The organism is Nitritalea halalkaliphila LW7, assembly GCF_000265075.1.
Taxonomy (GTDB): domain Bacteria; phylum Bacteroidota; class Bacteroidia; order Cytophagales; family Cyclobacteriaceae; genus Nitritalea; species Nitritalea halalkaliphila.
Genome location: NZ_AJYA01000057.1, coordinates 1 through 51,383, shown reverse-complemented (window position 1 = coordinate 51,383; position 51,383 = coordinate 1). Strand labels below are relative to the sequence as shown.

Sequence of the window (51,383 nt, the reverse complement as noted above, 5' to 3'; positions counted from 1 at the left end):
AGGGATAAGCCAAAGCAGTTCGGTGAAAAGAGATGAAAAAGGCTGCGCTTATTCCAGCCCAGCTCAGGTATAAGCCGAGGCTGAACCAGATGGCGGCGATGAGTTTCCAGCCATGCCGGCGATCAGCAGGTATATCCAGCTAATCGGGTAGAAAGCGCTTAAAAACAACAGGAAGCCCGTGAGCATGCCGAAGGCTCCAAAATACTGGGCGCTGAGGCTGCTGTCCCAGGTGCTTTGCATGGCCAGCCAGCGCAGCACATCCTCACCGAAGTACCGGAAAAAGGCCGCCCAAGCGAAGCTGTACATGCCGGCTAGCAGCAAAATGCCGCGCATGGGCATTGGAAAAATGGGGGTGGTCGTGTTTGTCGTTGCCATATTCATTTCGTTTCCTCTAGGCATTTTAACCAATTCGTATCAAGAGATGTTAAGCGCTTAAAAGTATTTTCTATCTTTAAGCCCTATAGGACAACAAAGCTAAGGAGTTTATATGAATAAAAAATTACGTTTTGTAGCAGGGATGGCCGCGGCAGGGCTTCTCGTTACGGGGGGCTACCTGGTGGGGCGGCAGCAGGCGGCGCTGACCATAGATACACTTCGGGAGGCGGCGCAGGTGATTGATCTGGATTTCGAGGCGGCCAGCTGGATAGCATGCTGGGGAATGTGGCGGCTAATCGGGCTTCTTATGGGCGTCTGCGTCAGGAAGAACTGGATAATTCGGTGGCGCCAGCGCTCTATTTTAATCCACTTCCACATGGTTTTACGCCCCCTACGACCGCTGCTAAGCCGGACTGGGGTTTGCCTGACGCAGCTGCGGTGGCCCTGCCCGAGCGGGAGGTGGACATAGCCTTTTTATCGGTGGCGGAGCTGTCCGTGCTCATCCGAGAGCGCAAGTTGAGCTCGGAGCGTCTCACGCAAATTTACATCGATCGGCATAAGGCTTTTGGGGACACGCTGGAGGCAGTGATCACGTTACTGGAAGACCGTGCTTTGGCGCAAGCCCGTCGTGCAGACTCCCTTTTGGCCGCAGGCACTTACCTGGGGCCGCTCCATGGGATTCCCTACGGGGCAAAGGACCTGCTCGCTGTGAAAGGAACGAAGACGACCTGGGGTGCTATGCCGTTTAAGGAGCAGGAGATCGACGAGACGGCGCATATCGTGGAGCGTCTCGATGCGGCAGGGGCTGTGCTGGTGAGCAAGTTGACCCTCGGGGCGCTGGCTATGGGTGATGTTTGGTATGGGGGGGTGACGAAAAACCCTGGAACCTGAAGCAGGGGGCGAGCGGTTCTTCGGCGGGTTCGGCCTCTGCGGTGGCGGCGGGCTTGGTGCCCTTTGCGATCGGTACGGAGACGCTGGGGAGCATCGTTTCGCCTTCTACACGGAATGGGGTCACGGGGCTGCGGCCTACCTTCGGGCGTGTCAGCCGGCACGGCGCCATGGCGCTCAGCTGGTCCATGGATAAGATCGGGCCGATTTCACGCTCTGCCTTGGATAATGCGCTGGTCCTGGATGTGATTCAGGGAGCGGACCCGAAGGACAAAAGTACTGTGGCGGCGGGCTTCACTTATCAGGCGAGCCGGAAAGTGGAGGACCTGAAAATCGCTTATATCGAGCCGTATTTTCGTGGAGAGGGCGCCGGGGCGCAAAATGACCTGGCGGTGCTGGAGGCGCTGCGGGCTGCGGGGCTGCAACTGGAGGCGGTGCAGCTGGACATCGACATCCCCTCGCGAGACCTGATTTTAATGTTGTATGCCGAAGGGGCGGCAGCGTTCGATGCCCTTACACGAAGTGGGGAGGATGGGCTGCTGGTGGCACAGGATAAGCGTGCCTGGCCAAACATTTTTCGCTCGGCACGTTTTATTCCCGCGGTAGAATATTTGCAGGCCGCTCGCGTCCGCAGCCTGCTGCAAGAGGCGTTTCACAGCTGGATGCAAGCGTATGATGTGGTAATTAGCCCTTCCTTTGGCGGTAGCCAGCTCGCGATCACGAACCTGACCGGACAACCGGCACTCTGTCTGCCGAATGGTTTCACGGAAAGTGGGGCGCCGACCTCGATTACTTTCTTGGCGAACTTATTCGAGGAAGAGAAGCTGCTTATGCTGGGCCGTTTTTTTCAGGAGCATACCGACTGGCATAACCAGCGGCCTGTGCTTTTCGACCGGGATCCGACTCCTGCGGAACGGGTGGCGAAGCGTTCGTATTATCTAAACTGAGGTGGAGTCCTGCTGCCTAAAGGCACATAAAAAGCCCCTTTTCTGGCATTTCGCACAGAGAAGGGGCTTTTTCCGTTTCTTTTTTCGCTTTAGAGGCGGAAAAGTGCCTCCAAGAAGCCCATGTTTTCCCCTTTTTGCTTCAGGATCAGCATGGGGATTTTATAGTTGGCATGGACCAGCTTTTCGGCAGTGCTGCCGAGTAAGACGGCTGCTGAGCCGCTGCGCCCTCTGCTGCCCATGAGGATCAAGTCGGAGCCATGGGCTTCTGCGATGCGTAAAATTTGTTGTCCGCTTTTGCCTTCTTCTTTGGCCTCGAAGAGGCAGTCAAAGGTAGGGAGCTTATTTTTTTCGAGGAAACGCTCGAAAGCTTTTCGGGCATGTCCTTCCATGATACTGGCAAATTCCTCGCGCGACTTGCCTGTTTTCGAGTAGCCTACAGGGACATCATAGAGGTGCAGGCCGGTAAGTCGGGCTTGTTCGGTTCTCAAAAGAACCTGAGCGCTCTCCCAGGTCCGCTTAGAGTGGGAGGAAAAATCCATGGGCATGAGGATGTGCTTTGGCGCTAGCGCCCCCTCCTTCTGCGTAAGAAAAAGGACGGAGCAGGGGGCCTTCTCCGCGAGGGACTTAGACAGGCTCCCACTTCCAGGCAGTAGGTCTTTTCGGCCACTGATGAGCAGGTCTACATCTTTTATTTTCGCCCAGCGCAGCACGGTTTCCACTTTATTCCCTTCTTTCACCAGCACCTCTACGGCCACTTTTCGGTCTGAGAAGGCTTCCGCGGCCGCGAGTTCCAGCGTGCTGGCGATTCCCTCATCCACGGGTGCCAGTAGGTCCGGGTACTGGCTGCGCAGCTCTTCCGGCAGCTCCAGGTCGGCCGCCACGTGAATCAGGTACAGGCGCTCGATGCCCAGCACATCGGCTACAGCGGCAGTTTTTTTCAGTAGAAGGGCATCCATTTCGCTGAGGTCCAGCCCCAGCATGGCGGTTTTAAATTGGCTCATGGTTGAATAAAGTAAATTTTCGCCCGGCAGTGCGGGATACAAGGTTTAAATTAAGCAGCTTATCCCTAACTTTACAAAAAATATTTGACAGACATGCCGAAAACGCTGGCGAAGTACTTCCTGGCTTGGATTCCGCCTGACCCGCTGTACGCTGCTGCGGAGGGGCTAAAGGGGGAATTTGAGCGGCGGTTTGCTTTGCGCTACGCGCAAAAGTCCCCTTCCCATGTGACCCTTAAGATGCCTTTTTCCCTCGTAGAATCCAAGGAGGGGCTGCTGATTCGGCAGCTGGAGGCTTTTTTCGAGGGGCAGGAGCCGATTTCGCTTCACCTGAAAGGCATGGGGCAGTTTCGGGGGCGCGTGATTTACATGCGTGTGCTGCCCAGTGAAGCCCTCGCACAGCTGCAAAAGGCCTGCGTGCAGCACCTGCGCCGGAGCTACGGGTGCCCAGAAGAATTAAGCGATCTAAACTTTCAGCCGCATTTGACTGTTGCTTTCGGGGACATCAAAAAGCGGGATTTCCCGGAGGTGTGGGCTTGGGCACGAACCTTGAGGCCCGAGTACCGAGAGCGGCTGGACAGCCTGCACCTTTTAAAAAAAATCGATGGCCGCTGGCAGCTCCTGCGTGCTTTCCCTTTTCTTAGACCCTAAAAAGTATGAACAAACCCTTCTATCCCTTAACAGCCTATCTGGCTGGATTCCTTTTATTTAGCCTGCTTTTTTCTGCCTGCGGGGTGAAAGAAGTGACCTTAAATGTGAAAGAGCGCAAGGCCCTGCCTAAAAACAGTGAGGCGTTTCTGCTGCTCTATGCTTCTTCGAATTTCGAGGTGCAGGAGATAAATGAAACCAACTTCGAGCGGATTTTGCTGCCGGCACTGAAAGATGAGCAGCTTCTCAGCCGAGGACAGCTGCTCCGTGACGCCCTGCAGAAAGAGGTGCGCCCCACCCTGGTGATGAGCCCCGAGCGCATTTTTCGTCGGAATCCCCCCACCGGCCTGAAGGATTTTTTCTACCGTGTGAAGTACGAGCTGGAGGTGGATTATGTCCTGCTTTACGTCGAGCAGCAGCTCCACACCTTCCAGACGAATCCGGAGGCTATCGGCACGAAGGGTACTTTTCTGCTGATGGATGCCCGTGATTTAGGGGTGGCCTGGTCGGCCAAAGTAAACGCTACAGCCAGCCGTTTTTCGAATGAAAAAGTAATTATCAAGGCATTAGCCCCCGATATCAAGGAAGCTTTAGCGGAGAGTGGGATGCGTTTTTAAAGGGATCACTTCCTTTAAGCGCCGCTGTTTAGCGCAGTTTTAGACTTCCGGAGGGCTTGTTTTTCGTTAAAATCAAGCTCTTCGGTTTTTTATCGCGAAAAAAATTAACAATGTTCTGCTGCCCCCGGAACTCGTCCACCAGTACGCTGCAGTGTATTTCCACTTCCTCGGGAAGGGAGGCGGGGTCGGATTCCAAGTAAAACCAAGCGGCATCCTCTTCGATTTCGAAGCCGAGGTAGCTCAACTTCAGCCACTGTCCATTGATTCGTATGCGGTTATGTGCCAGGAGGTAGCCTTCGATCTGCTCCTGTAGGCGCTCGGGGTCTTCCGGGTTTAGAAAATCTACGGGGCTGCCCGCCTTTTTGGCCAAGGTCACCTCCAGATCATCCCAAAATATCTTTTGGGCGATTTCCAGCTGCGTCGTCTGTGGGTTATACCGCATGTCAGTCAGGCTGATGTAAAAGGGATGGCTGTTCCACCAGAAGATCAACGAAAAAAGCAGTGAGGTTCCGAGCATTCTATTTTGAATTTTTTACTAAATGTGCAAAATATGCCTTAATATTACGCTTCGAAATTAAGGATAAGTTTTTCAATTTCCAGATATGAATCAGTTTCAGTTGTATTTCCAACTTGGCATTCAGCATATTTTAGATCTCGAGGGCTTCGACCATATTTTGTTTGTGGTGGTGCTTTGTGCGCTCTATATGCCGCGTGACTGGAAGCGCATCATCATTTTGGTGACGGCTTTTACGCTGGGGCACTCCCTGACTTTGGCGCTAGCCACCCTAAACCTAATACGGGTAAATGAGGAGCTGATCGAGTTTCTAATTCCGGTGACAATCGCGATTACTGCGCTGACGAACGTGTTTAAACCACGTCCGAAGGTAGGGTCGGGCTTGCAGCTGAATTACCTGTATGCGGGGATTTTCGGTCTCATTCATGGGCTGGGTTTCTCGAATTATCTCCGCTCCCTTTTGGGTCAGGAAGCTTCCATTCTGCAGCCTCTTTTTGCATTTAATGTGGGTTTAGAGGTGGGTCAGCTTGTGATCGTGGCTTTTTTCTTAGTGTTTACGAGCATTTTTGTTGGGATTTTCAGCATGCCGAGAAGAGACTGGACGCTGGTGACCTCGGCGGTGGTTTTAGGGATGGCCATTATGATGCTCTTGGATGCCCGCTACTGGTAAGCGCGAATTTTTCGTGGGTGTAGGACATAATCCATAGGTGTGGCCCTTTTTTTTTCTGCCATTTACCGTAGAAAAGGGCGCTAGCAGAAGAATTTTCTTTGGGTTCTGCCTCTGGCTGCGTATCTTGGCGTTTATTATTTTGGTAAATGATGTGCCTTAGGCACAAAATCAAGCTATATGAGAAAAATTCTTTACTTCTTAGCCGCGGGCTTGCTGGCTTCGTCTCTGGCGGAGGCACAGTGGAGCGAACAGCGGCATGCGGAGCGTTTCGAGCAGTTAGGTCCCATGCTGCGCTCACCAAATGTGTACCGTACAGCGTCGGGGGCTCCGGGGCATTTGTACTGGCAGCAGCAGGCGGACCATGACATCGAGGTGGAGCTGGATGATGAGAAGCAGGCCATAAAGGGCTTTCAGACGATCACTTATTACAATAATTCACCTGATCCACTTTCGTATTTATGGATTCAGCTGGACCAGAACGAGCGTGCGGCGGATTCGAATACACCGAAAATTCAGGAGTCTCGGATTAATCCGCGCATGAATTTGCGCCAGCTGGAAGGGATTCTCTGGCATGATCTGGATATCGGCCTGAAGATTAATTCGGTGAAGGATATGCAGGGCAATGACATTCCGGTCACGATAAATAAGACGATGATGCGTCTGGATTTGCCGCAGGCTTTACAGCCTGGCGCGCAGGTGCAGTTTACTGTGGACTGGGCCTTTAATATCCATGATCGCATGAGTTTTATCGGTGGTCGTCCTGGCTATGAGTTTTTCGAGGCGGATGGAAACTACCTGTACACCTTAGCGGAGTGGTTCCCTAAAATGGCCGTGTATTCTGACTTCGAAGGCTGGCAGAATAAGCAGTTCGTTGGTCGCGGGGAGTTCGCGCAGGTTTTCGGCGATTATAAGGTAAAAATCACTGTGCCGGCGGATCACATGGTGGGTGCTACGGGCGTGCTTCAAAACCCGGAGGAGGTATTGAGTGCGCAGGAGCTGGCCCGTTACCGTCAGGCGCAGCAGACCTACGACAAGCCGGTGATTATCCGTACGCAGGCGGAGGCGGAGCGCTTAGAGAAGCAACGTTCGCGCGAGAAGAAAACGTGGATTTTTCATGCGGAAAACGTGCGTGACTTCGCTTGGACCTCCTCTCGCAAGTTTATCTGGGATGCGATGGCTGTGAAGCAGGGCGGAAATGATGTGCTGGCCATGTCCTATTATGGAAAAGAAGGCAATCCGCTTTGGGAGCAGTATTCTACCCGTGTGGTGGCGCATACGATTAAATCCTATTCTGAAAAGACCTTCGATTATCCGTATCCGGTGGCCATTTCGGTGGAAGCCAGTAATGGGATGGAGTATCCGATGATCTGTTTTAATTATGGAAGACCGGATGCAGATGGCACATACTCTGATGCAGTGAAGTATGGCATGATATCCGTGATCATTCACGAGGTAGGCCATAATTATTTCCCGATGATTGTAAACTCTGATGAGCGGCAGTGGTCGTGGATGGATGAGGGTTTGAATACCTTTATGCAGTTTTTAGCGGAGCAGGAGTGGGACAGAGATTACCCTTCACGTCGTGGGCCAGCGCATAAAATCGCGCCTTACATGCGGAGTGAAAAGCACCTGCTGGAGCCGATTATGACGAATTCTGAAAATATAATTCAGTTCGGGCCGAATGCCTATGCGAAGCCTGCCACTGCTTTAAATATTTTACGTGAAACGATCATGGGGCGTGAGCTATTTGATTTTGCTTTTAAGACCTACGCTCAGCGCTGGATGTTCAAGCACCCCACGCCGGAAGATTTCTTCCGCACGATGGAAGATGCCTCAGGGGTGGATCTGGATTGGTTCTGGAGAGGCTGGTTCTTCGGCACGGACGCGGTAGATATTTCCATAGAGCATGCGAACTGGTATAAGCTGGATAATCGCACTCCTGCGCAGCGGAAGGCCGCGCAGCGTGAGGCTTTCGATCGAGAGGAAAGCTCTGTGTCTAGAACGTATAACAAAGAAGATATCGCGCAGACGGTGGTCGAGGCGGATCCAGCGACGCGTGATTTCTACAACAGTTACGATCGTTTTACGGTGACGCCAGAAGATGAGACGGCTTATAAAAATTTCATGGCCTCTCTTTCTGCGAAAGAAAAGGAGCTATTAAACTCGGGCATGAACTTTTATGAGTTGCACTTTAAGAATATCGGTGGTTTAGTGATGCCGTTAATTCTGCAGTTTAACTACACGGATGGTACCTCCGAGATAGAGCGTATTCCTGCCGAGATTTGGCGTCTAAATGAGCAAGAGGTGACGAAGGTTTTTGCCAAGAAGAAAGAGGTAGCGAGCATCGTGCTGGATCCGTACCGGGAAACGGCGGACATCGATGAGTCGAATAACTACTGGCCGCGGCAGTTTACGCCTTCCCGATTCGAGCTCTTTAAGAGCAGTGGCGGTGCGCGTGGCGTGAGCACAGGCGATAATCCGATGAAGCGTGCGCGTAGCAGACGTTAAGTGCGTATTTTTTGGCCCACGGGCCCAAGCATAAAAAAACACCCTGATGGCGTAACGGCTGTCAGGGTGTTTTTCTTAAAAGCGTCTCTGGGCAGATGCCTGAGGCGGCTGGGGTATGTCTTATCCGATACGCTCGAAAGAAGAGAAGAAGAAGCTTCCTTCGATTTGTGCGTTTTCGTCAGAGTCAGAGCCGTGAACGGCATTCGCTTCGATAGAGGTAGCGAATAATTTACGGATAGTGCCTTCAGCAGCATCCGCAGGATTCGTGGCGCCGATTAGGGTGCGGAAGTCCGCTACTGCGTTCTCTTTCTCAAGAATCGCGGCGATGATCGGGCCTGAGGACATGTACGCACACAGGTCCGCATAGAAGGGACGCTCCTTATGTACGGCATAAAACTGTCCAGCAAGTTCAGCGCTGAGTTGTGTAGCTTTTAGTGCAATGATTTTAAAACCAGCCTCTTCGATCATTTTAAGGATCGCTCCGGAGTTTCCTGCGCCGAAAGCATCCGGCTTGATCATGGTAAACGTTCTGTTAGTTGCCATTTAATTTTCTTTAGAAATTCTTGTCAAAATCTTTAAGCTACAAAAATAGGCAGATCCAGCGAAGTTCCGAAGAAAGATAGGAAAATAGTCTGTAGCCGCTTGTGGATGAACGGCTTAGAGAAATTCGGAATTCTCGAATAAAATCCTGACCTTTGCAAATTACCAAGCTCATAACGAGAGGAATAAGATACAATGCCATTAGATTCGTTTAAACAACAAATCGCCACGCCCAAGAAGATAGTTGTAACCATGCATTATAAGCCAGATGCGGATGCTCTAGGCTCCTCATTAGGTTTAGCGCATGTTTTAGCGAAAAAGGGACATGATGTGACGGTGATTAGTCCTTCGGATTATCCGGAGTTTTTACATTGGATGAAGGGAAATGAGGGGGTGCTGAATTTCGAAAATGAAGCTGAGACTGCGCGTGTAATCGAGAAGCTGCAGGAGGCGGAGATGATATGTTGCTTGGATTTTTCTTGCCTAAGTCGCTTGCAGGCGATGGCGCCTTATGTGCGTGAGAGTTCTGCTTATAAGGTCATGATTGACCACCACCAAGACCCGGAAGATTTCGCGGACTTCGCTTACTGGAGTACAGATGCAGCGGCTACCTGTGAGCTAGTGTATGAGCTGTGCTGTAAGATCGGAGATACTTCCCTTATCGATAAAGACATCGCGGAGTGCTTGTATGCCGGCATCATGACCGATACGGGGGGATTCCGTCATCCGAATACCACGAAGAATGTGCACCTGATCACCGCAGAGCTAATCGGTTTAGGTGCTGATAACAGTAAGATTTCGCGTCTCATTTACGACACGAACAGTATCAATCGCTTGAAGTTTATCGGCTTCGCGATTACGCGTCGACTGGTGATTTTAGAGGAATACAAGACGGCTTACTTTGCGATTAGCAAAAAAGATTTACGCAAGTATGCTTCCAAGACGGGGGATACGGAAGGCCTGGTGAACTATGCCCTTTCTTTAGATGGGATAAAGGTAGCTGCCTTATTTACAGAGCGTGAGGATGCCGTGAAGATCTCTTTTCGCTCGGTGGAGCAGGTAGCGGTGAACAAGTTTGCTGCTGCCTATTTCGATGGGGGTGGGCATAAAAAATGCTGCTGGCGGAAAATCTAACTTGACATTAAAGGAAACGGTCTCCAAATTTGAGGGACTGATAAAAGAAAACTATTCAAATTTAATTACTCAATCTGAGCTTGTCGATGAAAACAGCTAAAGCGATCGTTTTTGGTCTTGCCTGCGTAGGCGCGGCCACTATTTTTACATCTTGTGATTCTACGGAAACGCGTGAAACTACGGATGGTATTAAGTATACACTGATTAAACAAGGGAAAGAAAGCCCGAAGAATGGAGAGTTCGTTCTGTATCATTTACAGGTGACGAATGAAAAAGACTCTGTCTTTATTTCCACGGATGAGCAGGGTTCTCCAGGGGTGCTTCAGTATAATGATTCTATTCCTGCGCAGACAGGTATGGATGAGATCTTTTTGAATTTAAAGAAGGGCGATAGCATTTACATTGAGGATAAAGCGGTGAAGGTGTTTGGCGCTGGTTCTGTTCCGTTCTTTCTACAGGAAGATGATAAGGTTAAAATTAGAATAGGTGCTTTCGCGGTGATGGGCCAGGAGGAAGTGGAGGCGTACTTCGCGCAGCTTCAGGAGCAGCAAGCTAAGCGTGAGGAGGAAAAAGCGCTTAAGCAGCTGGAAACAGACACCCAGCTTATTCAGGATTATTTAGCTGAAAATAATATTGAAGCTACTAGGACAGAGTCTGGTCTTTATTACGTTATAAAGGAGAATGGAAATGGACCTGCTATAGAGCCAGGAAAGACAGCGGCCGTGCATTATGCAGGTTTCTTGTTGGATGGCACTATCTTCGACACGAGCATGAAGAGCGTGGCTCAGGAAAATGGTATCTTTAATGAGCAGCGTGATCAAGCCGGTAACTATACGCCTTTCGAGGTTCGTGTGGGTGCTGGTCGTGTGATTCGTGGCTGGGATGAAGGACTTGCTTTGTTGAAAAAAGGGGATAAAGCGACCTTATATATTCCTTCTCCGCTAGGTTATGGACCCCGTCAGTCAGGTCCTGTAATCGGCCCTAACTCCGTTCTTGTCTTTGACGTGGAGATCGTAGACGTGATGGATTAATAAAATAAATGAAAAAGTTTACTGTATTCGGGTTGCTCACCCTGCTAGGCGTTCTTGGATTCTCCTGCATAAACGAGCAAGAAAGTTTCGAAGCGCAGCTCGATAGGGATATCGAGCAGCTCCAGCAGTTTGTAGACGATAATGAGATAGACGTTATCCGTCAGTTTCCGCCTGTTGATCAGCCTTCGGGAAATGGCTTGCGCGTCTTGTTCACCGCTTTGGGAACTCAGATGCAGCGCCCGGGTCAAAACCCAGTTTTAGCAGAGCTTCCTGAGTTCGGTGACACCATCGCAGTGGAGTACGTCGGTCGTTTTGTTAACGGGGTGGCTTTCGATACCAGTATAGAGGCCATCGCTCGGGAGGAAGGGCTATTTAATCCGCAGCGAACCTATTCTCCTTTAGAGTTTAGGTTGGGTATAAACCGATTAATTCCTGGTTTTGAGTGGGGCGTGGAGCAGATGCGTGTAGGCGATAAGGCTTTTGTGCTCATTCCGTCTATCTTCGGCTACGGACGTAGCGGGCAGGGATCCATTCCACCGAACACACCGCTTGTTTTCGAAATCGAGATGGTTTCCCTGAATGGACATCGCGTGCCAGGGAACTTCGATGAAGAGGAGGAAGAAGAGGATGAGGAAGAATTAGAAGATGAAGATGATGCATAAAAAAAGATGGGGTTACCTGGGGACTTTAGTGGCACTCCTGCTGCTATGGAGCTCATGTGAAGAGCAAAATTTCTTTGGGGGACCCGTTTACGACTTTGAAGGTAACTTAAAGAGAGATCGGGCCATTCTAGCAGATTTCATCGAAACCTTCGAAGTGGACAGTATACGCCGCATACATGATCCCTCTGGCGTAATTATTATCGTTCAGGAGGAGGGTAGCGGCTCGCAGGCTCGTCCCGGAAATGTGATCTATACGGAGTTTAACCTCAGTCTACTAGATGGCACTATCGTGGATACGACTAGAGAAGATGTAGCGATCGCGAATGATATCTGGAATGAAAATGTGACCTACACGTTTTTTCAGTTTGTTATTCCGACGGCAGGCCAAGGTGTCGCCGTACAGGCTTGAACATCGGCTTCCAGCGCTTACGCAGTGGAGCGAAAGCCATCATTCTCGTGCCTTCTGCCCTCGGATTTCAGGACCGCGATGATCTTCTCCGAATTCCGCCTGACAGCAACTTAATTTATGAGGTAGAATTCCTCGGTTTTGATTAAGCGCTTCTGTATCGTTATAACTAACATTTAAAAAGCCTCCTCAGCATCTTGCTTGGGAGGCTTTTTTGTTAGCGCTTGCTGTTTTGGAAAATGCGTACGGGGTTCGGCAGAAGGGCGGGTACCTCGCGTCGGTACTGCCGGTAGGCTTCTCCGAACTCGAGGATTAATTTACGTTCTTCCAGCCAGATACCGATGGGCAGGTACAGGATCGTGGCGATCACATGGCAAGCCACTGCCGCAGTAGGTAAATAGCTGAAGAAGCCTGCTAGGATTAAGAGGGCTCCCGCATACATGGGATGGCGCAGGTGCGCGTGGAGACCTTTGCGCGAGAGCGCGGTGCCTACTTTCGGCCCCTCTTTTATCCCCAAAAAGGCGGCAGCCCCCAGATGCTTAAAGGATTTTACCACTAAGATGGTCCCGAAGGTGGCCAGCATATAGCCGATGTAGGTGCTGGTTTCCTGAGGGGGGAAAAGATAGATAGCGGGGATGCTGGCGCCGAAAAGCAAGAGGTAGAAGAGAAAGAAGGCGGAAAAAAGGCTGTAGGCGAGGCGGTAATTTTGGCCTTCCCTGCCTAAGAAAGCGCCCAATTTATTTTTCAGCACGGGGGTAGCCAGCAGGGAGTGGGAAGCGTAAAAGGCGGCCCAAAGTAGCAGTAACTGTAGGTAAGGGGACATAAATTTTTTAACTTTAAGCGATCACTTGTAAACCAAAGCACCATGTTAAAGATAGGTCTTATCCGCGAGGGAAAAAATCCGCCGGATAAAAGAGTTGTGTTTTCACCCACCCAGTTGAAGCGCCTGCAAGCAAAGTATGCGGGGGAGTTGCGCTTTTTCGTTCAGGAGAGTCCTGTACGCTGTTTCGATGATGCAGCGTATGCAGCGGCAGGCTTCCCTCCGCAGCCGGACCTGAGTGCCTGCGATGTGCTTCTGGGTGTAAAAGAGGTGCCGATCGCGCAACTTATGGCGGGCAAGCAGTATTTTTTCTTTTCCCATACGATAAAAGCGCAGCCGTATAATCGGGATTTACTTCGGGCCATTCTGGCCAAAGACATTACGCTATACGATCATGAGGTTTTAAAAAAACCTTCTGGTGAGCGGGTCGTTGCTTTCGGACGCTGGGCAGGCATCGTCGGGGCCTATATGGGGCTCTGGACCTATGGTGAGAAGTCGGGACGCTACCGCATCAAGCAAGCCAAGGACTGCTTCGATCTGGCGGAAATGCTGGAGGAACTCAAAAAGGTGGAGCTGCCTGCTCTCAAGCTGCTCATTACAGGCAGAGGGCGTGTGGGACTAGGAGCGCTGGAAATCATTCGGGCGCTGGGGATTCCTGAGGTTCAGCCAGAGGCACTTTTGCGGGAGCATTTTCCGCAGGCGGTTTTCGCGGTTTTGGACTGCCAGCATTATGCGAAGCGGGCCCAAGATGGCGGCTTTCAGCGAGAAGAATTTTTCACTCATCCCGAGCGCTATGTGAGCAGTTTTCAGCGCTACACCGAAGTGGCGGACATGTTAATCGCTGCGGCCTACTGGGATCACCGTGCGCCACGCCTTTTCGAGCGTGAGGATGTGGGGCAGCCAGGGTTTAAGCTACGCGTCATCGCGGATATCACCTGCGACATCGACGGATCTATTCCTACGACGATACGGCCAAGTACGATCGCGGAGCCGGTTTATGACTTAGACCTCACAGCTTTTCAGGAGTTACCGGCGTTTTCTGGCGCGGAGACCCTTTCGGTGATGGCGATAGATAATTTACCTACAGCGCTTCCGCGGGATGCGTCAGAAGATTTCGGAGAGCAGTTTGCGCAGTATGTGCTTCCGGAGCTACTTTTGCAGCATTCTGAGGTGCTGGAGGGTGCTTGCATCGCCCGTGGCGGGCAGCTGGGCCCTCATTTTACTTATTTACAATCCTATGTCGATGGAGATTAATATGCAGGAAATAGCAGCGCTGGCGCAAACCATAGAGCATACGGCATTAAAGCCGGACCTGGATGCAGGAGCGATCGAGCGCCTCGTGGATGAGGCAAAGGCGCATGGGCTTTTTGGGGTTTGTGTTCCCCCGTTTTGGGTAAAAAAGGCCAAGCGTGATATCGGCACGTCGCCCGTTCAGCTGGTTACGGTGGTCGGCTTTCCGCTGGGCTATCAGCAGACTGAGGTGAAAATGCTGGAAACGGAGCTGGCGCTCAAGCATGGGGCAGATGAAATCGATGTGGTCTGGTCGCTGTCTGCCTTTAAGGCGGGAATGACGTGGCCGAAGATCGAGCTGGCGAAGCTGGCCAAGTGCTGCCATGAGCAGGAAAAGCTGCTAAAGGTAATCGTGGAAACGGCCTATTTGAGTGAGGAGGAGCTGAAGGCTGCTTGTGTGCTTTGTGCAGATGCAGGGGTAGATTTTGTGAAGACGTCTACGGGTTTTGCGCGGCGGCGCTACGGTGGAGGCTATTCGTACCATGCGCGCTTCTCTGCCTGCGCATGTGGGAATAAAGGCCAGTGGCGGCATAAAAACCCTAGCGGATGCGGAGGCAGTTACTGGCTGCGGGGGCGGATCGGATCGGTACTAGCTCCGGGGTGGCTATCGTTCGTGAGGCTCGTGCTCGAATGGGGGAGCTTTGAAGCATTTTTCTGCTCTTCGGAGCTGTCCTGGTTGAAGTAAATCAAGAAAAAAGGCACGACGAAGAAGGTGAGAAGAATGTAGGCGAAGCCCACAAATCGGGTTTTCACGGATTGACTTCCCAGGTAAGCGGCCATCTGTACGGGCACATTTCGAATGCTGGGAACAGGAAGTAGGACGAGGACCCCGATCACGTTAAAAAGTAAGTGTACGATGGCGATGCTGATGGCGGCTTCGGTGCTGTAAAATGCTGCGATTCCGGCGGTGATGGTCGTGCCGATGTTCGCTCCCATGATAAAGGGAAAAGCCTTAAAGAGGGATACTTTGCGCGAAGCGACCAGGGGTACGATCAGAGAGGTCGTAATCGTACTGGACTGCACGAGGGCCGTGAAGAATATGCCGTAGAAAAGTGCTAGGTAGGGGTTTCGGAAAATGTGGCGCTTGACTTTATGGAAGTTAGTGGATACATAGCCTTTTAGTGCCAAGTTCGAGAGTAACTTGATGATGCCAAAAACCGAGGCGACTCCTAATAGGAGGGTGAGCAGGGGCAGTTGGATGCCATTTACGATCCAGAGGGTCAGCGGGCGGAGGAACAGAACGGGATAGGAAATGGTGTCTCCTCCTTCTACGGCGCCGAAAAAGGTCTGAGTCAGGTACTGTGCACTGCTGCTAAGGACTTTAAAGTGTATTTCTAGGGGCAGCAGGAGCATGACTGTCAGGATGTTAAAGGCATCATGGAGCACACCTGCGGAAAGTGCCTTTTTAAATTCGCCCTTTTTAAGGATGTAAGAAAAGGATACGAGCGTAGAGGTGAGGGTGGTACCGATATTCGCGCCCATGACCAGCGGGATGGCTTGGACCAAGCTCAGGTTTCCCGAGGCTACCACTGCTACGGTCATGGCGGTAACGGTGGAACTGCTCTGGAGGAGCGCCGTACTCAGGATGCCGACGAATAAGCCGATGTAAGGATTTAGGGTGGCTTGGAAGATTTCGTTCGCGATGCTGTTATTTAGCTGCAGCATGGAAACGGTAAGGAGGTCGATCGCCATGATGAAGACCAAGACGCCGAGAACACCTTTCAGCAGCAGGAGTAGCCTGGCTGAGGTAGGGGATGAGGGTCTCAATAGCTTCACGGTCATATAAAAAAAGGCCAAAAGGCCGGGCTTCATGGGATAGAGTGATTCAATGAACAAAATAACGGCCTTCCCACTGGAAAAGCTGTAAAATTAGATGAAGCTTTTGTTAATATTCTCCATGCGGGCTTGTTCGGATAAATGGTCGAAAAGGCTGATATTTGGCGAAAACGATGTGATTACGTGCTAGATTTTGTTTTTCGGTTTGTTTCTGCACAGATATTAGGGTTTCTGGGCAGGAATGGATTTTCTTCCGTAGTTAACAATAAATTAACACGAAGACCAAATAATCTTTTCTAACTTTGTAGCACGAATCATCGTGATTACCACCCGCCATGGCGAAATTAAAAGACCAAAACATCAATCAGGATTCGCTTTCCAAGGCGGCCTATGCACTTTTTGATTTTACGAAAAAGGAAAAGTCTTTTTTACTGATTATCTGCATCATCGTTTCGCTAGCGGGAGTTCTAACGGAGTACACCTACCTGTCGATGTGGTTTGGATTTGCGCTAGCCGCCTATTCAGCCATTGCTAACGATAGTATACAGACCATCGGGACTTTTATCGCTTCGAACCAGAACCGCAAATGGTACTACCTCTGGTTATTTATGGGGCTGATTTTCGTTGCCACGGTAACCTATAGCTGGTTTGTTTTTGATGGAGATGTGAGTTATCAGCGCTTGCAGGTACCGGGGCTGGATAAGGCACCGGAGGGCTTTGTGTTTTTACAGCTGGCGGCGCCCATCGTACTTTTAGTGATGACACGGCTGCGGATGCCCGTATCGACCACGTTTTTATTATTAAACGTTTTCACGTATAAGGCAGGGACCATCGTAGATGTCATGACCAAGAGTTTACTGGGGTATTTCTTGGCCTTTACCATCGCGATTGTGGTGTGGTTTATGCTGGAGCGTTTTGTAAAATCGTATCTGAAAGGGGAAGCGAAGCCTTACTGGTATATTTTGCAGTGGTTTACTTCGGGGACGCTTTGGGCGGTATGGATCATGCAGGATGCGGCTAATATCGCTGTGTTCTTACCGCGACAGCTGAATGTCTGGGAGTTTGTGGCCTACGCGGGCTTTGTTTTCTGTGGCTTAGGTTTTCTATTTTATCTGAAAGGGGACCGTATTCAGGGCATCGTAAACGAGAAGACAAAAGTTACCGATGTGCGTGCAGCCACGATCGTGGATTTCGTCTATGCGATCATTCTTTTCTACTTTAAGATGTTAAGTAATATTCCGATGAGTACCACCTGGGTATTTATCGGTCTTCTAGGAGGGCGCGAGCTGGCCATCGCTATGTCTAAGTCGAAAAAGCTGACGAAGAAGAAGGCGCGCTTGGTGAGGGCCTATCGATTAGCGAAGAATGATGTCGTCAAGGCGCTAATCGGTTTATTGGTATCGCTTATTTTGGCGCTGATTATTAATGAGGGCGTGCGCAAAGAAATTTTTGATCTGCTATTCTAGGGGATGTTGGATGATGCATTTTTCATGCGAGAGGCATTTAAGCAGGCACAGCTCGCCGCAGAGGCAGATGAGGTGCCTGTAGGTGCTGTTATCGTCTCGAAAAATAGAATTATCGCCCGCGCACATAACCAAACCGAACAGCTACAGGATGTCACAGCCCATGCGGAGCTGTTAGCCATCACGGCGGCGGCGAATTTTTTAGGGGCTAAATACCTCACTGGATGCAGCCTGTACGTAACGCTGGAACCTGCGCGATGTGTTCGGGTGCACTTTACTGGTCGCAGTTAGCGGCGGTGCATATCGCTGCGGGAGATCCCAAGAGAGGCTTTCGTGCCACCACTTTGCAGGGACTGCACCCCAAAACCAAAATCCACTGGGGGCCGATGGAAGCCGAAAGCCAAGCGCTGCTGCAGGACTTTTTTAAAAGGAAGAGAACCTAGGGTTTCTATTGGATTTTAGAACCAATTTGATTTATCTTTGGTTAGCATAGGTGTATAACTTGTATATACATCTTTTTACACGTTTATAATGTCTAACCCTTAAATAAGAAACAATGGCTTTTGAACTTCCAAAATTACCTTATGATGTAAATGCGCTAGAGCCGCATATCGATGCGAGAACTATGGAAATCCACCATGGGAAACACCATAATGCGTACGTAACGAACTTAAATAACGCGATCGCAGGCACAGATTTAGAGGGCAAGAGCTTGGAGGAGTTAATGCAAGTAGCCGGTAGCAATGCCGCCGTGCGTAATAACGGTGGTGGTCACTACAATCATACACTTTTCTGGTCTGTACTTTCTCCTAACGGCGGTGGCGCTCCTACGGGTGAGTTAGCCGCTGCTATCGATGCGAAATTCGGTTCTTTCGATGCTTTTAAAGAGGAGTTCAACAAGGCAGCCGCCACACGCTTCGGCTCTGGATGGGCTTGGTTATGTGTGGATGAGAAAAAAGAGCTTTGTGTATGCTCTTCTCCGAATCAGGACAATCCATTAATGGATGTGGCAGAGTGCCCAGGTACCCCGATCCTTGGATTGGATGTATGGGAGCATGCGTATTACTTGAACTACCAAAACAGAAGACCGGATTATATCGGTGCATTCTGGAATGTGGTCAACTGGGAAGAAGTTTCCAAGCGTTACGCTGCTGCTAAGTAAGCGGAATACATGTTTTATTTGAGGCTGCTCTCTTGTGGGAGCAGCTTTTTTTATGTTCTTTCCGAACAATTAACTGTTCGATATCGAAACAGCATTTTTCGCCTCCTTTTTATAATCAACTGTAATTCAATTGATTAAAAATAAATTTTCGGCTGGCACTCTTTTCTCCTATGCATGTACAGAATCGCTAAAAACGACAACACATGCAGACACGCCTTACACTCTTTTTTTGGTTAATGGGACTGAGCCTCAGTCCACTGATGGGGAGCCCGATGAGTTTCGGTACGAACTCCGCTCTCGTGATAGATTTCGATGCCACGCTGAAAGGGCGGATAGTGGATAGCACTGGAGAAGGTGTTCCCTTCGTATCTATCGGAATCGTACTTCCTTCTTCCGGAGAATTACTTGGCGGAGGTACCTCCGATGAACTGGGCGCCTTTCAGCTGAACATTAGCAGCCCTGAAGCGCTCACCCTGCGCATTTCTGCGGTGGGCTATGAGGAACTTATCTATCCTTTAGCCCCCCTATCCTCAGGGGAGTCCAGAGAAATCGGTACGCTCGTTGTGCGCGAAAGTGTGGGCGATCTCGAGGAGGTTACCGTGCGAGCAGCCCGGCCAGATGTACGCATCGAAGCAGATAAAACGGTGATGCGCGTGGCTGGAACTGTTTTGGCCGAAGGCAATCATGCCCTCGATGTCCTCGGGCGCGCGCCGGGAGTATTTATCGACCAGGAGGGCCGCATCCAGTTAAATGGACGCTCTGGGGTGGTGGTTTTTATTAATGATCGACAGACGTACATGAGCGCAGAGGATTTGGCGACTTTTTTACGCAGTATGCCTGCCGATAACATCGAGCATATCGAGGTCATCGCAAATCCGGGCGCACGCTACGATGCGGAGGGAGCAGGCGGAGTGATCAACATTCAGCTGAAGAAAAACACTTTAGATGGCGTTTTCGGAAATGTACAGCTGGGAAGCTTGTATAATGGCCGCTATTCCCCCACACTGGGAGTCGCCCTAAATGCGAAAAAAGGCGCGTGGACCACGCAGTTTAACGTAAATTATAATGAGTTCGCCTTCGATAATGAGCTCGAGATCTTTCGAAATTTCGCCCAAGAGAATGGGGTCGCTACCTTCGATCAGCAAAGCCTCATCGCACAGCGTAACCGCAATCTCTTCACCAATGCCACGGTGGACTATGCCATAAACGACCAGCATACGGTGGGCATGAATGTGCAGCTGTCAGGTACGGCGAGCACAGAGAATACGCCCTCCTTCACGCAGATCGATGCTCCTGGTGCGCTCCAGCCGGATTTCTTCGAATCCTTTAACCGTGGAGATGTGCAGATCGGGCGTGTTTTTGCGAATTTCAACTATGTCGGCAAGCTGGACACCTTGGGTACACGCCTTAGTGCCGATATCGACATTACACGGATGGATCGCAGCCGTGACGCTCTGCTGACGAACTTCTTCTGGACGGGAAGCCAGCGAGAGGAAGCTACCAGAAGCCGCATCCTTAATGAGGAGGCGATGGACTATAGAATCTTCACCGCGAAAGTGGATTTTTATAGGCTTTGGCCAAAGGCTCCTTCGAAGCAGGGCTAAAAGGCAGCTGGGTGTATTCGGATAATGACCTGCAGATGTTCCGCTCCGAAGAAGAAAATCCCTTTGTCGTAGACCCGAATACCAACACATTTCTGTACGAAGAGCGCGTTTTAGCTGCCTATGCGACCTTAAATGGGAAAATATCTCCTAAATTTAGCTATACCGGTGGTCTGCGCTTGGAGCATTCGGATATTTCAGGAACCTCGAGAACCTTAAACGAAGTCAATACCCAGCGCTACACCGATCTTTTCCCCACCCTGCTGCTGCAGCATAAGGTCAGCGCTGCCTACCAGATCGTGTACAGCGCGAATCGACGCATTTCTAGGCCCAATTATGGCTTGCTAAATCCTTTCGTGTTCTTTATCGACCCGCTCACCACGCAGACAGGAAATCCCCAGCTGCGCCCCCAGTACGCGAATACGGTAGAGATGAACCATATCTTCCAAGGAGCCTACCAGTTGAGCATTTCCTACGCCCAGACGCAGGATATTTTCCAACAAGTTTTCGAGCAGGATGAGGTGGCCAAAACCACGAATACCTTCACGACGAATTTAGATCGTTCGCATAACTTAAACGTGCGCGCCATCCTTCCCGCCTCCATCGCTCCCTGGTGGTCCACATCGAACATGCTTCAAGGCACCTATGTGGCATGGAAATCACCACTTGGCGATGGCTTCCTCGACGTCTCTCAGTTTTCGTACATGGCGCGCAGTCAGCATAACATCCTCCTGCCAAAAGGCTATAAGGTAGAGCTTGTGGGCATGTACATGGGGCCAATGCTCTGGGGCCAGGCGCTCATCAAAAGCATGGCTTGGATGGATCTGGGCGTATCGAAAACCCTCCTTCAGGATCGTCTAAGTGTGGCGCTGAATTTTAATGATGTTTTTCGCTCCCGCTGGGTCCGTGCCGATGTGCAGTTCGATCAGATCGACACCCGCTTTCGCCAGTATAATGCCGACCAATCGCTGCGCCTTACCCTGCGCTATAAGTTTTCCCGCGGTGAAAGTTTCAGGCTCAGCCAGCGAAGTGGCAGCGAAGAAGAGCGTAGCCGCTTGAATTAAAGACAGTAGATTTCTAATAAGGTTTGATTGATTAGTTTAGTGTTGCTAAAGGAGGTCTGCATTGCAGGCCTTTTTTGCTTTTTTTGGCCGCTGGCCAAAGCCCTGAAAGAGGTTTAGCACCTTTTATTCGGGCCGCCCTAAATGCGAAATGGATGAAAAGTGGTTTTTAAATAGGGCTTGTTTTTGATAAAATGATTCAAATATCTATTTCAAGGGTTCGAAAAAAGGGTATAAAATTAAAAATAATGTAAATTATCGAAATATCGGTTTCTTTTGAATTCTTGCTTTGTAACTTGGTTCTTATTCTTTACCAGCAGTTTAAACCAGCAAACAGGATGAAAAGCACAACACACAACACGCCGGAGGGGCTACTTCCAGGCATTCAGCGAGGCGATCCCCAAGCTTCCAGGCCATTTACGATCAACTTTGGGAGCCTCTTTTTCACTTTGGCTATCAGCAGTTGCGTAAGCCGGAAGTCGTAGAGGGATTTATTCAGGAGGTATTTTTAGATCTTTGGCAGCGTCGTGCCGAAGTGGAGATAGCCGTGTCCATTAAAGCCTATCTCTATGCAGCTCTGCGTTATAAGGTGATGCATTATCGGAAGCGCATGAGTATTCGTGAGGCCTTTTTACATGTAGAAACCGTCGATCAGTTTTCGTGTAATGTGGAAGAGCGGCTTTATTTTAAGGAGCTGAAGCGTGCCTTAAAGTCGGCTCTTTCGCTAATGCCCGCAAGGCAGCGCCAGGTGTATGAATTGCGCCATGAGGCAGGGCTCAGTTACAAGCAGATCGGTGAAAAGCTATCCATTAGCGTCAGCACTGTGGAAAAGCACCTGCACACGGCCACTTGTTCCATTAGAGAATCGCTAAGAATAGGCGGTAAAAATTACGAATAGTATATTTTTCAAATCTTTTTGATAAAAAATACCTAACACACATAGGGGTTTTTTATCACTGAGGGCACTATAAGGGAAAGGAAGCATTTCCTTTGCGCGGGAGCGCAAAGGGAGCTTTCTACTCCTTTAACGTACCAACTACCACAAGAAAAACTGAATTCCGGCCGGGTTTAGTTGATTTACCACTATCAACCCATACAACTATGCTTAAACGATGGATTACCTGCACCGTTCTGGGGCTGCTATGCAGTAGTGTTCCAGAGCTAATGGCCGAGCGGCTGGACAGCAGGGCCGTTTTGCCTGTAGAGGCCAAGTCGGAAACGGATGACAAGAAAAAACCACTTCAGCGGTTACAAAAGGAAGACCGCACCATTACCGGGATGGTAACAGAGGAGAGTGGGGAGCCTATTTTAGGGGCTTCTATTTTAGTAAAAGGCACCATGATCGGTACGGTTACGGATCTGGATGGGAGTTTTTCTCTTCAGGTGCCAGAGGAAGGGGAGCTGACCTTAGTGGTTTCCTTTATAGGCTTTAAAAATAGAGAGGTGAAGCTGGGCAATCAGTCGCGCGTCGAGGTGGTTTTAGCTTCGGCAGACATCAACTTGGGCGAGGTGGTGGTCACGGCTTTTGGACTGGAGCGCGAAAAAAAGGCCCTGGGCTATACGACCCAGAGCGTGGATGGGAGTGCTCTGACGGAGGCGCGACAGGCGAACGTAGCCAATAACCTGTCCGGACGTATAGCCGGCGTACAGATTACGGGGAATTCCATGCCCGGGTCGGGTGCGCACGTGGTGATTCGGGGCTCCTCCTCGGTGGCAGGAAATAACCAGCCGCTGGTCGTGGTGGATGGGGTTCCGCTGGAGCAAAGCGCCGATCGCCGCTATGGTAACGGCTTGTCTGAAATAAATCCCGATAACATAAAGGAAATCAATGTCCTGAAAGGGGCCACGGCGGCAGCACTTTATGGTTCGCGTGCGGCGAATGGAGTCATCATGGTGACGACGAAAGATGGCGCAGGGACGAAGGGTATCGGCTTGGAATATAATGCGAACACGACCTTTGACCGCACCTTCGTACAGCCGCAGTTTCAAAACATTTACGGAGGAGGTGCCGGCTACAGAACCTGGTATGTAGATGGTCGAAATGGCTTCGATGCTAATGGTGTTCGTGGTACCGCAGGAGTAGATGAAAGCTGGGGAGCTCCCATGGATGGCCGCATGGTGCCCCTTTGGTTCTCTGCCCCGGGCTGGCTCCGCTTACCCCTCAGCCGAACAACTGGAACGACTTCTGGGAAACAGGACGTTCCACCAGCCATAATATCGCACTAGCTGGTGGGAACGAACAGGGGAGCTTTCGCCTCAGCATCGGTCGCCTCGACCAGCAAAGCATCATGTACAATAATGATTACTTTCGAAACAACTACAAGCTGAACACCAGTTATAAGTTTACGGATAACTTGCAGGTGACGGTCAGTGCTGAATATGTGAAATCAGGGAGTGACAACAGACGCTTTACTTCCAGCTCTGATTTTATCTGGGCACATCGGCACACGGATTATAATAAGTTGAAGGACTGGAGAAGCTACTACGCCATTCAGCGGGAGACCTTCCGGCCTGGAGATGATTACCCTTATGCCAACTGGCAGCACGAGTACTTTTCGAATCCATTTTTCTTACAAGACGTCTACACGAATGCGAATGATAAAGATCGACTCTTAGGTAACATCGCTTTAAATTATAAAATAAGCGAGCATTTTAGCGTGATGCTGCGCTCTGGAACGGATTTCTGGTCAGACACCAGACGAGATGTGACCGGGGTGGAGTTTACTAAAAATAATGTGAAGCGCTTCGGTTCCTACCGTGAAACGGTGATTAGTAGCCAGGAGACGAACTCCGACGTCATTCTGACCTTCGATAAGGACCTGAGCAGCTCCCTTTCTTTACGTGTTCAGGGTGGCGCGATTAACCGGGTAAATAATTTTAAGCGTAACTCGGTGCTGGTGGGAGAGCTTACTATCGATGGACTGTATAATTTAGGCAACTTTGCTAGCCCTGTCGTGCCTTCCAGCATGATCCGGCAGCAGGTGGTGAACAGTGTCTTCGGCGCAGCTACGATCGGTATTAACAATGCCCTTTTCATCGATGTGACAGGACGGAATGACTGGTCTTCCACCTTGCCTGTGCAGGCCAATAGCTTTTTCTATCCCTCCGTGGCGGTCAGTGCGGTGCTGACAGACATGTTCGACTTTAATACCCGAATCCTTTCTTTCGCGAAGGTGCGGGCCAGCATCGCGCAGGTGGGGAATGATGCGGATCCCTATATGCTCAACCAGGTGTACCGGGCACAGGGGCTTTGGGCGGGCACGACCCCCATGTACTCGGAGTCGAACGCGATTGCGAACCGTAACTTAAAGCCAGAAATCACGACGGGCAAAGAGGTCGGATTAGACCTGCGCTTCCTTCAGGGCCGCATCGGCGTAGACCTAACCTACTACCACCAGTCTACCGTCAATCAGATTTTAGCCGTTTCCATCTCGAATGCTTCCGGGTATGCTAGCCAGACGCTAAATGCCGGGCAGATCACGAACCAAGGGGTGGAAATTATGCTCTCAGGCACTCCCGTCGCCCTCCCAAATGGGTTTAGCTGGGAAACACAGCTTAACTTCGCGCGTAACCGCAACCAGGTCGTGGCCTTAGCTGAGGGCTTAGATAACTACATTCTCGGTGTGCAGAACAGCCTCACCTCCGAGGCCCGCGTGGGTCAGCCTTATGGAACGCTGTACGGGCGCAGGTATCAGCGTAGCCCTGACGGGCAAATAATTTACCGCAATGGGCTTCCCCAGCTGGATGAAGGTACGCATGCGATCGGGAATATTCAGCCCGACTGGATAGGCGGCTTTTCGAATACCTTTCGCTACAAGCGGCTTGCGCTCAGCACGCTTATCGATGTGAAAATGGGGGGCGATATTTTCGATGTCGGAACTGGGCTAGCCCGGAAGACAGGGCAGCTGGCTGAAACGGCTTTCGGTAGAGAGGAAGGGCTAATTGGTCAGGGTGTCATGAACATCGGGACGATAGAAAATCCTGTTTTTGTACCAAACGATGTCATCGTGGATGCGACCACGTTTTGGAACAATCAAAACCCCCGCACCTATCATGAAGCAGGGATTTTCGATGGCTCTTTCGTGAAACTCCGTGAGGTGGCGCTCAGCTACACCTTTCCGAAAGCCTTCCTCGGGAATCGCTATATCCAGTCCATGCGGCTCTCTGTCGTAGGGCGAAACCTGGCCTTCCTGCACCGCAACCATCCCCATATCGACCCAGAAGTAGATATGAAAGGCGGTAATGCACAGGGTTTTGCCTCCGGCGAAATGCCTTCGACCCGTAATATCGGCTTCAACTTAAACGTCAGCTTTTAACGCGCATCAGCACCTAAGCCTATGAAACGAACCTTAAAAACATACACGTTACAGGTGGTTAGCGGCCTTTTCTTGCTGCTAGCAGCCTGCACCTCCGAGTTCGAGGAGATGAATATCGACCCGAATAATCCGACACAAATCTCGCCAGCACTCCTGCTGCCATTCGCCATCCAAACGACGGCAGATCGCTACTGGGGCCATAGCACCCGCTACGAACGGTTAAATATCGACGCCGCCATGTGTTGGGTGCAGCATCTTTCCAGAAATATTTATATCAATGCCGAGGGTGATAACTACGAAATTCCGCTGACCATCGCCTCTTCTACCTGGCAAAGAATGTATAACGATGCGCTCATCAACTTCGAGAAGATTCTGGAGCTTTCTGCGCCGGACGCCCCCTATGCGAATCCCAACTATGAGGCAGTCGGGCTCATAATGAAAAGCTTCGCTTTCGCCTACTTGACCGATGTATTCGGCCCCATTCCGTATTCCGATGCACTGAAAGGAACGGCGGAAACAGCCATAAATGCTCCAGCTTACGATGGCATGGAGACGATTTATGCCGGTATGCTAGCAGATTTAGCGCTAGCGAATGAGAAGATCCGCATCGGTCGCGATGCCATCTCAGGTGACATCCTTTTCCAAGGGGATATGTTGCGCTGGAAGAAGTTCGCCAACTCCCTCGCTCTTCGGCTGGCCAACAGGCAGCGCGCACAGGCACCAGCTGCTTCGGAGGCCATTTTGAAGAAAATCTTCAGCGATCCGGCGAGCTATCCTGTGTTTACGAGTCAGGAGGACTTCGCGCAGCTGCACCATGTCGATGTGATCGGCAGCCGAAATAAAATGTTCGATGTGTTTTCTACACGGTCGGACTGGAACATTAGCAGCACCCTAATCGATGCCCTACTGCAGTACGAGGATGAGCGCATCACGATATTTGCGGAGCCGCTCGCAGATGGAAGTTATCGTGGGCTTCCGAATGGCCTGACCGATGCCGCAGCGAATGAAATCGACGCCTCCCGCATCGGATTGTACTATATGCGCCCGGAAGCTCCCAGTATTTTGATGACCAGCACGGAGGTACGCTTCATTCGAGCCGAGGCAGCCCTGGCCGGCATATTATCGGAGGATCCCGAGGCCCTCTTTGCCGAGGCCATCGCCTCTTCCTTTGCCCAGTATGGGCTAGAGATGCCCGTGGATTACCCGAGTCGCCTGGGCGCGCTGAGCATGGAATCGCTCATGACCCAAAAGTGGATTTCTCTCTTCGGTCAGGGGGTGGAAGCTTGGACAGAAATGCGCCGCACGGGACTTCCGAAGCTGCCTCCACCGCATCCAGATGCCACCTTCGTGAATGAGGGTGTGCTCCCTACACGGATCGAGTATCCCGTTTCTGAATACTCTTTAAACCGCAGCAACTTGGACGGCGGTATCTCGAAATTAGGCGGGCCAGACACGATGCGCACGCCCTTATGGTGGTCTAAATAAATGAATGAACGATGAAAAATACACTTGCTACCGTTTTATTCGCCCTGCTTTTTTTGGCCTTCGGCCAAAGCTGCATCGAGGCGGACGATTTAGTTACTCCGAGCGTGGAGGCCCCAGTGCTGCTGCTGCTTTCGGGGAGCCAGTTTCAGGCAGATGCGCCCGTATCGGTGCAGACGCGTGTTTATACCTTGGATAAAACGCATATTCTGGACCATACGCGGGGGATCGACTCCATTCCTGTGGCGGGGCTAAGCCTTCAGGTGTTTCTGAATCCTACTACCCAGATCGGTACCTTAGAGACCGACGCACAGGGGCGGGGGACGTTTACGAGCTCCTGGTCTGCGCTTGGGCTGGCCACTCCACGGGCGGGCACTCAGGTGCGCCTCGAGTTTGCCGGACAACATAAGGGAGTAAATTTCCGACGCTACCACACCGTGCGCGTGCAGTAAAACCGCATGCCCATTCATTTCCCTGTTGCTTGCCGGAGTTTGTGTCCGTTCTACGGGCATAAGCTCCGGTTTTTTGGGGCCGAGCCCCAAAGCTCCCGCTATACGCAAAAAATGTGGCTAATTTCCTGTATTTTCGAACATGGAAGCTACCCGAGCCGCTGAAGCCAGCACCTTTACGCCCTCCTTTTTCGATTGTCATCGGCACAGTCCGGGGGAGGGAGGGCTTTATGTGCTAGAGGAGCCCTGGAAGCAGCGGCCTGAAAAGCAGTTTTTTACGGTAGGCTTTCACCCTTGGCAGCTGGAGGAAGCGGATTTTTATGCCCGCAAGGCGCGCTTTCGAGAGCTGGTGACTGCCCCTAACTGCTTAGCCGTAAGTGAGTGTGGCCTGGATCGGCTGAGAGGGCCGAAGGAAGCGTTACAGGTGGAGGCCCTTTCCTGGCAGCTGCAGGTGGCCCAAGAGCAGGGGATTCCAGCGGTGCTGCATGTGGTGCGTGGGCAAGATCTCTTGCAGGCGGTCTGGAAGTCTGTGGGAGTGCCCCCTTTTTGTGTTTGGCATGGCTGTACGCTGCCGCCTCGGCGGGTGGAGGCCCTATTAGCTTATCCTTTTTTAGGCTTTTCTTTTGGCGAAGCCCTACTGCGGCAGCCCTACCTGGAGGAAAGCTTGCGACTGATTCCTGAAGACCGTATTTTTTTCGAAACCGACGCCAGCGCCTTGCCGATTTCCAGGATCTATGAAAAAGCGGCTATGGTTTTAGACCGGGCGCCGATTGAACTAAATGCCTTGACGATCGCCAACTGGAACCTGAGGACTTCCCGACCCATCCTGTGAAGGGCGTTTTTTCCCTTTTAGAAGAGGAAAACGAATAAACATCCCGATTATGACTTTTGTCATTTTTGTTTAGTTCAGGCCGAACTAAATTGCAAGCCTAAATTCAAGGGAAATGGACGCCAACAAGCAGGTATATATAGAGAAGGTGGGCAAGCTGTGTGAAGAGCTGGGCCTCACGCACATAGGGGGTAAGCTTTTAGGTTACCTGCTTGTGTGTGGGAAGGAGGGCGTGTTTTTTCAGGAGTTTGTGGAACAGCTTGGTGTCAGCAAGGCCTCCGTTTCGACTAATTTAAACGTGCTGATTAGCATTCGCTTCGTCGCGAAGGTGAAACTGAAAACCGAGCGCAGGTCCCGCTATCAAATCAGCACGATCGATATGCTGGCCATTATGCAAGAGCGCACACAGCTGCTTGAGCACTATGCGGATATCATGGATGAGGGCTTGGCGCTTCTCGCTGATGAGCGCAGTGCCGCCACTGATTTTATGCGGGAAACCAGAGACTTTTACCGCTGGATGAAAGACCGCATACCCCACCTTTTAGAAGCGTATAGAAAGACAAGATAATCCCCACTTTTAAACCACTTACCTGCATAACGTATGAAAATGATAAGCATTCTTTTCCTATGTTTCCTTTGGCCCCTCGGGGCCCAAGAGACCTTAACGCTCACGCCTGAAGCCATCCTAGAGCGAATGGAGCAGCAGATGCGTGGAGAAACGGCTCAGATGGAGCTGAATATGACCATCATACGGCCACGCTTCACCCGAGAGATGAGCATGCGCTCTTGGTCGCGAGGTGAAGATTACTCTCTCATCTTGATAACGGCACCTGCGCGCGACCGTGGGACTGCTTTTTTAAAGCGTCAGAATGAAATCTGGAACTACCTGCCTACTGTGGATCGGATGATCAAGCTGCCGCCCAGCATGATGGGACAGAGCTGGATGGGGTCTGATTTTACGAACGATGACCTTGTGCGGGAATCCTCGCGTGTGCATGACTATACGCATAGGCTGCTTCCAGAAGAGCAGGTACAGGGCTTCGCTTGCTATGTGATCGAGTCCATCCCTAAGCCGGAGAGTGCGATCGTGTTTAGCAAGGTGAAACTTTGGATTAGCAAGGAGCATTTCTACCACCTCAAGACAGAGAATTACGATGAGCGTGACGCGCTGGTATCCACCGTACTGCTTTCCGACATCAAGCAGATGGGGGATCGTCGCCTTCCCTCCCGCATCGAGATGGTTCCCGCAGATAAGGAGGGCCACAAGACCATTATTCAGTATGCGTCTGGGGTGTTCGACGCACCCCTGGATGACCGCTTTTTTTCGGTCCAAAACCTAAAAAATATCCGTTAACGCTGTAGGCTTATGATGCTTTTTAAATTGGCATGGCGCAACCTTTGGCGGAGCAGGCGGCGCACCTTTATCACCATTTCTTCGGTGCTCTTCGCTGTCCTGCTGGCCTTAGTGCTGGAATCCATGGACAGGGGCTCCCAGGAGCTGATGGTGCAGAACGTGGTGCGGTATTCTACGGGCTACTTACAGCTTCAGGATACCTTATATTTCGATGAGTCTCATATCGATAACGCGATGGAGTGGGATGAGACGCGTGATGCGCAGCTTCTGGCCGATTTTCCCCAGATCGCCTATACCCTGCCTCGCCTGGAAAGCACGGTGCTTGCGGCTGGCAAGGAGCGTACCCGCGTGGCCTTTGTAAGCGGGATAGTACTGGAGGCAGAGGATCGGTTTAATCAAATCAGCAGCCGTATGCGTTCGGGAGCCTTTTTTTCAGTGGGGTCCGAGGAGGCAGTGATCGGGACAGGGCTCGCGCAGTCGCTGGATCTGACCCTTGGCGACACGCTGGTGCTTTTCGGTCAAGGTTTCCAAGGGGTGATGGCGGCAGGAAAATATGTGATCAGCGGTATTTTACAGCATCCCGTCCCTGACTTGAATGAGCGCGTAGTGTACCTGTCGCTACCCACTGCCCAGTTTTTATTTGATGCCCCAGGTCGGCTGAATCACTTGAAAATAGTGCCCACCCAGCCGCGGCAGCATGCTCGTCTGGCAGCGGCACTGAATGCCCACCCGGACTATGGCGCTTTCACTGCCTATTCGTGGGAGGAATTACAGCCTGAGCTGCTGCAAACCATCGCCTTAGATCAGGCCGGCACCTTCGTTTTTTTACTTATTTTGTACATCGTGATCGGCTTTGGAATTTTTGGGACGGTGCTCACCATGACCCTAGAACGTGAAAAGGAATTCGGAGTACTCCTCGCGATCGGCATGCAGCGCGTGCGGTTGGCGCTCATCATTTTCACCGAAACGCTCATCATGAATTTTATCGGCGTCAGCGCAGGAATCGTGCTTGCTTTACCTATTCTCCTGTACTTCTACTACCATCCTATCCCCCTAGGAGAGGGTCTGGAAGGGCTTATGGCAGAATATGGGATGGAGGCCGTCCTGAGATTTTCACTTGATCCTACGCTATTCTATCAGCAGGCAGTCATCGTGTTTAGCATCAGCATGCTGATCGTCATATACCCTATCGTAAGGGTTTTCCAACTGGATATTTTACAAGCAGCGCGAAAATAAGTAAATAAGAAGACGATGATACAACTTATAAAAATGGCATGGCGTAATCTCTGGCGTAATAAAGTCAGGAGTCTCGCGGTGATGGTAGCGGTCGTCATCGGGCTGGTAGCGGGCATGTTTGCCTCCGCTCTGGTGGAGGGAATTATGAGCTCCCGCTTCACAAATTTTATCGAAAATCAAGTCTCCCACATGCAGCTCCATCACCCTGATTTTATCCGGGAGCGTGAGGTACAGCAGTTTATCGTGGGGCCTACACTTCCTCTTCAGGACGTGCAAGGTCGCGAAGGAATCGCCGCAGCCACTACCCGGACGAAGCTTCAGGGCATGGTGGCATCGGCCTCGTACACGGGCATGGTGGAACTAGTGGGAATCCTTCCTGAAAGTGAAAACCGAACCACGAACTTTGCGCGCCACATGGTAGCAGGAGAGTACTTGAGTGATCAGGTAAGTAACAGCATCCTTATCGGGGCGGCTCTCGCCGCAAAACTTAAAGTGGGCATCGGCTCTCGTATCGTGCTGTCGTATCAGGACCTAGAAAATCAACTTGTCTCAGGGCGTTTATCGTCAGCGGTATCTTCGACTCTGGCTACTCTCGCTATGATGAGGTGACGGCCTTCGTCCCTCAGCAGTACCTGAATGCCTCCATCGGCATGGGGGCAGCCTTTCATGAGCTAGCCATCGTGCTGGAAGATATGGAGCAGCTGCCCGTGGTGCAGCAGGAGCTCCGGCACCTTTTTCCAGAAACCAGTGTGCGAGCTTGGTACGAACTGGAGCCCGCACTGCAGGTGATGATGGAGTCCAGCGGCTTATTTTCCTATATTTTTTTTAGTCTTGATTATGATTGGATTAGCATTTAGTATTTTAAATACGATGCTCATGGCCGTCTTCGAGCGTACGCGGGAAATCGGTATGCTCATGGCCATCGGCATGAGGAGGTCAAAAGTATTCCTGCTCATCACCTTAGAAACTTTTTTTCTTTCCTTGAGTGGTGCGCTCATCGGTTTAGCTATCGGCTTCGCTTGGGTGCTGCACCTGAGTCGCCGTGGGCTGGATCTTTCGCGCTTTCATGACGTCATGCGCGAGCTCGGTGTGGACTCGGTGATTTTCCCCACGCTCTCCCCTGAAATGCCCTACCTTATTTTGGGTATCGTTATGCTTACCGCACTGTTTGCCGCCCTTTATCCCGCGCTGAAGGCCTTAGCGCTGAGCCCCATAGAAGCTATTCGCAAATAAACTATTTCTCAGTATGCATGTAATCGAAACGGCCCATTTATTTAAAATTTATAATGAAGACACCATTCCCGTGTATGCCATTAATGATGTGAGTATACAGTTTGGTTATCAGGAGTTTACCTGTATCATTGGCCCCTCGGGCTCGGGAAAAAGCACCCTTCTAAACCTGATTGGAGGCCTGGATACGCCCAGCCGAGGCGCGGTGCGCATAGCAGGTACACGCATCGATACGCTTTCCGAGCGGCAGCGCATCCAGTTTAGGCTGGACCACATCGGCTTCGTTTTCCAGCATTATAACCTGATTCCAGTGCTTACTGCTTACGAAAATGCAGCCTTTATCATGCAGCTTCAGGCCGGCCAGAGGAGGAAACCCGAGAGCGTGTGACTGGCTTGCTCGAGCAGGTCGGCCTCGGAAAGCGGCTTCATGCTCGCCCTGGAGAGCTTTCAGGGGGAGAACAGCAGCGCGTGGCCGTGGTACGTGCTCTGGCATCGAAGCCTTCTTTTATCTTAGCGGATGAGCCTACGGCAAATTTGGATACGAAGGCGGCCTTTAACTTGCTCGATATCATGAAGCAGCTAAATGAAGAGGAAGGCATCACCTTCTTGTTTTCTACTCACGATCAGCGCGTTATCGACCGAGCTGGGCGAGTTGTTACCTTAGTAGATGGGGCCCTCCATAGCGATGTTATGCGTCCTGCGCATTAAAATCATGAGACCACTGACCCCTCCGAAGCCATGAAAATCCTCATCAGCTTTGCTTTAATCGCTCTCTTGGCCAGTATGCGACCTGCCGGGCTCTGGGCACAGGAAGCGTCGAAATGGTCGGCTACAGGCTACGTAAGGGAGCTTCCTTTGGTCGGTACCGACCAAAGTTTCCGCACATTTTCGGCAAATAACATTTTGCACCAGCGGCTTAATCTGCGCTATGACGGAGGAGAAAACTGGTCGATTCGATTAGGGCAGCGCACGCGTTACCTGTATGGAGAGGCTTTCGCGAATCCACTTTTTATCGATTTCCTCGCCAGCGATCAGGGCCCCCTACCCCTTTCTCATATCCTGCTAAATAGGGGCAATCATGTGATGCACACGCTTACCGATCGCTTGTATCTCAACTGGCAATCCGGGGACTGGCAGCTGCGGGTCGGCAGGCAGCGCATTAACTGGGGCATCAACCTGGTTTTTAATCCAAATGACCTGTTTAATAAGTATAATTTCTTTGATTTCGACTACGATGAGCGACCGGGTACGGATGCCTTTCGCCTCACCTATTACGACGATGCCCTCTCGCGCTGGGAGTTCGCTTTTAGCCCCGCGCTCGATATGCGCCAAAGCGTGGCGGCCATCATGCGCGCCATCAATCATCGGGGATACGACCTGCAGCTGCTTACAGGCTATTTCCAAGACCGCCTGGCCGTAGGAGGTGGCTGGGCGGGCAGCATCGGGGGCTTAGGCTGGAAGGGCGAAGCAAGCTACTTTCATGATTTACGCCCACAAGCCGATCGCAGGCCAGGGAATGTGGTGGCCTCTACATCAGTGGATTATCGGTTTGAAAGTGGACTTTTCGCGATAGCAGAAGTAGTTGTTAATCAGCAGCGAAAGGGACTAGATACCGAGACTATCCTGATCATAGAGCCGCAGCAAGCAGATAATATCGCCTTCAGTGATGTCGCGATCGTTACCTCCTGGCAATACCCTTTCCGCCTCATTCACTCCTTTTCCCTAGCGAGCATGTACTTTCCTACAGAAAAGGTTGTCTTCATCAGCCCGACGTATAGCCGCTCCCTGCATACGAATATCGACATGCGGGTTTTGAGCCAACTTTTCATCGGCTCTTCCGGCAGTCCACTTGCTTCAGCGGGCTATAATCTGATCGGGATGCTGACCTACACCTTTTAATCACCTGAAGTAAATGCTTGTAAACGCTTATTTAAGGATATTGCGCTTTTTTGGCAACGAAAGGGCGAGCAGGCCATAGGGAGATAGATTGCGTATCTGAAAAAAGGCGCCGCCCAAATTAGCTATAGCCAAAGGACATGATTTATAAAAAAGCTTCCGTAATTTTGCACCGGGAGCTTCACGAACTCCATGCCCTGACGATCGCCAACTGGAACAGACGTACTTCTAGACCATTCACTTTATGACAGATCCTTTTGCTTGGCTCTCGCGCACCGAACTGATAACAGGGCGTGCGGGACTGGAAAAGTTAGCGCGCAAGCATGTGCTTGTCGTGGGACTCGGGGGAGTAGCTCCTTCGCAGCGGAATTTATCGCCCGATCTGGGGTGGGGGAGATGACCATCATCGATGGCGACACCGTGGACATCAGTAATGTAAACCGACAGCTTCCCGCTACGCAGCTGAATGTAGGCGAGTCGAAGGCCAAATGGATGGAGCAGCGCCTGCTGGCGATTAATCCTGCGCTAAAGCTGCATGTCATCCAAGAGTTTTTAGCCCCTCTCCCGATGACAGCGCTGCTGGCCGAGCAGCATTTCGATTATGTGGTGGACTGCATCGACAGCTTTACCCCTAAGTTGCACCTCATCGAGGGGGCAGTAAATCGCGGCTTCCCTGTGGCCAGCTCCATGGGTGCCGGTGGCAAAGTCGATCCTACGCAGATCCGTGTCGGGGATATCAGTGAAACACGCCACTGTAAGTTGGCCAAGATGGTACGTAAACGCCTCCGCCGCAGGGGCATCGCGAAAGGCGTGAAAGCGGTGTACTCCCTCGAGCTCCCGATGAAGGAGAGCCTGATGCTCACCGACGGCAAGAATTATAAAAAATCGGCTTACGGAACGATGTCTTTTTTGCCGGCAGCTTTCGGGTGCAGCTGTGCCTCCGTCGTGATAAACGACCTCCTGGCTGCTGAGTAGACGGATGTATTATTCCCCTCAGTGCGTAGGAGGATTTTTTGGCGCCAGCCTAAGTGTTTACTAGTTCGGCTGGCGCCAAAAATCAGCGGCCTTAGGCGCCTCTTCGGGTAAAAAGTGGTATAAGAAGACCAAAACCCCCGTGAAGGCTGGCTTTTTCTGGTCTTTGATCTCTAACTTGACGGCCACCTCCGCCTTTATGGTGCCACGGAGGTTGCTGACTTTTTGCAGGCTGGCCTGCAGGCGCACCTCACTATCTACTAAAACAGGTGCGGCGAAGCGCAAAGACTCTATCCCATAGTTCACCATCATTTTTAAGTTCTCCACGCGGACGATCTGGTCCCAGAGGAAGGGAACGATCGACAGGGTCAGGTAGCCATGCGCGATGGTATTTCCGAAGCTGCCCTCTGTTTTCGCACGCTCCGGATCCGTATGAATCCACTGGTGGTCTAAGGTCGCAGAAGCGAATTGATTAATCTGCTCCTGACTGATGCAGTGATAATCGGAGGCGCCCAGTTCCTTTCCTTCATAGGGGAGAAAATCTTCAAAAGAGCGAATGGTTAGTTGTGCCATAAGAAAAAACAGGTTTCATGTAAGTGGATCCGCGGGTTTTACCAACAGAAAATCGGGGTGCAAGATCCTTTAGAGCGGTGAATTTAGGGAAAATCTGGTGAATTCATGTCCTTTCCGCAGGTAGTGGAGCGAAAATAAGGGGATTCCGCCTTTATTCATGTGAACTGCTGGAGACAGGGTGACGGGATTCTGAGCGGAATTTTGGAAATCTACGTTTTTTAGTGGAAATTTCCTTTCTTAAAGCGGCGATTCAGGCATTCCCTTCCTTTCACTAATTTTAGGGGAGGGGGCACAGGAAGATATGCGCTAAAAAATGGAAAAATAGTATGCGTGAACCTACATCAGCACCCCGCTACATCCACGGCTACCTCAGCGAGGAGCAGGAGCGCCTCCGCGAGCAGGCGGCAGTCATCGAAGGGCCTATTTACGATACGCTGGACCTAAGCGGCGTGCAGCGACTGCTGGAAATCGGCTCGGGTGTGGGCGCACAGACGGAGATTTTACTTCGGCGCTTTCCCCAGCTGCACATTACGGGCCTAGAATATGAGCCCAGCCAGATCGCCAAGGCAAACCTAAACCGAGAGGCCTTCGGGATGCCCGCTGATCAGGTGCAGTTCGTCCAGGGCGATGCGCATGCCATACCCCTTCAGGGGGGCTTCGATGGTGCTTTTATCTGCTGGGTCCTTGAGCATGTGCATAACCCACTACAGGTGTTAAAGGAAACATGGAAGCAGCTTTTGCCTGGCGGCAAAGTTTGGGTCACCGAGGTCTTTAATGCCACATTCTATACCTATCCGCATCAACCGGCAGTCATGCACTACTGGCAGGCCTACAACACTTTCCAGCGCGAAATCGGCGGCGATCCTGATGTGGGAGTTAAGCTAGGGGGCTTGCTCCAGAAAGCGGGCTTTCAGCAGATTACGCTACGCGATGATGGCTTTCATTTGGACGCCGTATGCCCGAAAAGCGCGAACAGGTGCTGCGTTATTGGAAAAATTTAATGCGCAGCGGGGCGCCGGTACTTTTGGCCACTGGCCGAATCAGCGAATCAGAATTACAGGCGATGCTGAGTGAAATGGATGCACTACTGGAGAATCCAGAAGCGATTTTCTATTATCGTTTTGTGCAGGCAGAGGCTGTCCGATAGGGTTTTTATGTCATTTGATAGTCTTCTTTTCGCATTATTTTTTATTGAGGGACTTGGTTTTCATGAAGTTTTTCATTATTTTTCTAGAAGAGTGATTTTAGTACGTATTTTTCAATTAAAACAAATTTTATTATGAGCACATTACAGCACATTACAGCACATTTTTGCTTGTAAAGGTCGACTCAACAGATTATCTGTTGTCGGGATCATTAGTTTGTTCCTATTAGTCTCTTGTCACCAGGAGGATTTACCACTAATTTCTGAGGAAAACCCCAGTAGTGAAATACAAAGTTATCTTGGTAAAAAGCTTGAAAACCCATATTCGGTAGCAAATATGAGGAAAGCTTTTGAAAGTCTATTGACAAGAAAATCAGCCCTTGATAAGCTGCAAGCTTCTTCAAAATGGATGAGTGAAGATTTGGAAATCAGTGTTACTGATTATTATGTAAAGTTTCATATTAAATCTGATGAAGATTTGGAGCTAATTATGAGTGACTCTTTAAAGTATTCCATTTTACCTCTGGATTATGAAATTGTAGCACAGGGTACTATAGAATTAGAACACGATGATCTAGAAGATGATGGTTATTGGATTTATACATCAGTTCCTAAAGCGTATAAATTTCACGAAGGGATTTTATATGAAGTTTTAGAAGAATTGTTCCTGCCAGAGTCGCTAGTAGAAGGAAATAACGCCTCTGATCGTAGAGATTTAAAAGGATCTGATGGACTTTCTTTTTTGGAGCTACTGGAAGAAGAGTCTCTTGTCATGACAGGAAACCTTGACCCTAATGAAAGGGTCAATCCTAATTCTCCCAATCTAAGGTCTTACCAAAGACCTCAAGGTTTTATTAGGGTTCAAAATACAACTACAGGCATAAATGATCCAGTTATGGGTGTCAAAGTCAAGACTAGAAGGTGGTTTAAGTGGGGTAGTGGTTATACAGACACTAATGGATTTTATAGCGTAGATAATACGTATAAGTATGATGTAAATTATGAGATAGTTTTTAAGAATTCTCGAGGATTCAAAATTTGGCCTTCAATAATAAGCCTTTCTACTGCAAGTTATGATTGGGGGAAGGGTAGTCCTGCGGGCCGTTCAATTACATTTTCTACCAACTCTAGTGCTTGGCGTTTTGCTACTGTCAATAATGCAACGGTTCAATATTTCAACTATTGTACTCAGTTTAATGTAGGTTTACCTCATTCAGATTTAAGGATAGTAGCAAGTGATAACACAGGTTCTAGTTCAGCACCTATGCTTAGAAGAGTTTGGGGCTTGGTAGGATTTACCAATAATTCACAATTGAGCACTTTTTTATTGAAGGCAAATGGATTGAACATAGTGCTAAACCTTATTGCAACAGTTACAAAGTTTGTCCAGCCAGATATAATAATTATGGCTTCATCTTCACTTGGAACTGCGAGTGTAAGCAGTGTGACATTTCATGAACTGGCGCATGCTTCGCACATGAGGCAGGCAGGAAGTGCTTATTGGATAAAATACATCAATTACATTATTACCTATGGTGCTTATGGTAGTGGCAACGGCAATAATAATGGTGTATGTGCTGTAGGTGAGATGTGGGGTTTTTACTATGGATATTTTCTGACACTACAACATTTTGGTAACAACAACAATAATCCAATTATAAGACCGATTGGTTTAGAGAATTTCACGCCTTTTCAGAGACCTTCAGATAAAGATATAATTAGAATTGGGTTTCCAGTAAGAGAAATGGAAGGCTGGATTCCAGTCGGTTTATTACACGATCTTGTAGATAATAATGCTGATCTGATAAGACCTGGATTCACAGACAATGTAAGCGGTTACACGATCAGTCAAATCTTTGGTGCATTGCGTCCTGGAGTAGAGACAGTTCAAGGTTTCAGGAATAGATTGCTCCAAAACAATGGAAACCGTCAGCAACAGGCTGTGAACAATTTATTTGAAGCGTATTATTATAATTGATAACTGAGATCATGAAAAAAATAGTAGTATTAATCTTGCTCGCGCTAACTTCTTGTATAAAAGATAATTGCGTAGACTATTTGATTGAAAATCAAACAGAAAAAGATTTGAATTTAGTTTTATTTGAAGAAGGGACTGAGTGGCGAAATACTGAAATTAAACCAAACGCTTCATTTACAGAGTTAAGTATATGTGACTCTGGCGGATGGCGTATTTCTTTTAGCGGGGTTGATTCTATACAGATTAAAGTGAATAACTTAGTTCTAAAAACCTATTATCCAGATTCTCCTGGAAAGAATATATACAATGTGGACGATAGGGATAGTTGGTTATTAGTAGTCAATAGAAAACATTACCAAAAGTTTGTCTTTGAGATCACAGAAGAGGATTTGAAATAAGGACTATGGCCAAAATAAAACCTGATACAAATCAGTTAGTGAGGCTGGGTATAAAGTGAGTATCTGGGAGTAAACTTTTCCAAAGTTCGAAACTTTGGAAAAGTTCTCCTACTTCTTAATTGATACTAACACGGGTTTTTGTCAGACTCGGATTCACAGACAATGTAAGCGGATATACAGTCAGTCAAATCTTTGGTGCATTGCGTCCTGGAGTAGAGACAGTGCAGGGCTTTAGAAATAGATTGTTGCAAAACAATGGAAACCATCAGCCGTAGTTATGGGATGAAAAACTTAGTATTTTTTTATTTAAGAACTTGACTTTTATTAAGATTTTTATTTTTTACTACATCGTTCAATTAAAACAAATGTGATTATGAGAACATTACAGATTTAATTTTAAAGGCAGATTATGGTCAAACGGTTTGACTGGATTGTTGTTTTTCGCATCCTGTCAAGAACTAAACGAAGAGCCGCTCGCCAAGAATCCTGAAAGTGTGGAAGAGAAATTCGACAGGCTCAAATTCCTCAGTGCTGGCAACAAAGCAATGAACATTTATCAGGAAGAAGCAAGAAATTCCCAAAAGGCAAAAACTTTAGATCAATTTATGATAGTGAGTATCGGATAGAAAGGTATATTGGGGGTTTAGCCCACGGGTTTAATACGAATGATTCTTTTTTCAATGTTATTCCAGAGAGTTTATGGGACTTCCCCTTTCAAGGAAATGGGTTCGTAAATGAACCAGTGTTAGACAAAAGTAGTTTGAGCCCTAGAGTTAAAATGCATATTGATCAATTTGAAAATGCGATGAATCAAATAGCTGATCAATATGAAAAAGGCTTTATGTCAGAAAATCAGGTTAGAAATCAATTGAAGACCATTTGTAAAAACAGGGGTGATGTTATTAAATCTGACACAAACCTTTCTAGTACGGATAGAGGGGAATTATCGGATGCGTTTTATGTATTCGATGAGATTACCGATGAACTTTCTTTAATTTTGCAAGATCCTAATGCGCTAGCAAATGGATTTACAAGAACAAGGTTTGGAAGGAGTTTAGTTAGAGCCTTACTAGTAGCAGCAATTACGGTTGCTGTAGTTTACACTGCAGGACTTGCTGCTTTTGGCATTAAAATGAAAAGTCTTTATTTAGGCCACAAAGCGGCATTCGCGGGGTTAACCACTAAAACAACGGTAGCGGGGGGTAAAATGTACGCAGCCTTAACATATGGTTTGGGAAAAGGAATGATTGGTGCTGTCCAAAAGTGGGACGAAAAATGGAAAGGATTGTGGAAAAAAACAATTTATGCAACAGTAAAAGTCGCATTGTAACATGAAAAAAACTATTTTAGCATGCATAGCCTTACTGATCTCGTTTGTGTCGAATGCGCAAGAGTCCTTTTGGAATACGGTCAGAGATAGGCCTGACTATGATAGAGGATTTAGTGTATCCTTGATCATTCCTTCCTTTATGACATCAACACCAAGTAATCTTAATCAGTTACTGGTTGCTTCAGGATACCCGCACATTCCTCGGGGTAGTCTGAATTATGGACTTGGAGTACACTACAGAATGAAGCGTTTTGAGACAGGGATTAATGCGTTGATCGGTTCTCAATCTGTATCGATCGATGCACTTAACGCACAAATAAATCGAACTCCTCTTACGGCCAACATCTTCTTGCAGTATCACTTGTTTAGAAAGGGGTCGTTTACATTTTATCCCTTGGTTGGCCTATCTCTGACAGATACCAGACTTATCCTGTCTAAAGAAATAGCATCTGATACTATAGAAAATTTGCTGCAAAACCCAGGTACTTCCGTAAACCTTCAGCACTTTTCAGAAGGAATATTGGTGGGTTTTGGGGTTGATCTATCAGAACATTGGGTAGAATCCACAGGTATGTTTCGGGTGAAGTTTGCCTATAGGATCCCCACCGGAAAATACCAGTGGGAGTCCTTTTTTACAGACTTACAAAATGCTCCCAAAGATTCTTTTCCTTACTTCTTTGTACAACTGGAAATAGGGTTTCCACACAACTGGAATAAGGGAAGTTTATAGAATAGGGTGTATATCAAATATTGGATGGGACTATTTTTTCACGCCTTTTTCTCCATGAGCTGCAGAATTTCGTCGATGTAGCTACGATCGTTTGAAAGGCGTGGAACTTTATTCTGGCCTCCCAGCTTGCCACGCTGGCGCATCCAAGCTTCGAAAAGTCCTTCTTCCACGAAGTGAATGAGCGGTGCCGTGAGCGCTAAATCGCGATACCGCTTGGCATCATAGTCTGAATTGACCTCCCGAAGGTGCTCGTCCAGCCGTGCTGCAAAGGCCTCGCGATCCTCGGGCATACGCGAAAATTCGATGATCCATTCGTGGCGTCCCTTTTCCTTAGCACCATTAAAGTACACGGGTGCGGCGGTAAAGTTTACGATCCGAGAATCGGTATCTCCCGCAGCTTTTTCGATCGCCTGCTCTGCGTTTTCTACGATTACCTCCTCACCGAAGGCATTGATAAAGTGCTTCGTTCGGCCTGAGATTTTAATTTTATAGGGTTTTATCTGAGTGAATTTTACCGTGTCACCGATTTTATAGCGCCACAGGCCGGCGTTGGTGCTGATGAGCAGGGCGTAGTTCTTACCCAGCTCCACCTCCGAGAGCGGCAGCACCCGCGGGGAGCTACTTTCCCAGTCCTCCATCGGGATAAACTCGTAAAAGATGCCATAATCTAGCATAAGCAGCATGTCAGTTTCTTCCCGATCATTCTGTATCCCGAAAAATCCTTCAGAGGCATTATAAGTCTCCATGTACCGCATCTTGTCAGAGGGGATCAGCTCCCGAAACACCTCACGGTAAGGACCGAAGGCGACGGCGCCATGAAAAAATACCTCCAGATTCGGCCACACCTCCAATATATTTTTGGCGCCCTTCAGCTCCAGAATGCGGCGCAGCAGCACGATGGTCCAAGTGGGAACACCCGAAATGCTCACCACATTTTCCTCCATCACCTCCCGCGCCATTTTCTCTATTTTTTCCTCCCATTCGCTCATCAGCGCGATTTCCAGGCTCGGCGTTCGCGCGAACTGTACCCAGAGGGGTAGGTTATGCATGATCACCGCAGACACATCGCCGACCTGCTGTTCATTGTCTTTCCGAAAGGGGTTTTGGCTCAGGCTCCCCCCGATGCTCAGGGTTTTTCCTGTAAATAATTTGGACTCCGGATAGTTGTTCAGGTACAGCGAAAGCATGTCCTTCCCCCCTTTAAAGTGGCAGTCCTCTAAAGATTCCTGCGACACGGGAATAAACTTACTCCTGCTGGATGTGGTGCCCGAGCTCTTAGAAAACCACTCGATTTTCCCAGGCCAGAGAATCCCCTGCTCCCCACGCATCGTCTGCTCGATGTAGGGCTGCAGGTCTTCGTAGGTGTGGATGGGCACCTGCCGTGCAAAGTCCTCGTAACTCCGAATTTTCGAAAATCCGTATTTTTTCCCGAAAGCGGTCTCTTTCCCCGCCTCTATTAGTTCTTCGAAGATGCCCTGCTGGACTTCTTCAGGATCCTCCATAAAGCGCTCGATCTGACCGATGCGGTTTCTGAAAACCCAACTCATAAAGGCATTTACTACTTCCATTAGTTAAAAATTTTACGTTTCAGTTCGAAATGCTGGCCCAAATATACACGGCGTACCTGCTCATCTGCGGCGAGTTCTTCGGCTGTACCTGCCTTTAAAAGTTTTCCCTCGAACATCAGATAAGCTCGGTCGGTGATGGAAAGTGTTTCGTTTACATTGTGGTCCGTAATAAGGATACCGATATTTTTGTTTTTAAGTTTCGCTACGATCGTCTGGATTTCTTCTACGGCGATCGGATCTACCCCAGCGAAGGGCTCATCCAAGAGCACGAACTTGGGGTCTACCGCTAAGGCACGGGCAATTTCTGTTCGTCGTCTTTCTCCTCCCGAGAGCACCATGCCCAGGTTCTTACGGACATGCGTCAGGCTAAACTCCTCCAGCAAGCTTTCGACTTTTTCCTTCCGCTCCTGCTTGTTTTTATCCGTCATCTCGAGTACCGCCATGATGTTTTCCTCCACGCTGAGCTTGCGAAAAACAGAGGCTTCCTGCGCCAGATAGCCGATTCCCAGCTGCGCCCGCTTGTACATGGGCAGTGAGGTGATGTTCGCTCCCTCCAAGAAAATAGTGCCTTCATTGGGCTGAATAAGCCCTACGATCATGTAAAAGGATGTTGTCTTCCCCGCACCATTTGGCCCCAGCAAGCCCACGATTTCCCCCTGCTCCACTTTCACGGAGATATCATTCACGACCCTGCGGCCTTTATAGATTTTAACCAGATGTTCTGCTTTTAAGATCATGGCGTATTTTTTTCTGGTAGCGTAGCTAAATTAATCAAATTGTATGTCCTTCACGTAAAGTTGCAGCGTGCTATTATTACGGAACGTATTTTCTCGGATTTCGAAGGCCAAGTCGAAGGTTTTCTTTGCCTTCAGCATTTTATAAATGAACTCACCCTCGTATTTATTTTTGTCGGCCATGCCAAAGGCGATGCAGACGGGCTCGGTTTCCTGCCCGGGCTGGCTGACGGTAAAGCGCAGATGCTTGTCTTTTAGCACGTGTACCTGATCTGCGGTCGCCTGTCGGATACAGAAGATCGGCTCAGGATTTCCTGGACCGAAGGGCGCCATCTGCTTAAGGATGTGGTAAACCTTATAATTTACTTGGTCCAGCAGAATTTCATCGTCGATTTCCAGCACTGGCTTCATGTGGATGTCATGTAGCTGCTCGCTTACCACGGTCTCAAATTTGGCCTGAAAGGCCGGCACATTCGCCACCGGCATCGTTAGACCTGCCGCGTACTTATGCCCTCCGAACTGCTCCAAATATTCTGAGCAGGCACTGATGGCATCGTAAATATTAAAACCGAATACCGAGCGCGCACTGCCGGTGGCCTTGCCATTCGATTCCGTCAGGATGATCGTAGGCTTGTAAAAGCGCTCGATGCAGCGAGAGGCCACAATCCCGATGACCCCCTTGTTCCAGTTGGCCTTAAATAGGACTGTCGTCTTTAAGGTGATTTCATGGTTCATACGCTCGATCATCTCCAGCGCCTCATGCGTTATCGCCTCGTCGAAGTTTTTACGCTTCGTGTTCACATCGTCGACCAGTTCCGCACGACGCAGCGCATCCTCTAAACTATCGCTGATTAAAAGCTCCACGGAGGCTTTCGCATGCTCGAGGCGGCCCGAAGCGTTAATGCGCGGACCGATCTTAAACACCACATCGGAGATGGTGATCTCCTTGTCCTTAGCGATCTTCGAGGTTAATATAAGCGCTCGAATGCCAGGACGTGGGGTGGTGTTAATCCGCTCCAGCCCACCGTAGGCTAATATCCGATTTTCACCCGTGATCGGCACGATATCTGCTGCGATGCTGATCGCCAGAAGGTCTAAATATTCCATCAGATCCGTCTCTGGGTGCCCATGAAGCTGCGCAAAGGCCTGCATAAATTTAAACCCCACACCGCAGCCACTCAGCTCTTTATACGGATACTGGCAGTCGAGGCGCTTCGGGTCTAATACTGCCACCGCCGGGGGCAGCGTGTCTCCCGGAGTATGGTGGTCACAGATGATAAAGTCCACCCCCAGGGACTTCGCTAAAGCCACTTTGTCGATGGCTTTAATGCCACAGTCTAAGGAAATGATCAGCCCAAAGCCCTGCTCTGCGGCATAGCGCACACCCGTCTCCGAAATGCCATAGCCTTCCTTATACCGGTCGGGAATATAAAACTCTAAATGCGGATAGAAACGACTCAGATATCCGAAAACCATGGCCACAGAAGTCGTGCCATCTACATCATAATCTCCATAGATTAAAATTTTCTCTCCTCGCTCCATGCCCTGGCTAAGCCGCTCCACTGCGCGGTCCATGTCCCGCATCAAAAAGGGATCATGGAGGCGATCCAGGTCGGGTCGGAAAAAATCTTTTGCCTTCTGGAAGGTGTCGATGCCTCTGTTGACGAGCAAGTTCGATAGCGTGGGATTCACATTTATCGCAGCGCTCAAACCTTCCACCGCGGCCGCTGGGGCCTTTTCTTTTATCTTCCAGTTATACTCCATGTGGTAAAATTACTAAACCTAGGGCGATATTTCGGTGCTTTCGCTATTTCCTTTTCGCTTTCGTGAAGGCTATCGCCTTAGTGCCGCTTCGCCTCCTCCCATAAGGCGTCCATCTCGGTGAAGCTAAGCTGGTCGATCTGCTTGCCAGCAGCGGCGGCTTGGCGCTCCATGTACTGAAAGCGCTTTATAAATTTTCTGTTGGTACGCTCTAGCGCTTCTTCTGGGTTGATTTCCGCAAAACGCGAGAAATTAATCAAGGAAAAGAGCAGGTCTCCAAACTCGGCTTCCATGGCCTGCTGTCTGCTGCTTTCTGCTCTTTCTAAGGCTTTCTGCTCTTCAAGTAGTACTTCTTTGGAAGAGATTGTTTCTCCTTTTCGGGTGGCGTTTTCCGATGAGAGGCTTTCTGGGGAGCTACCTTTTTCTGGCTGGTAGGCCTCCTCGAATTCGGCCAGCTCTTCTTTTACTTTGGCCCAGACTTGGGCCTTATCTTCCCAGTCGAAGCCCACACCACGGGCTTTTTCCTGAATGCGCATGCTTTTAATGAGGGCCGGTAGGGAGCGGGGCACACCACTTAGCACCGAGCGTGTCTCCCCCTGCGGTTTTTCAGCCAACTTGATTTTCTCCCAGTTTTGCTTTACGGCTTCGGCATCATCGGCGGCGGTATCTCCATAAATGTGCGGGTGGCGACGGATGAGTTTCTCGCATAAAGAATCGATGATGCTGGCCACATCGTACTCCCCCCGCTCCGAGCCGATGCGCGCATAGAAAACCAGGTGGAGCAGGAGGTCTCCCAGCTCCTTTTTTATCTCTTCGGGATCACCATCCAAGATGGCATCCGAGAGTTCGAAGGTTTCTTCTATGGTGAGATGGCGCAGGCTTTCCGTGGTTTGCTTCCGGTCCCAGGGACACTGCTCGCGTAGCTCATCCATGATGGTCAGTAAACGGTCGAAAGCAGTAAGCTGGGCGTCTCGGTGGGCAGGTGTGGACATAATTTCGGGAAACTATTCAGATAATGTGGACGTTTTCAAAGTAATCCGTAAATTTGTAAAAATATCTTCGTTATGACAACTTTATATTTGACCTTAGGGCTGATCGGACTCTTCTTCGCTATGATGTCGGTGCGTCTGCTCTTCCTGAAAAATGGCGAGTTTAAAGGGACTTGTGCTTCCCAAAACCCTTTCCTCAACAAGGACGGAGGCACGTGCAGCTACTGCGGTAAAAACGTGGATGCAGACAGCTCCTGCGGAAATCCTGATAACGAAGTAGATAAAGTATTAGCGAAATTTAAATAATTTCTGTTTTCCCTATATTTTCTGTAATCCCGGTGCTTTGTCGGGATTTTCCATTTAAATTTTTCTTTCGTGGCATTAATTCAATCTATTTCTGGTATTCGAGGAACGATAGGCGGTCTTCCCGGTGAGGGTCTGACGCCTTTCGACGTAGTGAAATTTACCTCTGCCTATGGTGCGTGGATCTTAGAGAAGGCGCCGAGCGCCAAAGTGGTCATCGGCAGAGATGCGCGTCTCTCTGGAGATATGGTGAACAAGCTGGTGGTGGGCACGCTACAGGCGCTGGGTATCGATGTTATCGACCTCGGGCTGAGCACTACGCCTACCGTGGAGCTGGCTGTTCCGGCAGAAGGAGCCCAAGGTGGGATCATCTTAACGGCTAGTCATAATCCCATTCAGTGGAATGCGCTCAAATTACTAAATGAAAAGGGTGAGTTTATCTCCGATGCAGAGGGAAAGCGCCTAGAGGCCATCGCCCAAGCAGGTACGGTGACTTTCGCAGAAGTTAAAAAGCTTGGCAAGCATACCTTTATTACAGATTATATCGAGCGGCATGTGCAGCATGTGCTAAACTTAGATTTGGTAGATGTAGAGGCTATCAAGGCGCGAAAGTTTAAGGTGATCGTGGATGCGGTAAATTCTACGGGCGGGATAGCGGTCCCTGCCTTGTTACGTGCTTTAGACGTAGAGGTGGAGGAGCTGTACTGTGAGCCCACGGGGCATTTTCCGCATAATCCAGAGCCCTTACCAGAAAATCTACGCGATATCGCAGATAAGCTAAAGCGTGGCAAGTATGACATGGGCATCGTGGTGGATCCAGATGTGGACCGCCTGTGTTTTATGTGTGAAGATGGCGCTCCTTTTGGAGAAGAGTACACGCTAGTGGCCGTGGCTGACTATGTACTGTCTCAGACACCCGGAAATACGGTATCGAACTTAAGCTCTACGCGGGCACTTCGGGATGTCACAGAAAACCACGGGGGTACCTATGCCGCCGCTGCTGTGGGAGAGGTGAACGTGGTGGATAAAATGAAAGAAGTGGACGCTGTCATCGGCGGTGAAGGGAATGGAGGAGTGATTTATCCAGCCTCGCACTATGGCCGAGATGCACTAGTGGGAATCGGACTCTTTCTGACGCATTTAGCGAAAAGCGGAAAAAGCATCTCTCGCCTGCGTGCGAGTTATCCGAACTACCATATTAGCAAAAATAAAATCGAACTAACCCCTGAAATCGACGTGGATGCGGTGTTAGAAGCGATTAAGGAAAAGTATAAAAAGCAACCTGTAAACACCATCGACGGTGTGAAAATCGAGTTCGATAAGGAGTGGGTACACCTGCGCAAGTCGAATACGGAGCCGATTATTCGTATTTATTCCGAGTCCACACACCTGGCGACGGCGGAGCACTTAGCAAACAAACTGATCGGTGACATTCGAGATGTGATTAAAGGTTCTGCGTAAGTTGCGCCTGGTGCAGCATCTTCCTGCTCTCGCGCTGAACGCGATATAAGAAGTTAAACCCAGAGGATTATGAGACAAGTATATGCCGATAATGCGGCCACCACGGCGATGGATGATCGCGTGATCGAGGCCATGCTTCCGTTTATGCGGGACCACTACGGAAATCCCTCTTCTGTGCACAAGCATGGTAGAACCGTGCGTACGGCGATCGAAAAGGCGCGTAAAAAGGTGGCTGAGCTGCTGCATGCCAGCCCTTCTGAAATTATCTTTACCTCTGGGGGTACGGAGGCGGATAATACGGCGCTTCTTTGTACGATAGCGAGTTATGGCATCCAGCATGTTATCTCCTCGCCGATCGAGCACCATGCGGTGTTACATCCATTAGAACTTATGGCCAAGCGAGGCCAAATCACCCTGCATCTACTGCAGGTAGATCAGCAGGGTAGGATTTCTTTAGCGGAACTGGAACAGCTGCTAAAGACCTATCCGAATGCCCTCGTCTCCTTAATGCATGGGAATAACGAAATCGGGAATCTGCTTCCGATAGAAGAGGTAGCCGCCTGCTGCAAGACCTACGGCGCCTTTTTCCATTCGGATACGGTGCAGACTATGGGGCATTATCCTCATGACCTCAGCCAGCTGCCTGTAGATGCCCTTGCTGCAGGTGCGCACAAGTTTCACGGTCCGAAAGGTGCCGGATTCTTGTTTTTACGGAAAGATAAGAAGATTACGCCCTTTTTACATGGCGGTGCGCAGGAGCGCAATATGCGCGGAGGTACTGAAAATGTCATCGGCATCGTCGGTGTGGCGAAAGCTTTAGAAATCGCCTATGAGGAGATGACCGCACATCAAACGCACATTCAGCAGCTGAAGAAGACGTTTATCGAACAGCTCCGTGCAGCCATACCGGGAGTGAAATTTAACGGACTTTCGGCCTCAGAAACGGAAAGCTTGTACACTGTACTGAGCGTTAGCCTGCCCCCAGCAGCTTCTTTGGCAGGTATGCTATTATTCCAGCTTGATCTGCATGGCATTTCGGCTTCGGGGGGATCTGCCTGCAGCTCTGGGGCCAGCGTAGGCTCTCATGTGTTACGGGCGATCGGGCATCCTGCGGAGCGAGAAGCCGTTCGGTTTTCATTTAGCCGCTTTACCAGTATGGAAGATATACACTATATGGTCGACGTACTCAGTAAGCTGTATATGCCTGAAAATGTCTCCATCAAATAAAGCTCAGAAACCCTCCACTGGAGGTTTTTTACTTTTTTAGCGAAGTTAAGCCTGAAGAAACAGAAGCCCAATACCGATGAGCAGCACCAGACTATTCCCCACCAAATAGCCCTGTCCGAAAGCATTGAGTTGATCATAGTACTTGACGAACAGGAGCATGTTCTTCACTCCGTAGATGAGAATAAGGATACTTATCGTCAAGGTGAGGTAACGAAGTAAACGCATAGGGTCTAATGTGGGTAGAAATAGGAAAATTGGGAAGTGCCGAAACACCCCCCATTTGTACTACATAATGGTAATGATCAAATGCTTATCTGCGCACAATCGTAGTTGTCGGTGTGTAAATACCGAAGGTAATGGCAGCGATTAATCCGTCGATGAAGGTGTGCTGAATGGTCACATCATAATCTTCAGCACCTTTCGCTAGGTCCTTCGGATCAGAAACAGATACAGGAGCCAAGCCGGCGATAAGATAATGGTTCATTTTACGCTCGGTCATTCCTGTTTGGGCTCCGTTTCCTACAGTTACAGTGTAGGTGTAGCAGGAGCTCATCGATACGAGTAAAAGTAAAACGACGCTGAAATTTAAGATTAACTTTTTCATAAGATAGAATATAAAAGATGAAACGATAAGATTCGTCATGTTGGTTTATCCCTTAAGAAAGAGACCCATTCACTATTTTATGGGCGGTGGAAGCAATCTACCACCCCCATTCACGCTAAAAACTCAACGTAAATATAGATAATTTTTAATGATTTTCGAATAAAAATAGAGCTTAGTTGAAGAGGAGGTATAGGCACTATTTTTTGAAGGAAAGGTTTCAGAGGGGTACAGGTGAATTTGTGGGCCTATTTTCCCACATGTAGTGGAAGGGGAGATAAAAAAAGGCTTTCCTTTTAGATAAGGAAAGCCTGTGTTTTTCAGTAGTATTTAAGGGGTTGTGCTTATGCCTGCATTTCCTCTTGCCCTAGCGTCGCATGGATACCATCCCAAAGCACCTTTCGTGCTTCTAATGCCGCCAGTGCGGCTTGTTTCGCCTCTTCCCATTTCGTGGCATCATCGCCACATAAGAGGGCAATCATTTTTGCCGCTAGCGGCCCATGATGGTCTTCGTCTAAGTGAATGTGACGCTCGAAGTAAAAGGCTAGCGTGGCGAGCTCTTTAGGGTTCGAGGCCACAAGCTCATTTACGAGCTGTCGGAACAAGTCTGGAATCAGGTCTTCTCTTCCTAGGGTGAAAGAAGCGGCGATCTCATGTGGCTTTCCTCCTTTTACGACAGCATAATTCACTGCTAAGAACTGCTGAATATGTGCCGGCAGTTGGTTTTCAGCTAAAATGGCGTCAAAAGATTCACCAGCTTGCAAGCGGCTTACCAGTTGGGCTATGGCTGCGGTCGAAGCCCCTGCTTCACGCATAGCGCGTAGGTACAGCTCAAAGTGACTGCAGTAGCCACCCTGACCGTCTTCATCGCTTTCTTCCGCCATGACGATGTCATTAATCAGCCGCGTCACCATAGGGTCGCGGCTAGGTACCCAAGGGAGCTGCATACCGGTAAGCTGATGCTGAAGCGCTTTTAACAAGCTCATAAAATCCCACACCGCATAGACGTGCTGCTCCATAAACTGGTTAAAGGTGGCAGCATCCCTTAAATCGTTATAAATGGGATGTGCTAACAGGGAGGCACGAATCGGCTCGGTCGCCTCTTTTAAATACTCGAAATTTTTCATCCTTACTTTGTCGATACTTGCTACTTGATAACACGATAGCTACGAAAAAGATTGCTTATAAGGTGCTTACTTGCTCTGAAAATTGAAGTTTTACTAAGTTAGCATAAAATCCATCTACTTTAGCGGAAAGGCTTTCATGATCTCCTGTTTCGATGATCTCACCATCTTTCAAGACATAGATGCGGTCTACCTTGCGAATGGTCGCCAGGCGATGTGCGATGATAATGGTGGTGCGGCCCTGCATAAGCGTATCCAGTGCTTCCTGTACCAATGCTTCTGATTCAGCATCTAATGAAGAGGTCGCCTCATCTAAAATAAGGATGGCAGGATCTTTTAAAATCGCACGCGCGATCGCAACGCGCTGACGCTGCCCGCCAGAAAGCTTGATGCCCCGCTCTCCCACCAGGGTATCCAAGCCCTCCGGGAATTTTTCTATAAACTGCCAAGCATTCGCTTTTTTCGCCGCTTGGATGATTTCTTCTTCCGTAGCCTCTGGACGTGCATAGGCGATATTTTCTCGGATGCTGCCGCCAAAGAGCAGTACCTCCTGTGGTACGATACCGATGTGACTACGCAGCTGAGCG

At 49.6% G+C, this 51,383-nt stretch carries 56 protein-coding genes and 3 pseudogenes; 44 read left to right on the top strand and 15 right to left on the bottom strand.

Annotated features, from left to right (window positions below):
* Positions 1 to 63 precede the first annotated feature (63 nt).
* Positions 64 to 375 carry a hypothetical protein gene (locus A3SI_RS14335; RefSeq protein WP_193782429.1) on the bottom strand — a complete coding sequence of 104 codons (312 nt, stop codon included), beginning with the start codon at positions 373 to 375 and terminating at the stop codon, positions 64 to 66.
* Positions 376 to 487: 112 nt separating this feature from the next.
* Between A3SI_RS14335 and A3SI_RS21130 the strand changes: the two genes are divergently transcribed.
* From A3SI_RS21130 to A3SI_RS14330, 3 genes are read left to right on the top strand one after another with little or no spacing between them, the layout of a single operon-like run.
* On the top strand, positions 488 to 844 hold the full coding sequence (locus A3SI_RS21130; RefSeq protein ID WP_238531790.1) for a hypothetical protein: 357 nt from the start codon (positions 488 to 490) through the stop codon (positions 842 to 844).
* On the top strand, positions 796 to 1,266 hold the full coding sequence (locus A3SI_RS21735; protein WP_262491790.1) for an amidase family protein: 471 nt from the start codon (positions 796 to 798) through the stop codon (positions 1,264 to 1,266). Before A3SI_RS21130 ends, A3SI_RS21735 begins: the two co-directional genes overlap by 49 nt.
* Positions 1,230 to 2,210, top strand: a complete 981-nt coding sequence (locus tag A3SI_RS14330; RefSeq protein WP_262491789.1) for an amidase — start codon at positions 1,230 to 1,232, stop codon at positions 2,208 to 2,210. Before A3SI_RS21735 ends, A3SI_RS14330 begins: the two co-directional genes overlap by 37 nt.
* Positions 2,211 to 2,299: 89 nt before the next feature.
* Here A3SI_RS14330 and A3SI_RS14325 read toward each other — a convergent pair whose 3' ends face one another.
* A complete protein-coding gene (locus A3SI_RS14325; RefSeq protein ID WP_040671052.1) occupies positions 2,300 to 3,211 on the bottom strand; it encodes a universal stress protein in 912 nt (303 codons plus the stop codon).
* Positions 3,212 to 3,304: 93 nt separating this feature from the next.
* Between A3SI_RS14325 and A3SI_RS14320 the strand changes: the two genes are divergently transcribed.
* A complete protein-coding gene (locus A3SI_RS14320) occupies positions 3,305 to 3,859 on the top strand; it encodes a 2'-5' RNA ligase family protein (protein WP_009057010.1) in 555 nt (184 codons plus the stop codon).
* 5 nt (positions 3,860 to 3,864) lie between these two features.
* Positions 3,865 to 4,473, top strand: a complete 609-nt coding sequence (locus tag A3SI_RS14315; protein ID WP_009057008.1) for a hypothetical protein — start codon at positions 3,865 to 3,867, stop codon at positions 4,471 to 4,473.
* A gap of 28 nt (positions 4,474 to 4,501) precedes the next feature.
* Here A3SI_RS14315 and A3SI_RS14310 read toward each other — a convergent pair whose 3' ends face one another.
* Complete coding sequence (locus tag A3SI_RS14310) at positions 4,502 to 4,990, bottom strand: DUF6702 family protein (RefSeq protein WP_009057006.1); 489 nt, start codon at positions 4,988 to 4,990, stop codon at positions 4,502 to 4,504.
* Positions 4,991 to 5,075: 85 nt separating this feature from the next.
* On the opposite strand from A3SI_RS14310, the gene A3SI_RS14305 reads away from it, so the two are divergent.
* Positions 5,076 to 5,657 carry a HupE/UreJ family protein gene (locus A3SI_RS14305; protein ID WP_009057005.1) on the top strand — a complete coding sequence of 194 codons (582 nt, stop codon included), beginning with the start codon at positions 5,076 to 5,078 and terminating at the stop codon, positions 5,655 to 5,657.
* Between the two features lie 177 nt (positions 5,658 to 5,834).
* Positions 5,835 to 8,165, top strand: a complete 2,331-nt coding sequence (locus A3SI_RS14300) for a M1 family metallopeptidase (protein WP_009057003.1) — start codon at positions 5,835 to 5,837, stop codon at positions 8,163 to 8,165.
* Positions 8,166 to 8,285: 120 nt separating this feature from the next.
* On the opposite strand, the gene A3SI_RS14295 is transcribed toward A3SI_RS14300, so the two are convergent.
* Entirely contained in the window at positions 8,286 to 8,708 is a 423-nt protein-coding gene (locus A3SI_RS14295) for a nucleoside-diphosphate kinase (protein WP_009057002.1), read from the bottom strand.
* Between the two features lie 192 nt (positions 8,709 to 8,900).
* Between A3SI_RS14295 and A3SI_RS14290 the strand changes: the two are divergent.
* From A3SI_RS14290 to A3SI_RS21125, 5 genes and pseudogenes are all read left to right on the top strand, one after another.
* Positions 8,901 to 9,939: pseudogene (locus A3SI_RS14290) on the top strand (DHH family phosphoesterase).
* Positions 9,926 to 10,870, top strand: coding sequence for an FKBP-type peptidyl-prolyl cis-trans isomerase (locus tag A3SI_RS14285; protein ID WP_009056998.1), 945 nt, complete (start codon positions 9,926 to 9,928; stop codon positions 10,868 to 10,870). Before A3SI_RS14290 ends, A3SI_RS14285 begins: the two are co-directional and overlap by 14 nt.
* Positions 10,871 to 10,878: 8 nt before the next feature.
* Positions 10,879 to 11,532, top strand: a complete 654-nt coding sequence (locus tag A3SI_RS14280) for an FKBP-type peptidyl-prolyl cis-trans isomerase (RefSeq protein WP_009056997.1) — start codon at positions 10,879 to 10,881, stop codon at positions 11,530 to 11,532.
* Complete coding sequence (locus A3SI_RS14275; protein ID WP_009056996.1) at positions 11,522 to 11,941, top strand: hypothetical protein; 420 nt, start codon at positions 11,522 to 11,524, stop codon at positions 11,939 to 11,941. Before A3SI_RS14280 ends, A3SI_RS14275 begins: the two co-directional genes overlap by 11 nt.
* Complete coding sequence (locus A3SI_RS21125) at positions 11,938 to 12,087, top strand: FKBP-type peptidyl-prolyl cis-trans isomerase (protein ID WP_009056995.1); 150 nt, start codon at positions 11,938 to 11,940, stop codon at positions 12,085 to 12,087. The genes A3SI_RS14275 and A3SI_RS21125 overlap by 4 nt, the downstream gene beginning before the upstream one ends.
* A 68-nt stretch (positions 12,088 to 12,155) precedes the next feature.
* Here the strand turns inward: A3SI_RS21125 and A3SI_RS14270 are convergent, their stop codons facing one another.
* Positions 12,156 to 12,761, bottom strand: a complete 606-nt coding sequence (locus tag A3SI_RS14270; protein ID WP_009056994.1) for a methyltransferase family protein — start codon at positions 12,759 to 12,761, stop codon at positions 12,156 to 12,158.
* A 42-nt stretch (positions 12,762 to 12,803) separates the two neighbouring features.
* Between A3SI_RS14270 and A3SI_RS14265 the strand changes: the two genes are divergently transcribed.
* Positions 12,804 to 14,012, top strand: coding sequence for an NAD(P)-dependent oxidoreductase (locus A3SI_RS14265; protein WP_009056993.1), 1,209 nt, complete (start codon positions 12,804 to 12,806; stop codon positions 14,010 to 14,012).
* A gap of 1 nt (position 14,013) precedes the next feature.
* A pseudogene (gene deoC / locus A3SI_RS14260) lies at positions 14,014 to 14,693 on the top strand (deoxyribose-phosphate aldolase).
* On the opposite strand, the gene A3SI_RS14255 reads toward deoC, so the two are convergent.
* Positions 14,607 to 15,860 carry a Na/Pi symporter gene (locus tag A3SI_RS14255; protein ID WP_009056991.1) on the bottom strand — a complete coding sequence of 418 codons (1,254 nt, stop codon included), beginning with the start codon at positions 15,858 to 15,860 and terminating at the stop codon, positions 14,607 to 14,609. The pseudogene deoC and the gene A3SI_RS14255 overlap by 87 nt on opposite strands.
* 299 nt (positions 15,861 to 16,159) lie before the next feature.
* On the opposite strand from A3SI_RS14255, the gene A3SI_RS14250 reads away from it, so the two are divergent.
* The 21 genes and pseudogenes from A3SI_RS14250 to A3SI_RS14175 all read left to right on the top strand — a co-directional run bounded on the left by A3SI_RS14250 (position 16,160) and on the right by A3SI_RS14175 (position 34,878).
* On the top strand, positions 16,160 to 17,290 hold the full coding sequence (locus tag A3SI_RS14250) for a hypothetical protein (protein WP_009056990.1): 1,131 nt from the start codon (positions 16,160 to 16,162) through the stop codon (positions 17,288 to 17,290).
* Between the two features lie 3 nt (positions 17,291 to 17,293).
* A pseudogene (locus A3SI_RS14245) lies at positions 17,294 to 17,730 on the top strand (nucleoside deaminase).
* Positions 17,731 to 17,843: 113 nt separating this feature from the next.
* Complete coding sequence (locus tag A3SI_RS14240) at positions 17,844 to 18,449, top strand: superoxide dismutase (protein ID WP_009056984.1); 606 nt, start codon at positions 17,844 to 17,846, stop codon at positions 18,447 to 18,449.
* Between the two features lie 203 nt (positions 18,450 to 18,652).
* Positions 18,653 to 20,053 (top strand): TonB-dependent receptor, encoded by a 1,401-nt coding sequence (locus A3SI_RS17750; RefSeq protein WP_083836544.1) that lies wholly within the window; start codon positions 18,653 to 18,655, stop codon positions 20,051 to 20,053.
* On the top strand, positions 20,023 to 21,114 hold the full coding sequence (locus A3SI_RS17745) for an outer membrane beta-barrel family protein (RefSeq protein ID WP_050977541.1): 1,092 nt from the start codon (positions 20,023 to 20,025) through the stop codon (positions 21,112 to 21,114). The genes A3SI_RS17750 and A3SI_RS17745 overlap by 31 nt, the downstream gene beginning before the upstream one ends.
* 412 nt (positions 21,115 to 21,526) lie before the next feature.
* On the top strand, positions 21,527 to 22,009 hold the full coding sequence (locus A3SI_RS14230) for a sigma-70 family RNA polymerase sigma factor (RefSeq protein ID WP_083836543.1): 483 nt from the start codon (positions 21,527 to 21,529) through the stop codon (positions 22,007 to 22,009).
* A 203-nt stretch (positions 22,010 to 22,212) separates the two neighbouring features.
* The gene (locus tag A3SI_RS22940; RefSeq protein WP_316929226.1) at positions 22,213 to 23,337 is read left to right on the top strand and encodes a carboxypeptidase-like regulatory domain-containing protein; all 1,125 of its coding nucleotides are present in this window, start codon (positions 22,213 to 22,215) and stop codon (positions 23,335 to 23,337) included.
* Complete coding sequence (locus tag A3SI_RS14225; RefSeq protein ID WP_316929225.1) at positions 23,238 to 25,427, top strand: SusC/RagA family TonB-linked outer membrane protein; 2,190 nt, start codon at positions 23,238 to 23,240, stop codon at positions 25,425 to 25,427. The genes A3SI_RS22940 and A3SI_RS14225 overlap by 100 nt, the downstream gene beginning before the upstream one ends.
* A 21-nt stretch (positions 25,428 to 25,448) precedes the next feature.
* A complete protein-coding gene (locus tag A3SI_RS14220) occupies positions 25,449 to 26,912 on the top strand; it encodes a SusD/RagB family nutrient-binding outer membrane lipoprotein (protein WP_009056980.1) in 1,464 nt (487 codons plus the stop codon).
* A gap of 11 nt (positions 26,913 to 26,923) precedes the next feature.
* The gene (locus tag A3SI_RS14215; protein WP_009056978.1) at positions 26,924 to 27,361 is read left to right on the top strand and encodes a hypothetical protein; all 438 of its coding nucleotides are present in this window, start codon (positions 26,924 to 26,926) and stop codon (positions 27,359 to 27,361) included.
* A gap of 139 nt (positions 27,362 to 27,500) precedes the next feature.
* The gene (locus tag A3SI_RS14210) at positions 27,501 to 28,190 is read left to right on the top strand and encodes a TatD family hydrolase (protein ID WP_009056976.1); all 690 of its coding nucleotides are present in this window, start codon (positions 27,501 to 27,503) and stop codon (positions 28,188 to 28,190) included.
* Positions 28,191 to 28,302: 112 nt separating this feature from the next.
* The gene (locus A3SI_RS14205) at positions 28,303 to 28,755 is read left to right on the top strand and encodes a GbsR/MarR family transcriptional regulator (protein WP_009056973.1); all 453 of its coding nucleotides are present in this window, start codon (positions 28,303 to 28,305) and stop codon (positions 28,753 to 28,755) included.
* Positions 28,756 to 28,788: 33 nt separating this feature from the next.
* Complete coding sequence (locus A3SI_RS14200; RefSeq protein WP_009056971.1) at positions 28,789 to 29,541, top strand: outer membrane lipoprotein-sorting protein; 753 nt, start codon at positions 28,789 to 28,791, stop codon at positions 29,539 to 29,541.
* Positions 29,542 to 29,553: 12 nt separating this feature from the next.
* The gene (locus A3SI_RS14195; protein ID WP_009056969.1) at positions 29,554 to 30,777 is read left to right on the top strand and encodes an ABC transporter permease; all 1,224 of its coding nucleotides are present in this window, start codon (positions 29,554 to 29,556) and stop codon (positions 30,775 to 30,777) included.
* A gap of 33 nt (positions 30,778 to 30,810) precedes the next feature.
* Complete coding sequence (locus tag A3SI_RS17740; protein ID WP_009056967.1) at positions 30,811 to 31,386, top strand: ABC transporter permease; 576 nt, start codon at positions 30,811 to 30,813, stop codon at positions 31,384 to 31,386.
* On the top strand, positions 31,383 to 31,634 hold the full coding sequence (locus A3SI_RS17735) for an ABC transporter permease family protein (protein WP_009056965.1): 252 nt from the start codon (positions 31,383 to 31,385) through the stop codon (positions 31,632 to 31,634). The genes A3SI_RS17740 and A3SI_RS17735 overlap by 4 nt, the downstream gene beginning before the upstream one ends.
* A complete protein-coding gene (locus A3SI_RS17730; protein WP_050977538.1) occupies positions 31,615 to 32,010 on the top strand; it encodes an ABC transporter permease in 396 nt (131 codons plus the stop codon). Before A3SI_RS17735 ends, A3SI_RS17730 begins: the two co-directional genes overlap by 20 nt.
* Before the next feature lie 13 nt (positions 32,011 to 32,023).
* A complete protein-coding gene (locus A3SI_RS23585; protein ID WP_238531789.1) occupies positions 32,024 to 32,395 on the top strand; it encodes an ABC transporter ATP-binding protein in 372 nt (123 codons plus the stop codon).
* Complete coding sequence (locus A3SI_RS23580) at positions 32,392 to 32,715, top strand: ATP-binding cassette domain-containing protein (RefSeq protein WP_238531788.1); 324 nt, start codon at positions 32,392 to 32,394, stop codon at positions 32,713 to 32,715. Before A3SI_RS23585 ends, A3SI_RS23580 begins: the two co-directional genes overlap by 4 nt.
* 30 nt (positions 32,716 to 32,745) lie before the next feature.
* Complete coding sequence (locus A3SI_RS14180) at positions 32,746 to 33,906, top strand: hypothetical protein (protein WP_009056961.1); 1,161 nt, start codon at positions 32,746 to 32,748, stop codon at positions 33,904 to 33,906.
* Positions 33,907 to 34,164: 258 nt separating this feature from the next.
* A complete protein-coding gene (locus A3SI_RS14175) occupies positions 34,165 to 34,878 on the top strand; it encodes a tRNA threonylcarbamoyladenosine dehydratase (RefSeq protein ID WP_238531787.1) in 714 nt (237 codons plus the stop codon).
* 60 nt (positions 34,879 to 34,938) lie between these two features.
* Here the strand turns inward: A3SI_RS14175 and A3SI_RS14170 are convergent, their stop codons facing one another.
* Positions 34,939 to 35,448: a MaoC family dehydratase gene (locus A3SI_RS14170; protein ID WP_009056956.1), complete on the bottom strand. Its 510-nt coding sequence runs from the start codon at positions 35,446 to 35,448 to the stop codon at positions 34,939 to 34,941.
* A 326-nt stretch (positions 35,449 to 35,774) separates the two neighbouring features.
* On the opposite strand from A3SI_RS14170, the gene A3SI_RS14165 reads away from it, so the two are divergent.
* From A3SI_RS14165 to A3SI_RS14140, 6 genes are all read left to right on the top strand, one after another.
* Positions 35,775 to 36,449 carry a class I SAM-dependent methyltransferase gene (locus A3SI_RS14165; protein WP_009056955.1) on the top strand — a complete coding sequence of 225 codons (675 nt, stop codon included), beginning with the start codon at positions 35,775 to 35,777 and terminating at the stop codon, positions 36,447 to 36,449.
* Positions 36,449 to 36,595, top strand: coding sequence for a hypothetical protein (locus tag A3SI_RS21110; RefSeq protein ID WP_238531786.1), 147 nt, complete (start codon positions 36,449 to 36,451; stop codon positions 36,593 to 36,595). The genes A3SI_RS14165 and A3SI_RS21110 overlap by 1 nt, the downstream gene beginning before the upstream one ends.
* 214 nt (positions 36,596 to 36,809) lie before the next feature.
* Positions 36,810 to 38,570 carry a hypothetical protein gene (locus tag A3SI_RS14160; RefSeq protein ID WP_040671039.1) on the top strand — a complete coding sequence of 587 codons (1,761 nt, stop codon included), beginning with the start codon at positions 36,810 to 36,812 and terminating at the stop codon, positions 38,568 to 38,570.
* An 11-nt stretch (positions 38,571 to 38,581) separates the two neighbouring features.
* Positions 38,582 to 38,968 carry a hypothetical protein gene (locus A3SI_RS14155; RefSeq protein ID WP_156810320.1) on the top strand — a complete coding sequence of 129 codons (387 nt, stop codon included), beginning with the start codon at positions 38,582 to 38,584 and terminating at the stop codon, positions 38,966 to 38,968.
* 778 nt (positions 38,969 to 39,746) lie between these two features.
* Entirely contained in the window at positions 39,747 to 40,298 is a 552-nt protein-coding gene (locus A3SI_RS14145; RefSeq protein ID WP_009056951.1) for a hypothetical protein, read from the top strand.
* Between the two features lies 1 nt (position 40,299).
* Positions 40,300 to 41,028: a hypothetical protein gene (locus A3SI_RS14140; RefSeq protein ID WP_009056950.1), complete on the top strand. Its 729-nt coding sequence runs from the start codon at positions 40,300 to 40,302 to the stop codon at positions 41,026 to 41,028.
* A 38-nt stretch (positions 41,029 to 41,066) separates the two neighbouring features.
* Here the strand turns inward: A3SI_RS14140 and A3SI_RS14135 are convergent, their stop codons facing one another.
* From A3SI_RS14135 to mazG, 4 genes are all read right to left on the bottom strand, one after another.
* Positions 41,067 to 42,596: a GH3 auxin-responsive promoter family protein gene (locus A3SI_RS14135; RefSeq protein ID WP_009056948.1), complete on the bottom strand. Its 1,530-nt coding sequence runs from the start codon at positions 42,594 to 42,596 to the stop codon at positions 41,067 to 41,069.
* Positions 42,596 to 43,333 carry an LPS export ABC transporter ATP-binding protein gene (gene lptB, locus A3SI_RS14130; RefSeq protein WP_009056946.1) on the bottom strand — a complete coding sequence of 246 codons (738 nt, stop codon included), beginning with the start codon at positions 43,331 to 43,333 and terminating at the stop codon, positions 42,596 to 42,598. Before lptB ends, A3SI_RS14135 begins: the two co-directional genes overlap by 1 nt.
* Before the next feature lie 30 nt (positions 43,334 to 43,363).
* Complete coding sequence (gene recJ, locus A3SI_RS14125; RefSeq protein WP_009056943.1) at positions 43,364 to 45,094, bottom strand: single-stranded-DNA-specific exonuclease RecJ; 1,731 nt, start codon at positions 45,092 to 45,094, stop codon at positions 43,364 to 43,366.
* Positions 45,095 to 45,171: 77 nt separating this feature from the next.
* Positions 45,172 to 46,083 (bottom strand): nucleoside triphosphate pyrophosphohydrolase, encoded by a 912-nt coding sequence (gene mazG, locus A3SI_RS14120; protein ID WP_009056942.1) that lies wholly within the window; start codon positions 46,081 to 46,083, stop codon positions 45,172 to 45,174.
* Between the two features lie 72 nt (positions 46,084 to 46,155).
* Here mazG and A3SI_RS14115 point away from each other — a divergent pair, with 72 nt between their 5' ends.
* The 3 genes from A3SI_RS14115 (at position 46,156) to A3SI_RS14105 (ending at position 49,071) form a co-directional block, all read left to right on the top strand.
* Positions 46,156 to 46,386, top strand: coding sequence for a hypothetical protein (locus A3SI_RS14115; protein WP_009056941.1), 231 nt, complete (start codon positions 46,156 to 46,158; stop codon positions 46,384 to 46,386).
* A gap of 69 nt (positions 46,387 to 46,455) precedes the next feature.
* Complete coding sequence (glmM, locus tag A3SI_RS14110; RefSeq protein ID WP_009056940.1) at positions 46,456 to 47,844, top strand: phosphoglucosamine mutase; 1,389 nt, start codon at positions 46,456 to 46,458, stop codon at positions 47,842 to 47,844.
* Between the two features lie 69 nt (positions 47,845 to 47,913).
* Positions 47,914 to 49,071 (top strand): cysteine desulfurase family protein, encoded by a 1,158-nt coding sequence (locus tag A3SI_RS14105; RefSeq protein ID WP_009056939.1) that lies wholly within the window; start codon positions 47,914 to 47,916, stop codon positions 49,069 to 49,071.
* A gap of 45 nt (positions 49,072 to 49,116) precedes the next feature.
* On the opposite strand, the gene A3SI_RS14100 is transcribed toward A3SI_RS14105, so the two are convergent.
* The 4 genes from A3SI_RS14100 to A3SI_RS14085 form a co-directional block, all read right to left on the bottom strand.
* Positions 49,117 to 49,296 carry a hypothetical protein gene (locus A3SI_RS14100; protein ID WP_040671035.1) on the bottom strand — a complete coding sequence of 60 codons (180 nt, stop codon included), beginning with the start codon at positions 49,294 to 49,296 and terminating at the stop codon, positions 49,117 to 49,119.
* 85 nt (positions 49,297 to 49,381) lie between these two features.
* Complete coding sequence (locus A3SI_RS14095) at positions 49,382 to 49,675, bottom strand: Bor family protein (protein WP_040671034.1); 294 nt, start codon at positions 49,673 to 49,675, stop codon at positions 49,382 to 49,384.
* A 341-nt stretch (positions 49,676 to 50,016) separates the two neighbouring features.
* Positions 50,017 to 50,799: a DUF3050 domain-containing protein gene (locus A3SI_RS14090; protein WP_009056935.1), complete on the bottom strand. Its 783-nt coding sequence runs from the start codon at positions 50,797 to 50,799 to the stop codon at positions 50,017 to 50,019.
* Positions 50,800 to 50,854: 55 nt separating this feature from the next.
* Positions 50,855 to 51,383, bottom strand: a 529-nt coding sequence (locus A3SI_RS14085; RefSeq protein WP_009056934.1) for an ABC transporter ATP-binding protein, incomplete at its 5' end; no start/stop codon positions are given.

Excerpts from the sequence above, each read along its gene's own strand:
- A3SI_RS14335 (WP_193782429.1), bottom strand. The coding sequence starts at position 375 with ATGGCAACGACAAACACGACCACCCCCATTTTTCCAATGCCCATGCGC.
- A3SI_RS21130 (WP_238531790.1), top strand. The coding sequence starts at position 488 with ATGAATAAAAAATTACGTTTTGTAGCAGGGATGGCCGCGGCAGGGCTT.
- A3SI_RS14325 (WP_040671052.1), bottom strand. The coding sequence starts at position 3,211 with ATGAGCCAATTTAAAACCGCCATGCTGGGGCTGGACCTCAGCGAAATG.
- A3SI_RS14320 (WP_009057010.1), top strand. The coding sequence starts at position 3,305 with ATGCCGAAAACGCTGGCGAAGTACTTCCTGGCTTGGATTCCGCCTGAC.
- A3SI_RS14315 (WP_009057008.1), top strand. The coding sequence starts at position 3,865 with ATGAACAAACCCTTCTATCCCTTAACAGCCTATCTGGCTGGATTCCTT.
- A3SI_RS14310 (WP_009057006.1), bottom strand. The coding sequence starts at position 4,990 with ATGCTCGGAACCTCACTGCTTTTTTCGTTGATCTTCTGGTGGAACAGC.
- A3SI_RS14305 (WP_009057005.1), top strand. The coding sequence starts at position 5,076 with ATGAATCAGTTTCAGTTGTATTTCCAACTTGGCATTCAGCATATTTTA.
- A3SI_RS14300 (WP_009057003.1), top strand. The coding sequence starts at position 5,835 with ATGAGAAAAATTCTTTACTTCTTAGCCGCGGGCTTGCTGGCTTCGTCT.
- A3SI_RS14295 (WP_009057002.1), bottom strand. The coding sequence starts at position 8,708 with ATGGCAACTAACAGAACGTTTACCATGATCAAGCCGGATGCTTTCGGC.
- A3SI_RS14285 (WP_009056998.1), top strand. The coding sequence starts at position 9,926 with ATGAAAACAGCTAAAGCGATCGTTTTTGGTCTTGCCTGCGTAGGCGCG.
- A3SI_RS14280 (WP_009056997.1), top strand. The coding sequence starts at position 10,879 with ATGAAAAAGTTTACTGTATTCGGGTTGCTCACCCTGCTAGGCGTTCTT.
- A3SI_RS14275 (WP_009056996.1), top strand. The coding sequence starts at position 11,522 with ATGATGCATAAAAAAAGATGGGGTTACCTGGGGACTTTAGTGGCACTC.
- A3SI_RS14270 (WP_009056994.1), bottom strand. The coding sequence starts at position 12,761 with ATGTCCCCTTACCTACAGTTACTGCTACTTTGGGCCGCCTTTTACGCT.
- A3SI_RS14265 (WP_009056993.1), top strand. The coding sequence starts at position 12,804 with ATGTTAAAGATAGGTCTTATCCGCGAGGGAAAAAATCCGCCGGATAAA.
- A3SI_RS14255 (WP_009056991.1), bottom strand. The coding sequence starts at position 15,860 with ATGAAGCCCGGCCTTTTGGCCTTTTTTTATATGACCGTGAAGCTATTG.
- A3SI_RS14250 (WP_009056990.1), top strand. The coding sequence starts at position 16,160 with ATGGCGAAATTAAAAGACCAAAACATCAATCAGGATTCGCTTTCCAAG.
- A3SI_RS14240 (WP_009056984.1), top strand. The coding sequence starts at position 17,844 with ATGGCTTTTGAACTTCCAAAATTACCTTATGATGTAAATGCGCTAGAG.
- A3SI_RS17750 (WP_083836544.1), top strand. The coding sequence starts at position 18,653 with ATGCAGACACGCCTTACACTCTTTTTTTGGTTAATGGGACTGAGCCTC.
- A3SI_RS22940 (WP_316929226.1), top strand. The coding sequence starts at position 22,213 with ATGCTTAAACGATGGATTACCTGCACCGTTCTGGGGCTGCTATGCAGT.
- A3SI_RS14220 (WP_009056980.1), top strand. The coding sequence starts at position 25,449 with ATGAAACGAACCTTAAAAACATACACGTTACAGGTGGTTAGCGGCCTT.
- A3SI_RS14215 (WP_009056978.1), top strand. The coding sequence starts at position 26,924 with ATGAAAAATACACTTGCTACCGTTTTATTCGCCCTGCTTTTTTTGGCC.
- A3SI_RS14210 (WP_009056976.1), top strand. The coding sequence starts at position 27,501 with ATGGAAGCTACCCGAGCCGCTGAAGCCAGCACCTTTACGCCCTCCTTT.
- A3SI_RS14205 (WP_009056973.1), top strand. The coding sequence starts at position 28,303 with ATGGACGCCAACAAGCAGGTATATATAGAGAAGGTGGGCAAGCTGTGT.
- A3SI_RS14200 (WP_009056971.1), top strand. The coding sequence starts at position 28,789 with ATGAAAATGATAAGCATTCTTTTCCTATGTTTCCTTTGGCCCCTCGGG.
- A3SI_RS14195 (WP_009056969.1), top strand. The coding sequence starts at position 29,554 with ATGATGCTTTTTAAATTGGCATGGCGCAACCTTTGGCGGAGCAGGCGG.
- A3SI_RS17740 (WP_009056967.1), top strand. The coding sequence starts at position 30,811 with ATGGCATGGCGTAATCTCTGGCGTAATAAAGTCAGGAGTCTCGCGGTG.
- A3SI_RS17730 (WP_050977538.1), top strand. The coding sequence starts at position 31,615 with ATGATTGGATTAGCATTTAGTATTTTAAATACGATGCTCATGGCCGTC.
- A3SI_RS23585 (WP_238531789.1), top strand. The coding sequence starts at position 32,024 with ATGCATGTAATCGAAACGGCCCATTTATTTAAAATTTATAATGAAGAC.
- A3SI_RS14180 (WP_009056961.1), top strand. The coding sequence starts at position 32,746 with ATGAAAATCCTCATCAGCTTTGCTTTAATCGCTCTCTTGGCCAGTATG.
- A3SI_RS14170 (WP_009056956.1), bottom strand. The coding sequence starts at position 35,448 with ATGGCACAACTAACCATTCGCTCTTTTGAAGATTTTCTCCCCTATGAA.
- A3SI_RS14165 (WP_009056955.1), top strand. The coding sequence starts at position 35,775 with ATGCGTGAACCTACATCAGCACCCCGCTACATCCACGGCTACCTCAGC.
- A3SI_RS21110 (WP_238531786.1), top strand. The coding sequence starts at position 36,449 with ATGCGCAGCGGGGCGCCGGTACTTTTGGCCACTGGCCGAATCAGCGAA.
- A3SI_RS14155 (WP_156810320.1), top strand. The coding sequence starts at position 38,582 with ATGAAAAAAATAGTAGTATTAATCTTGCTCGCGCTAACTTCTTGTATA.
- A3SI_RS14145 (WP_009056951.1), top strand. The coding sequence starts at position 39,747 with ATGCATATTGATCAATTTGAAAATGCGATGAATCAAATAGCTGATCAA.
- A3SI_RS14140 (WP_009056950.1), top strand. The coding sequence starts at position 40,300 with ATGAAAAAAACTATTTTAGCATGCATAGCCTTACTGATCTCGTTTGTG.
- A3SI_RS14135 (WP_009056948.1), bottom strand. The coding sequence starts at position 42,596 with ATGGAAGTAGTAAATGCCTTTATGAGTTGGGTTTTCAGAAACCGCATC.
- lptB (WP_009056946.1), bottom strand. The coding sequence starts at position 43,333 with ATGATCTTAAAAGCAGAACATCTGGTTAAAATCTATAAAGGCCGCAGG.
- recJ (WP_009056943.1), bottom strand. The coding sequence starts at position 45,094 with ATGGAGTATAACTGGAAGATAAAAGAAAAGGCCCCAGCGGCCGCGGTG.
- mazG (WP_009056942.1), bottom strand. The coding sequence starts at position 46,083 with ATGTCCACACCTGCCCACCGAGACGCCCAGCTTACTGCTTTCGACCGT.
- A3SI_RS14115 (WP_009056941.1), top strand. The coding sequence starts at position 46,156 with ATGACAACTTTATATTTGACCTTAGGGCTGATCGGACTCTTCTTCGCT.
- A3SI_RS14105 (WP_009056939.1), top strand. The coding sequence starts at position 47,914 with ATGAGACAAGTATATGCCGATAATGCGGCCACCACGGCGATGGATGAT.
- A3SI_RS14100 (WP_040671035.1), bottom strand. The coding sequence starts at position 49,296 with ATGCGTTTACTTCGTTACCTCACCTTGACGATAAGTATCCTTATTCTC.
- A3SI_RS14095 (WP_040671034.1), bottom strand. The coding sequence starts at position 49,675 with ATGAAAAAGTTAATCTTAAATTTCAGCGTCGTTTTACTTTTACTCGTA.
- A3SI_RS14090 (WP_009056935.1), bottom strand. The coding sequence starts at position 50,799 with ATGAAAAATTTCGAGTATTTAAAAGAGGCGACCGAGCCGATTCGTGCC.